Genomic DNA, 41,329 nt, shown 5'->3' on the forward strand with positions numbered 1-41,329 from the left:
CAGCGCCAGCGCCTTGGCCCCCTCCATGTCCGAGCGGAAGCCGCCGATCCAGATGACGGTCGGGCCGTCGCCCTTGATCGCCTTATAGGCCAGCGTTTCACCGTCGGGGCGTTGCAGCGTCTGGACGTCGGACATGAAAACTCCTCGGACTGTCATTCCTTGCGGAATGGCTTTAGCAGAGACGACGATTGTTCACAGAGGCCGCGAGGCGCCCGCTTGTCTGCTCCCAAAGCCCTGTTCGTCAGCTCCAACCGGATCGGCGACTGCGTCATCTCCTCGGGCGTGATCCGCGAGATCGCGCGCCAGTTGCCGGGCGTTCAGATCACCGTCGCCTGCGGTCGCCCGCCCGCTCCCTTCTTCCGTTCGGCGCCGAATGTCGAGCGCGTCATCATCCTCGACAAGAAGAAGGCCGCCGGACACTGGCTCGATCTTTGGAAGCAGGTGCGCGGGACCAAGTGGGACATGGTCGTGGACATCCGCGGCTCGGCCCTGGCCTATCTGATCCCGGCCAAGCGTCGCATCGTCTACAACCGCCGCTGGGAGACGGGGTTGCGCAAGGTCGAGATGGTGTCGCGCCTGATGGGCTCGGCTATGCCGTTGGACCCGGAAATCTTCCTCGATGCTCAGGCCCGCGCCGAGGCCGCCGCCGTCATTGATCCCCAACTGGCCGCCGGGCCGGGCGAAGGGCCGATCATCGCTTTGGCGCCTATCGCCCACCAGCCGGGCAAGTCCTGGCCCGCCGAGCGCTGGGGGCAATTGGTCGAAAAGCTGAAGGCTGAGCCGCGCTTCGACGGCTGGCGCTTCATGCCCGTCGGCGGTCCCGGCGATCGGCCGCCCGCGACTCCGGCGCTGGAGGCGGCGGGACCGCGCGCCATCGACTGCGTGGGCAAGGGCGACATCCTGTGCTCGGCTGCGGCCATCGACCGGGCGACCCTGTTCGTCGGAAACGACAGCGGCCTGATGCACGTCTCGGCGGCGTTGGGGCGGCCCACCCTGGGCCTGTTCGGTCCGACCGAGTGGTGGCTGTACGGGCCGTGGGGGCCGAAGACGCGCACGGCGGCGTCCAATGAGACGCGCGGCCAGTTCGCCCCGATCGAGGATCTGAGCGTCGATCATGTCTTCGATGCGGTGCTGGAGCTGCACGACGCCTATGTCGCTGAAGGGGCCGTAAAGGCCTGAAGGCCCGAAATCCCTTGAAATAGCGGCCTTGCGTCGCCATATTCCGGCCGCTTGGAACGCAGCCGCAGCCTTGCGCGCTGAATCCTCGCAACCAGTTTCGCCTGTCTTCTGATCACATAAGGAAACGACGCCCATTCGCCGTCCCATGCAAGCGCCGCCCGTAAAGGACGGGCCGCCCATCAACCAGGATATCCGCGCCGCCCGCGTTCTGCTCATCGACCAGAATGGGGAAAAACAGGGCGTCATGCCGCTGTCGGCCGCGCTGGAGGCCGCCGAGGAGGCGGGCCTGGACCTGGTTCAGATCGTCGCCAACGCCGAAACGCCGGTGTGCAAGATTCTGGACTACGGCAAGCATCGTTTCCAGGAACAGAAGAAGAAGGCCGAGGCGCGCAAGCGTCAGAAGGTCGTCGAGCTGAAGGAAATCAAGCTTCGACCGAACATCGACACGCACGACTACGACGTGAAGGCCAAGGCCATGCACCGCTTCTTCGACGACGGTGACAAGGTCAAGGTGACCATCCGCTTCCGCGGCCGCGAAATGGCCCACCCCGAATTGGGCATGAAGCTGATGAACAAGGTCCAGGCCGATTTCGAGGAAGAGGCCAAGGTCGAGTTCGCGCCCAAGATGGAAGGCCGCCAGATGATCATGATCCTGGCGCCCCGCTGATCGCGGACTTGAACTGAAGACTTTGAAGACGCCCCGGCCGCATGGCTGGGGCGTCTTACTATCCGGCGAGACGAGAACGAATGACGGCGCAGACGACAAAGGCTTCCGGCGCGGGGACGCCGACCCTGGCGGTGCTGTTCGCCGTGGTCTTCATCAATCTGGTCGGGTTCGGCCTGGTGGTGCCGCTGCTGCCCTTCTTCGCCCAGAGCCTTCAGGCCGAGCCGTGGCAGATCACCCTGATGTTCTCGGCCTATTCCTTGGGTCAGTTCTTCGCCGAGCCCTTCTGGGGGCGGCTGTCGGACCGGATCGGGCGCAAGCCGGTTCTGCTGATCACCCTGGCGGCCAACGCCGTAGGCTATCTGTTGCTGGCGTTCGCGCCCAACATCTGGGCGGCGATCCTGGTGCGGATGTTCACGGGGCTGGGCGCGGGCAATATCTCGACGGTCCAGGGCTATATCGCCGACGTCACACCGCCCGAGCGTCGGGCCGGGCGCATGGGGTTGATCGGCGCCGCCTTCGGCTTGGGCTTCATTGTCGGGCCGGGCATGGGCGGCCTGTTGGCCCAGCCGCAGATGGGCCATGTCGGCTATCAGCTGCCTATCTTCGCGGCCTCGGGCGCGGCGGTGCTGGCGGCGCTGGGGGTGATGTTCTTCCTGCGCGAAAGCCGGGCCAAGGCCGATCCGGCGGCGCCGCGCCCCGCCTTCCTGTCGGGGATTCAGTTCGCCCGCACGGACGAGGTGGTGTCGCGCGTCCTGGTGGTCAGCCTGATCTATCTGGCGGGCTTTTCGGCCATGGAGGCCGCCTTCGGCCTGTGGGCCGAGAACCGCTACGCCTGGACCGCGCGCGAGGTGGGGCTCAGCTTCATGATCGTGGGCCTGGTCTCGGCCGTGAACCAGGGGCTGCTGGCCGGTCGGCTGGCGCGGCGCTTCGGCGAGGCGCGGGTGCTGGCGGCGGGCATGCTGCTGTTCGGGACGTCGCTTATCTTGCAGGTGGTCGCGCCGCCGGCCTGGTTCCCGGCGACGCAGATCGACCTGGGGCTGTTCGTCATTCCGGTGTCGGCCGGGTGGATCATTCCCATCGTCATGGGGATCGGCGCCTGCGGCATGTCGCTGGCCATGCCCAACATTTCGGCTCTGATCAGCCGTTCGTCCCCGCCGGATCGGCAGGGGGCCATGCTGGGGCTGAACATGGCGGCCGGGTCGATGGCGCGCATCGTCGGCCCCATGGTGGCGGGGGTTCTCTATTCCGCCGTGGGGCCGGACTGGCCCTTCCTGGTCGGGGCGGTGCTGACGGTTCCGGCGGCGGTCATGGCGATCAACGCCGGGCGCGCCGCGCGCCGTCGGGCGGCTCAGGTCTGAAGCGGGCGGCGCGGACTCTTCTTGCCTCCGGTCCCCGTTTGGCGTAGAAGCCGCGCCTTCGCGTACCGGACCGCCGGGCGAACAGGCATGCCTGGGCGGTCTTAAATCGGTCATCTGACCTTGGGGCTCAAGTAGCCCGAAGGGCGGTAGACCCCTCAATAAAGAGAGTGAAAATGCCGAAGCTGAAGACGAAGTCGGGCGCCAAGAAGCGCTTCAAATTCACCGCGACGGGCAAGGTCAAGGCTGGCGTGGCCGGCAAGCGCCACCGCCTGATCAGCCACAACTCGAAGTACATCCGCCAGAATCGCGGCACTTCGGTCATGGCCGACGCCGACGCCAAGAAGATCAAGTCCTACATGCCGTACGCCTGATCGGCGCACGCAGACACGATCTCTCAACCGCATAGAATTTGAACTAAGTCCCTCAAGCAGCGAGGCCCCGCGGGCCGAGCGGTAGGGACTTCCCGAAGGGAAATTTACAATGGCTCGCGTCACCCGGGGCGTTACGTCCCACGCCAAGCACAAGAAAGTCCTGAAGCAGGCCAAGGGCTTCTACGGCCGCCGCAAGAACACCATCCGCGCCGCCAAGGCCGCCGTGGATCGCGCCGGTCAGTACGCCTACCGCGACCGTCGCAACAAGAAGCGCTCGTTCCGCGCCCTGTGGATCCAGCGCATCAACGCCGCGGCCCGCACCGAAGGCTTCACCTATTCGCAGTTCATGCACGGCCTGAACAAGGCGGGCATCGAGCTGGACCGCAAGGTTCTGGCCGCCATCGCCGCCGATGAAGCCGGCTTCAAGGGCATCGCCGACAAGGTTCGCGCGGCCCTGGCCTAAGGCGACATGTCGCGAGGCCATGCAGGCCGCGCGATAGCGTTCAGCTTAAAGAACAAACGCCCGTCCCGGTCGCCGGGGCGGGCGTTTTTCATGGGGCGCCTGACCTTTCGGGCGTGTCGGGCGTTGGGGTGAGGCAGCCGGTCGCCGATCGGCGTTTCAGGAGGCTTCGCCATGTCTGTCGCCCGCGTCACCGAAATCACCGCGTCCTCGACCGTCAGCTTCGAGGACGCCATCGCTCAGGGCGTCGCCCGCGCCGACAAGACCCTGCGTCACGTCGAAGGCGCCTGGATTCAGGAGCAGAAGGTGATCGTGCGTGACGGCGCGATCGCCGAATATCGAGTCAACATGAAGGTCACCTTCATCCTTGCGGATTGAGGCGGATCGACGCTGAAAGGCTTTGCGAGACGGCTGCGGCGGGCTAGACGCTGCGGACCATGACCGATCTCGCCCAGCTAGAACTCGACCTGATCAACGCCATCGGGGCGGCCTCGACCGTCGCCGCGATCGAGGAGGTGCGCGTCGCCGCCCTCGGCAAGACGGGGACCGTCTCGGCCCTGCTTAAAGGCATGGGGGCGCTGAGCCCCGATGAGCGCCGCGAGCGCGGCCCCGTCATCAACGGCCTGCGCGACCGGGTGTCGTCGGCCCTGGCCGCCCGCAAGGCCGAGCTGGAGGCCGCCGAGCTGGACGCCCGCCTGTTGGCCGAGCGCGTCGATCTGACCCTGCCCAGCCGCCCACGCCGCAAGGGCGGGGTGCATCCGACCATGCAGGTCATGGACGAGATGGTCGCCGTCTTCGCCGACATGGGCTTCTCGGTCGCCGAGGGGCCGGACATCGAGGACGACTTCCACAACTTCACGGCGCTGAACTTCCCGCCCAAGCATCCGGCGCGGGAGATGCACGACACCTTCTTCCTGAAGCCCGACCCGCAAACGGGCGAGCGCAAGGTGCTGCGGACCCACACCAGCCCGGTGCAGGTCCGCACCATGATGTCGCAGAAGCCGCCGATCCGCATCATCGCGCCGGGCCGCACCTTCCGTAAGGATTCAGACGCCACCCACACGCCGATGTTCCATCAGATCGAAGGCCTGGTGATCGATCGCGACATCCACATGGGCCATCTGAAGACGACGCTGGAGACCTTCATCGCCCGCTTCTTCGAGCTGGACGATGTTCACGCCCGTTTCCGCCCGCACCACTTCCCCTTCACCGAGCCCTCGGCCGAGATGGACATCCGCTGCGACCGTTCCGGCGGCAAGCTGACCTTGAACGAGGGCGAGGACTGGCTGGAGATTCTGGGCTGCGGGATGGTGCATCCGAACGTGCTGCGCAACTGCGGCATCGATCCGGACGAGTATCAGGGCTTCGCCTTCGGCATGGGCGTCGACCGCCTGGCCATGTTGAAATACGGCGTGCCCGACCTGCGCCCTATGTTCGAGGCCGATACGCGCTGGCTGGCGCACTACGGCTTCTCCGCCTTCGCCGCGCCGAACCCGGCGTCGGGCCTCAGCTGATATTGAAAGAGCGATCCCATGACTGACGCGACCAACACCGCCGCCGCTGAACCGATCGTCCTGGAGCTGCTGGGCCCTGGCCCGAACTATGCGAACAAGACGGTCTGGCTGCCCCAGCTGTTCATGGAGACGGCGCGCGCCGGGTCCATGGTCATTGAAGGCCGCCGGTTCGAGAATTGCCTGATCGAGGGGCCGGCCGTCCTGCTGCCGCTGGAAGGCTGCAACTTCGACGGCTGCAACATGGGCGACGCCCATGGCGATCCGCGCAACCTGATGCTGAGCCCGCAGGGTCCGCAGCGCGTGACCGGCCCGATCCCGTTCAAGAACTGCCAGTTCATCAACTGCAACTTCCTGGGCGTCGGCTTCACCGGCTCGTCCGCCTTCCTCGACAACATGGCCAAGGCCCTGGCGCAGCCGCAGGACGGTGCGACCCAATGAAGTTCACGCTTTCCTGGCTGAAGGCCCATCTGGACACCGAGGCCGAGGTCGATCAGGTCGCTGAGGCCATGACGATGGCCGGGCTGGAGGTAGAGGAGGTCCACGACCCCATCGCCGCCCTGGCGCCCTTCACGGTGGCCAAGATCGTTTCGGCCGAGCGTCACCCGAACGCCGACCGGCTGCAGGTCTGCCAGGTCGAGACCGTGGACGGCCTGAAGGAGATCGTCTGCGGCGCGCCGAACGCACGAGCGGGCCTGACCACCATCTACGCCCCCATCGGCGCCTATGTGCCCGGTCTGGGCGTGACCCTGGTCGAGAAGCCGGTGCGCGGCGTGGTGTCCAACGGCATGCTGTGCTCGGGCGCGGAGCTTGAACTGCCCGACGAAAGCGACGGCATTCTGGAGCTGTCCGACGACCTGCAGGTCGGCCAGCCCGCCGCCGGAGTGTTCGGCGCCGAGCCGGTCATCGACTTCGAGGTGACGCCGAACCGTCCCGACTGGCTGGGCGTGGCGGGCATCGCCCGCGATCTGGCCGCCGCCGGCCTGGGCAAGCTGACGACGCCGGAGATCGCGCCGGTCGCCGGCGCGTTCGACAGCCCCGTCTCGGTGACGCTGGAGGCGCCCGAGCTGTGCCCGGTCTTCGCCGGCCGCGTGATCCGGGGCGTGCAGAACGGCCCGTCGCCGGAGTGGCTGCAACAGCGGCTGACGGCGATCGGCCTGCGTCCGATCAACCGTCTCGTCGACATCACCAACCTGATTTCCTACGACCGCGCGCGGCCGTTGCACGTCTATGACCTGGCGAGCCTGTCGGGCGACGGGATCGTGGTGCGCGCCGGTCGCGGCGCCGCCGACCAGATGGAAGCCCTGGACGGCAAGACCTATGCGCCGGGCGCCGCCGACTGCGTCATCGCCGACGACGGGGGCCAGCGCGCCATCGGCCTGGGCGGCGTCATGGGCGGCGTCTCCACCGGCTGTTCGGACGAGACGGTCGACGTCTTCGTCGAAAGCGCCTGGTTCGACCCTATCGTCACGGCCCAGACGGGCCGCTCGCTGGGCGCCAGCTCCGACGCCCAGTACCGCTTCGCGCGCGGCGTCGACACCGCCTCGGTCGTCCCCGGTCTGGAGCTGGCGACGCAGCTGATCCTGGACCTGTGCGGCGGCGAGCCGTCCACGGTCACGGTGGCGGGCCAGGCCCCGGCCGCCCCCGCCGCCTTCGCCTTCGACCCGGCCTATGTGAAGCGCCTGTCGGGCATGGATCTGGGCGAGGACCGGATCTTCGAGATTCTGTTCGCCCTGGGCTTCACCGTCATGCGCGGCTCGCCCTGGTCGGTGACGCCGCCGTCCTGGCGTCGCGACGTCGAAGGTCCGGCTGATCTGGTCGAGGAGGTCGCCCGCATCGAGGGCTACGCCGCCCTGCCTGACGCGCCCCTGTCGCCGGTCGCCTCGGCGCCGGGCGGGGTGCTCAGCCCGCGTCAGGCGCGCGTGCGCACGGCCCGTCGCGCCTTGGCGGCCCTGGGCTACGCCGAGGCCGTCACCTGGTCCTTCACCAGGCAGTCGATCGCCGCCCTGTTCGGCGGCGGGGACGAGCGCCTTGTGCTGGAGAATCCCATCGCGGCCGATCTGGACTGCATGCGGCCTTCGGCCCTGCCGAACCTGATCCAGGCGGCCGCGCGCAACGCTGCGCGCGGCCACGCCGACGTCGCCCTGTTCGAGATCGGCCCCATCTATCTGGACGATCAGCCGAACGGCCAGCGCACCGTCATCGCGGGCCTGGCGGCGCCGCACGCCGACCGCCACTGGGGCGGGGCGGGGGAAGACCCCCTGTTTGCACTGAAGGGCGACCTGATGGCCGTGCTGGAAGAGATCGGCGCCCCGGTCGCCTCCCTGCAATTGGCGCAAGGGTCGAACCGCGACTGGTGGCATCCCGGCCGTTCGGCCCGGCTGCAGCTGGGGCCCAAGAACGTCATCGTTGAGTTCGGCGCCCTGCACCCGCGCGTGCTGAAGGCGCTGGACGCCGACGGTCCCATGCTGGCCTTCGAGATCGTGCTCGACTCCGTGCCGGAACCGCGCGGCCAAAAAGGGAAGAGTGGGGCGGGCAAGGCGCGCGGCGCGGCGGACCTGCCGAACCTGATGCCCCTGACCCGCGACTTCGCCTTCCTGATGGATGAAGCCAAGGCCGTGGGCGACCTGACCCGCGCCGTGGCGGGCGCCGACAAGGCCCTGATCGCCGAGGTGCGCGTCTTCGACGTCTATCGCGGCCAAGGCGTGCCGGAAGGTCAGAAGTCGGTGGCGATCGAGGTCGAGGTCCAGCCCCGCGCCGCCACCCTGACCGAAGCGGAGATCGAGGCCCTGACGGCCAAGATCACGTCTGCTGCGACCAAGGCCGGCGGAACTCTGAGAAGCTGAACATGACGGACAAGAAGCCCTGGGCCGAGACCCAGTTCGAACGGAACCTGTTCCGCGCGCGCTGGTTGATGGCCCCCTTCTACCTCGGCCTGGTGCTGGCCCTGGTGATGCTGCTCGTCGTCTTCGTGCGGGAGCTGTTCTACTACCTGCCGCAGGCCTTCATCGTCGGCGACGGCCACATGACGTCCGACACCGCCATCCTGGCCATCCTCAGCTTGGTGGACCTGTCGCTGGCGGGCAATCTGCTGCTGATCGTCCTCTATTCCGGCTATGAGAATTTCGTCTCCAAGCTGGATCTGGACGAGAACCACGTGGACCGCCCGCCTTGGATGGGGTCGGTGGACTTCTCGGGCCTGAAGATGAAGCTGATCGCCTCCATCGTGGCGATCTCGGCCATCTATCTGCTCAAGAGCTTCATGAACATCGGCAAGCCGGGTCATCCGCTGGATGAGGCGGCGCTGATGTGGGCGGTGATCATCCATCTGACCTTCATCGCCTCGGGGGTGCTTCTGGCGCTGATGGACTGGATCGCGGCCAAGACCGACAAGCACTGACGGCCCGGCGGATTCCGGTCTGCATGACGCAGGCTTGATCCGCCGGAACGCTTTAACGGGGCGCGGGCAATCTTCGGTTAACCTTAAAGCCCCAAGGCTGCCGTAAAAGGCAGGGACGGTAGGCCAAGCCCGCGACGACGGGCGGACCGTCCTTAGCCGGGAGCCTTGATTATGCACCGCCGCCAACTGATCCGCACCAGCCTCGGCATCGCCGCCGCCGGCGCCCTGCCCGCCGGTCTCGGCGCTTGCGCCAGCCGCCCGCCCGCCGATCCCAACTATCCGATCGCGTCCGATCAGCGGGCCCAGGCCTACACCTTTGACGAACTGGTCACCGCCGGCTCGCGGGAACTGGGCATCGCCGCCGAGACCGTAGGCGGCGCCATTGAACGCATCTTCGCCGAACAAGGCGACCGCCCCACCGCCTATATCGCGGGCGAGGAAGGCGCGGGCGCCGTGGTGGCCGGTCTGCGTTACGGCCGCGGAGCCCTGCACATGAAGGATCTGTCGGCCTCGCAGGAGGTGTTCTGGCAGGGCGCCTCCATCGGCTGGGATTGGGGCGGCAACGCCAGCCGGGTGTTCACCCTGGTTTACGGCCTCTATCACCCGGACATGCTCTATCGTCGCTATCCGGGCGTCGAGGGCTCGGCCTATCTGGTCGCCGGTCTGGGCGTGAACTATCAGCGCGCGGACGGCATCGTCCTGGCGCCGATCCGCACCGGCGTCGGCGTGCGCCTGGGCGCCAACGTCGGCACCATGAGCTACAGCCGCCAGCGCAACATCCTGCCATTTTAAGTGTCGCTATGCTCGGGTCGCGGACCCTCGCGGCTTGAGCGAAGCTCGGCGCTGAAGCTTGCGCGTGGCGTGCGTGATCGCGCCGCAGCCGGTTGCGGGGGCGGCCAGCGTCGCCATATCCCCCTTGAGCCTCAAGGGAGATCGCTTGATGACCGCTGCGCCCGATACGCGCGCCTTCTGGGACGCGCGCTATGCCGATGACGTTTATCGTTTCGGCGAGGCGCCCAATGCCTTTCTGGCGCGGCAGGCGGAGCGTCTGCAGCCGGGGTTGAAGGCCCTGTCTGTTGCGGACGGCGAGGGGCGCAACGGCGTCTGGTTGGCGCAGCAGGGGCTGGACGTCCTGACCTTCGACATCTCGCCGCGTGCGGTGGAGAAGGCGCAGGCTCTGGCGGCCCGGCGTGGAGTCGCGCTGGACGCCCAGATCGGCGGGCTGGACGACTGGATCTGGCCTGAAGGGACGATGGACGTGGTCGTCGGCGTCTTCATCCAATTCGTCGGCCCGGCCGCGCGTGACCGGATGTTCGCCCGCATGAAGACGGCGCTGAAGCCCGGCGGCCTTCTGTTGCTGGAAGGCTATCGGCCCGAACAGCTGGCCTATGGCACGGGCGGACCGGGGATGGAGGAGAACCTCTATGCCGAGGCCCTGCTGCGTGAGGCCTTCGCCGATTTGGAGATCGAACGGATCGACGCCTATGACGCCGAGCTGGACGAAGGCCCGGGCCATTCGGGCGTTTCGGCCCTGATCGACCTGATCGCGCGCAAGCCGCTCTGACGCCTCAGTCCTCTGACGCCAGAATCGCTTCCAGTCCCTCGCGGTAGGAGGGGTAGCGGGGACGCCAGCCCAGTTCGGCCTTGGCGCGGGCGTTGGAGACGCGCTTGGAGTCCAGGTAGAAGCGGCGCATGGCTTCGCTGACCTCGGGGTCGGTCCAGTCGACCTCAGGCGGGCGCGGCAGCTTCAGGTGTTCAGCCGCCCAGGCGGTGACGACGTCGGCGGAGGTCGGCTCGTCGTCGGTCAGGTTGTAGACGCCGCCGGGGCGCGGCCGGTCCATGGAGGCGAACAGGCCCGAGACGACATCGTCCACATGGATGCGGTTGAACACCTGGCCGGGCTTTCTCACCAGGCGGGCGGTTCCGGCGCGCAGGCGGTCGATGACGCTGCGGCCGGGGCCGTAGAAGCCGGGCAGGCGGAAGATCTGCAGCGTCAGCCCCATGCCCTGCGCTCCGTCCAGCCAGTCGCGTTCGACGCGGGCGCGACGGGCGCCTTCCAGCGTGGCGGCGTTCAGCGGATCGCCCTCGAAGGCCCAGCCGCCCGCCCGGTCGCCGTAGACGGCGGTGGAGGAGACATAGCCGATCCAGTCGGGCCAGGCGTCAGCGGACAGGGGAGTCAGGGCGCGCAAGGCGGGGCAGCCGTGGGCGTCGGGCGGCGTGGTGATCAGCACGGCCTGAGCGGCCGCCAGGGCCGCGCCCAGGGCCTTGGCGTCGGCCGGATCGATCGGCGTGATCCCCTGCCCCGCCAGCGCCTGACGGGTTTCGGGATCGCGCGAGGTGGCGAAGGCCCGGCCGCCGCGCCGCACGGCCTCGCGCGCCGCCGCCTGTCCCAGATAGCCGCCGCCGAACACCAGCAAGGACGGGGCGGCGGCGGGTTCGTTCATCGGGCTTGGGTCTTTCAGGCGGACAGGACGCGGACGGGGGAAGGGGCGGTCGTTTCGGCCTCGTCGCGCAGGGCTTCGGCGCGGCCGGCGTTCCAGGCGGTTACGCAAGGAATCTTGGTCCGGTCGGCGCGGTCGGCGTAGCGGCGGGCGATGTCGGTCACATCGGCCATCAGCCCCTCGGCCAGGGTGATCGGCTTCAGCCCCAGTTCGCGGAACTGGTCATTGGCGACGACCAGTTCGTTCTCGTCGGCCTCCTGACGCGGATTGGCGACGTTGTGGATCTGGGCGCCGGTCATCTCAGCCACCATGCGGGCCAGGTCGCGGACGCGGCGGCTCTCGGTCATCTGGTTGAGGATCTTGACCCGGTCGCCGCGCTTGGGAGGGTTTTTCAGCGCCAGCTCGACGCAGCGCACCGTGTCCTGGATGTGGATGAAGGCCCGCGTCTGGCCGCCCGAGCCGTGCACCGTCAGCGGATAGCCAAGCGCGCCCTGCATCAGGAAGCGGTTCAGCACCGTGCCGTAGTCGCCGTCGTAGTCGAAGCGGTTGATCAGGCGCTCGTCCTGCCGGGTCTCCTCGGTCTGGGCGCCCCAGACGATGCCCTGGTGCAGGTCGGTGATCCGCAGGCCGTCGTTCTTGGCGTAGAACTGGAACAGCAGGGCGTCCTGCGTCTTGGTCATGTGATAGATGCTGCCGGGGTTCGGCGGGAACAGGATTTCCTGCTCGGTCGGGCCGTGGTCGGTGTCGACCGTGACCTTCAGATAGCCCTCGGGAATGCGCAGGCCCGCCGTGGTGTAGCCATAGACCCCCATGGTCCCCAGGTGGGCCAGGTGGACATCGCGGCCGCTCTCGACGATGGCGGCCAACAGGTGGTTGGTGGCGTTCAGATTGTTGTCGACGGTGTAGAGCTTGTGTCGCGCCGACTTCATCGAATAGGGGGCGGCGCGCTGCTCGGCGAAGTGGACGACGCTGTCGGGCGCCCAGTCGCGGATCAGCGCGACCAGGCGGTCGAACTCCTTGCCGACGGTCAGATTGACGAAGTCGATGGTGCGGCCCGAGACCTCCTTCCACGCGGCGATGCGCTCGCCCATGGTGCGGATCGGGGTCAGGGAGCGGATCTCCAGCTCATTGTCGATGTTGCGGCGGCTGAGGTTGTCGACGACCAGCACGTCCCAGCCGCGCGCCGAGAGGTGCAGGGCCGTGGGCCAGCCGCAGAAGCCGTCGCCGCCCAGAATCATCACGCGCATCAGTCGAACCTCGTTTTCAGCACTCTAACCTGCCTAGCCGAACGCGCGAGGGGGCGAAAGCGTGGCGCTTGGCTGCGACGAAAGCGACGCAGGGCGGAAAAACAGAGTCCAATTCGTCTGAATCGTCTGAACTCGGACGAGCTGCGGAGCCTGACCGGCGATCATGAGGCGGCGGGCGAGCAAGGTGGGCTGAAGCCGGTCTGCAGCAAGCGGGGCTTTGAAATCAAAGCGATTTTTGACGCTCATTATGCTGGCGCCGTTCGTCCTTCTCCCCTTGTGGGAGAAGGTGGGCGCCGTAGGCGCTCGGATGAGGGGTGTGAGCGGGCTTCTTTAGCAAGGAGGCGGGACAGCGGAGGCGAGTTTGCAAACGCGATGTCGCCACCCCTCATCCGTCAGGCTTCGCCTGCCACCTTCTCCCGCAAGGGGAGAAGGGTAGGTTAGAGCAGTCTTTCGATGGCCTTGCGGGCGGCGTCGCCGAGGTCGGGGCGCTTCAGGGCCAGGGCGACGTTGGCGCGCAGCAGGCCGATCTTGTCGCCGCAGTCGTGGGTCACGCCCTCATACTCATAGGCGGTGAAGACTTGCGTCTTCATCAGCCGGTCCATGGCGTCGGTCAGCTGGATCTCGCCGCCGGCGCCGCGCTCCTGCGTCTCCAGCAGGTCGAAGATTTCCGGCTGCAGAATGTAGCGGCCCGAGATCGACATGTTCGAGGGCGCCGTGCCCTGGGCGGGCTTTTCGATCATGCCCTTCATGCCGTAGCGGCGGCCGTCGTGGGAGGCGGGGTCGATGATGCCGTATTTATGGGTGTCGGCCGCGGGCACGGCCTCGACGCCGATGACGTTGCCGCCGACCTCGGCGTAGACCTCGGCCAGCTGCTTCAGGGCGCCGGGCTGAGAATCCACGATGACGTCGGGCAGGATGACGGCGAAGGGCTCGTGGCCGATGATGTCGCGGGCGCACCAGACGGCGTGGCCCAGGCCCTTGGGCTGCATCTGGCGGGTGAAGCTCATCTCGCCGGCCTGGGCCAGCTCGGCGTTCATGATCTCCAGGATCTCGGTCTTGCCCTTGGCCAGGAGCTGGGCCTCAAGCTCGATCTGGTGGTCGAAATAGTCCTCGATCGCCTGTTTGGCGCGGCCGGTGACGAAGACGATGTGCTCAATCCCCGCCTCGCGCGCCTCTTCCACGATGTAGGAGAGGATCGGTCGGTCGACGACGTTCAGCAGCTCCTTGGGCGTGGTCTTGGTGCCGGGCAGAACCCGCGTGCCGAGACCGGCCACGGGCAGGACCGCCTTACGCAGGCGGGCGGGGGAGGTCGTCATGGATCGTCCTGATCAGCCTTGGGGCGCCTGTCATAGGCGTAATTTGTGAAGCTTCCAAACGCCCCCGGGCGGATCGGGTTCGCCTATTCCACCGTCACCGACTTGGCCAGGTTGCGCGGCTGGTCGACGTCGGTGCCCTTCTGGACCGCGGTGTAATAGGCCAGAAGCTGCATCGGCACGGCGTAGACCAGCGGGGCGATCAGGGCTGGACAATCCGGCGCATGAACGCGGCTGATGCCGGCTCCGTGCGGGTCGGGCGCCTTTTCCGGGGCGATCATGATGACCGGGCCGCCGCGCGCGGCGACTTCCTGAAGGTTGGAGGCGGTCTTTTCGAACAGGTCGTCCAGCGGGGCCAGCGCCACCGTCGGGGTCGCCTCGTCGATCAGGGCGATGGGGCCGTGCTTCAGCTCGCCCGCCGCATAGCCCTCAGCGTGGATGTAGCTGATCTCCTTCAGCTTCAGCGCGCCTTCCATGGCCAGCGGGAACATCGGTCCGCGGCCCAGGAAGAGGACGTCCCGCGCCTTGGCCAGGTCGACGGTCAGGGCGTGGATGCCCGCGTCCATCTGCAGGGCCTCGGCGATCAGGCGCGGGGCTTCGAACAAGGCCTTGACCAGCTCGGTCTCCTGGGCGGCGTCGATGCGGCCGCGCGCCACGCCCGCCGCCACGGCCAGCGACAGCAGGGCGGCGACCTGGGCCGTGAAGGCCTTGGTCGAGGCGACGCCGATCTCCGGCCCGGCGTGGGTCGGCCACAGGACTTCGGCTTCACGCGCCATCGACGAGGAGTGGACGTTGACCACGGCGGCGGTCTTCAGGCCCTGGGCCTTGCACCAGGTCAGGCTGGCCAGGGTGTCGGCGGTCTCGCCCGACTGGCTGACGGCGACGGCCAGCGTCCCCTGGGTCACGGCCGGATGGCGATAGCGGAACTCGGACGCGATCTCGATGTCGCAGGGCAGGCCCGCATAGCGTTCGAAGGCGTATTTGCCGATCTGGCCGGCGTAGAAGGCGGTGCCGCAAGCGACGATCTGGATACGCTCGACGGCGGCGAAGTCCACGGACGGAACCTTGACCTTGCCGGAGACCAGATCGAGGTACTCCGACAGGGTGTGTTGGACGCTGTCGGGCTGCTCGTGGATCTCTTTCTCCATGAAGTGGCGATACTCGCCCTTCTCGACCAGGGCCGAGGAGGCGGAGACCTGGACCACGGCGCGGTCGGCCGGACGGCCCGAGGCGTCGAACATGCGCGCGCCGGTGCGAGTCACGGCGACGTAGTCGCCTTCCTCCAGATAGGAGATCTTCTGGGTGAAGGGCCCGACGGCCAGGGCGTCAGAGCCCAGGTACATCTCGCCCTCGCCCCACCCGACGACCAGGGGGCTGCCGCGGCGGGCGCCCAGGATCAGCTCATCGTCGCCCTCGATCAGCACGGCCAGGGCGTAGGCGCCGGTCAGGCGATCCAGCGTGGCCTTGAAGGCGTCCAGCGGCGTCATCCCGGCCGCCAGCTTGTGGTCCAGCAGGTGGGCGACGACCTCGGTGTCGGTCTGGCTTTCAAAGACGCGGCCCTCGGCCTCCATCTCGGCCTTCAGTTCGGCGAAATTCTCGATGATGCCGTTGTGGACCAGGCAGACGCGCCCGGCCTTGTGCGGGTGGGCGTTGGTCGTCGTCGGCGCACCGTGGGTGGCCCAGCGGGTGTGGCCGATGCCGACGGTCCCCGCGACGGGATCGGCGGCCAGAACGGCCTCCAGTTCGCGGATCTTGCCCTTGGCGCGGCGGCGCTGAACGCCTTCGCCGTTCTGGACGGCGATGCCCGCCGAGTCGTAGCCGCGGTACTCCAGCCGCTTCAGGCTGTCGATCAGGCGGGGGACGACGGGGCCGGTTCCGGTGACGCCGATGATGCCGCACATGAGCTCTCTCCGATCGAGACGTTGCGCCCGCTTTTGCGCCGGGCGACGGAATTGAGGTAAGCGGGAGGCATCAACCTCCGCCCTTGATGATCGCATCTAGGCAATCGTGAGAGCGGCGACATCAAAAAATGGGTTTCGGAAGGTTTCTTTGCAATTCCGGGGCCGCCAGCGAAGGACCGCGCCCTTGGGCGAGAGAAAATACTTCGGCACCGACGGCATCCGCGGCCGGGCCAACTCCCATCCGATGACGGCCGAGGTCGCCCTGCGCGTCGGCTTGGCCGCCGGGCGTCTGTTCCGCACCGACGACGACCGCCGTCATCTGGTGGTGATCGGCAAAGACACGCGCCTGTCCGGCTATATGATCGAGCCGGCCCTGGTGGCGGGGCTGGCCTCGGTCGGCATGGACGTGCGCACCTTCGGGCCGCTGCCGACGCCGGGCGTGGCGATGATGACCCGCTCGATGCGCGCCGATCTGGGCATCATGATCTCGGCCTCGCACAACGACTATGCGGACAACGGCATCAAGCTGTTCGGACCGGACGGCTACAAGCTGTCGGACGAGATCGAGCTGAAGATCGAGGCCATGATGGACGGGGCCCTGGATCAGGATCTGGCGCCGTCGAACAAGCTGGGCCGGGTCAAACGCATCGACGACGCCCCGCCGCGCTATATCGAGATCGCCAAACAGGCCTTCCCCAAGCGGCTCAGCCTGAAGGGCCTGCGCATCGCCATCGACTGCGCCAACGGCGCGGGCTATCGCGTGGCCCCGACGACCCTCTATGAGCTGGGAGCCGAGGTCTTTCCTGTCGGCGTCGAGCCCAACGGTCTGAACATCAACGCCGAATGCGGTTCGACCCACCCGGAGGCCGTGTCCGAGGCGGTGAAACGCTATCGCTGCGACATCGGCATCGCCCTGGACGGCGACGCCGACCGGGTCATCATCTGCGACGAGAAGGGCCATGTGGTCGACGGCGACCAGATCATGGCCCTGATCGGCCTGGACTGGGCCAAGCGCGGGCGGCTGAACGGCAACGGCGTGGTCGCCACCGTCATGTCCAACCTGGGCCTGGAGCGCCGTCTGAAGGCCGAGGGCCTGACGCTGGAGCGCACCAAGGTCGGCGATCGCTACGTCATGGAGCGGATGCGCGAGGGCGGCTTCAACATCGGCGGCGAACAGTCGGGCCACATCATCCTGAAGGACCACGCCACGACCGGCGACGGCCTGATGGCGGCGCTGCAGGTGCTGGCCGTCCTGGTCGAGGCGGGCGTGCCCATGAGCGAGCTGGCGCGTCAGTTCGAGCCGGTGCCGCAACTGCTGCAGAACGTCCGCTACACCGCCGGAAAGCCGCTGGAGGACGCCAAGGTCAAGGCGGCCATGGCTGAGGCCGAGGCGGCGCTGAACGGCTCGGGCCGCCTGCTGGTCCGGCCGTCGGGCACGGAGAAACTGATCCGCGTCATGGCCGAGGGCGACGACGAGGCCCTGGTCAAGCGCGTGGTCAATGAGGTCGCCGAGGCGGTGAAGGCGGCGGGCTGATCGCCCGCCGCCCGCGCCGTCAGATCGCTGACAGGGCCTGATCCAGGTCGGCCCACAGGTCGTCGACGTTCTCGATGCCGACCGACAGACGCACCAGATTGTCGCCGATGCCGCTGCGGGCCTTGGCTTCGGGCGTGTAGTCCGAATGGGTCATGCTGGAGGGGTGCGAGGCCAGGCTCTCGGCGCCGCCCAGGCTGACGGCCAGCTTGAACAGGCGCAGCGCGTTCAGCATGCGGAAGGCCTCGGCCTCGCCGCCGGGCAGTTCGAGCGAGAAGGTCGAGCCGGAGCCCTTGCACTGGGCTTCGAAGATCGTCTGCTGTTCGGGCGAGGCGTCGGGGCCGCCGGCGGTCAGGACGGCGCTGACGCGCGGATCGGCGCGCAGGCGCTCGGCCAGGATCAGGGCGTTGTCCTGCGCCCGCTCCATACGGATGTGCAGGGTCTCCAGACTGCGCAGCAGCAGCCAGGCGGTGTGGGGGTCGGCGGTGGTGCCGCAGATGGTCCGCATCTCGCCGACGCGGGCCATGATGTCCGCCCCGCCCATGCAGCCGCCCGCGATCAGGTCCGAGTGGCCGCCGACGTATTTGGTCAGGGAGTAGAGGACAAGGTCGGCGCCCAGCTCCAGCGGGCTCTGCCACAGAGGGCCGAGGAAGGTGTTGTCGACGGCGACGGCGGGCGGCTCGGCCTGACTCAGCGCCCGAGCGCCGGATACGGCGCGGGCGATGTCGACCAGTTGGTTCGTAGGGTTGGCCGGGGTCTCCAGATAGACGGCGGCCAGGCGCCCGCCCGTCGTCTTCGCCTCGGCGGCGGCGGCGATCATGGCGGCGTCCAGGGCGTCGGCGCCCTCGGCGGCGGGGACGCTGATCGCCTTGACGCCGTAGCGGGGCAGGATGCGGTCGAACAGATATTCGGTGCCGCCATAGGCCGGGGCCGTATAGAGGATGACGTCGCCGGGCCGCACCAGGGCCAGCATGGCGGTCGAGATGGCGGCCATGCCGCTGGAGAAGACCAGGGCCTTGTCGGCCTTGTCCCAGACGGCGAGGCGGTCCTCGAGGATTTCCAGGTTGGGGTTGTTGATGCGCGAATAGATCAGGCCCAGGGCCTCGTCCGGGTCGCGCTGGCGCAGGCCGTAGGCGACCTCGAAGAAGCGTTTGCCGTCCTCGGCCGATTTGAAGACGAAGGTCGAGGCCTGGAACAGCGGCGCCTTGATCGCGCCCTCCGACAGGGCCGGATCATAGCCGTAGCCCATCATCAGGGTTTCAGGCGCGAGGGTGCGATCCCCAAGCACGCGGGTGCGGTGACGGTTCATTTTTGTGTTTCCTCTCCTGAGGCGGTGATAGCCGACCCGTCAAAGGCTCGCCAGACGCTAAGTCTCGCAGAGGAAGGCGCGGAGCCTTGGAAATTCCGACCGCGCCTGAACGGCTGGCGTCAATCGGCGAGAGCGCGGGCCAGGGCCTCGATGCGCTGGCGGATGTCCGGCACGGCGATCGTCTCCCAGAAGGCGGCGCGAGCCGGGGGGCCGAGCACGAACAGGCCGGGGTCGGCGACGCCGTCGGCGTGCAGCACGCGGCCCTCGGCGTCGAGGTCGAGGCCCAGATCGACCGCGTCGAGGCGGGCGCGGCCTTCGGCGATCAGGGCGGCGGTCAGGGGCGTGCAGGCGGCGTCGTGGCCGGGACCGGTGCAGTCGATCAACCAGGCGGCGGAGAAGGCTTGAACTTCGCCGTTCCGTGGACGGACGGTCAGGTTCGCGGCCTGGCGGTCGGCCGCCATCGCCTGGGCGCGGCCCGCGACGACGGTCAGTCGGTTCTCCGCTTTCAACCTCTCCAGCACGGCGGCGATCTCGGGCGCGATGCGGTGGCGATGAACGTCCCACCAGGGACGCAGATGGCGCAGGAAGCGGCCGCGCTCGGCGATCGTCGCGGCGCCCCACAGCGCGGCGGTGATGGGACGATAGCCCTCCATGACGCGGCGCCAGCCGTGATCGCGCGCCAGTCGCCGCACTGAGGCCAGACGGCGGGACAGGGCGCCGGTCAGCGCCTCGGGCGGCAGGTCGATGGGGGCGTCGTGATGGGCGCCGTGGGCCTGGGGCAGCAGGCCGCGCCGCGACACGACCGTCGCCCGGCCGCGCCAGCCCTGAGCCTGAAGCGCCAGAACGACATCGACCATGGTCAGGCCGGAGCCGAGGATCAGCACGTCATCGTCAGGGGCGATCGCGGCCAGGGCGTCGGACCGCCACGGGTCGGCGATGCGGCGGGGGCCTTCGCCCGCCACGGCGGGGCGCGGCGGCGGGTTGCCGGTGGCCAGCGCCACAGCGCGGCCGGGGATGCGGGCGCCGTCGGCGAGGAGGACGGTCTCGCCTTCGATGCGGACGCCCTCGCCCTTCACACGACGGATCAGGCCGGGACGGGCGGCCTCGGCCTCGGCCAGGCGAGCCTGCACATAGAGGCCGTAGAGACGGCGGGGCGCAAAGCCTTCGGGATCGGCGAAGGCGGGGGCGTGGAGCGCCAACCAGTCGGTGAAGTCGGCGGGCCGGTCGGGGCGGGCGCTCATCCGCTCGGCGCGGACGTTCAGCCGGTGGTCGTCCAGCGGCGTGGAATAGGCGACGCCGAGGCCGACCTGTTCGCCGCGCTCGATCAGGACCGAGGCTTGGCCCAGTTCTGCCAGGCGCACGGCCAGCATGACGCCGGAGAACCCGCCGCCGACGATGACCACGGGGAGGGAGGCGGCGGCGTCGTTCATGGAATCAAGCATCGTCCACGACGCCGCCGCCGGTCAAACCGGAATCAGATTTCCTGGTTGAAGGCGCCGATTTCCGGGTGGGCGGCCAGGCGCGGCTTCACTTCCTTGCGGAACAGGTCGCGCATGTCGTCGGCGGAGCGCATGCTTTCGACCACCACGACCAGTTCGGGCTTGTTGGAGGAGGCGCGGACGAGCACCCAGGAGCCGTCCTCCAGATGGACGCGCACGCCGTTGACGGTGATGGCCTCGACGATCTTGCGGCCCAGGATCGAACCGCCGGACGCCGCCAGCTCCTCGTATTCCTTCACGATCTTCGCCAGGACGTCGTACTTCAGCTCGTCGTCGCAGTGCGGCGACATGGTCAGGCTGGTCCAGGCGTCGGGCAGGGCGGACTTCAGTTCCGACAGCGACTTGCCGGGGTTACGGTCCAGCATGGCCAGGACGGCGCCCGCCGCCACCAGACCGTCGTCATAGCCGTGGCCCAGATCGCCCGACAGGAAGAAGTGGCCCGACTTCTCGAAGCCGGCCAGGGCGTCTAGTTCGGCGGTCTTGCGCTTGATGTAGGAGTGCCCGGTCTTCCAGTAGACGGTGGTCGCGCCGTTGGCCTTGAGCACTTCGTCGGTCTTGTAGAGGCCGGTCGACTTCACATCGACGACGAAGGTCGCGTTCGGATGGAGGGCCGAAAGGTCGCGGGCCAGCATCAGGCCGATCTTGTCGGCGAAGATCTCCTCGCCCGTGTCGTCGACCACGCCGCAGCGGTCGCCGTCGCCGTCGAAGCCCAGGGCCAGGTCGGCGCCCGTCTCCTTCACCTTGGCCGCCATCTGCACCAGCATGGCGTGATCTTCCGGGTTCGGATTGTATTTGGGGAAGGTGTAGTCGAGGTCGGTGTCCATCTCGATCACTTCGGCGCCCATCAGGCGCAGAACCTCGGGCGCGAAGGCCCCGGCCGTGCCGTTGCCGCAGGCGGCCACGACCTTCAGCGGACGGGACAGCTTCACCTTGGAGGCCACGTCCTTGATGTAGGTCTCGCGGAAGCCCTCGACGCGTTCCAGACGGCCGCCGGGGCGGGCCACGCCCTGACCGTTCAGAACGATCTCCTTCAGGCGGCCCATTTCGTCGGGACCGAAGGTCAGGGGGGCCTGGGCGCCCATCTTCACGCCGGTCCAGCCGTTCTCATTGTGGCTGGCCGTGACCATGGCGACGCAGGGGCAGTCCAGCGCGAACTGGGCGTAATAGGCCATCGGCGACAGGGCCAGGCCGATATCCAGCACCTCCATGCCGCCTTCCAGCAGGCCCAGGATCAGCGCCTGCTTCACCGACAGGGAATAGCCGCGGAAGTCGTGGCCCACGGCGATCTTCGGCGTCTGGCCGATCTCGTGGACATAGGTGGCCAGGCCCAGACCCAGGGCCTGGATGCCCAGCAGGTTGATCTCTTTTTCCAGAATCCAGCGGGCGTCATACTCGCGAAAGCCGGTCGGCTTGACCAGGGGCAGGGTTTCATATTCCGCGGTGTTGGGGCGGATGTCCTGACGGGGCTTTTGCATAAGTCTTCCTAGATGGGCCGCTGGGGAGAGCGGGGATCGCAGTGCGACCTCGGCCTATAGCCTCCCCCTGCTCGAGAGGCCACAACGCGCGACCCTTGTTATGGCTGCGGTCGAGGCGGCTGTATTCTCTGACGTGCGGCGAAACCTTGACCGCCCCCGCGTCGGGGGCCTAGCGAGAAACCCAGATACGGATGCTCCCGGAGACCCTGATGACCCGCCTGATCCTGCTGCGCCACGGCCAGAGCCAATGGAACCTGGAAAACCGCTTCACCGGCTGGGTCGACGTCGACCTGACGGCCGAGGGCGAGGCCCAGGCCCGGCGCGGCGGCGCGCTGATCGCCGAGGCGGGTTTCAAGCCTGCGGTCATGTTCACCTCGGTGCTGAAGCGGGCCAAGCGCACCGGCGCCCTGGCGCTGGATTCGGCTGGATTGAAGGATGTGCCGGTGATCGAGGACTGGCGCCTGAACGAGCGCCACTACGGCGGCCTGACCGGGCTGGACAAGGCTGAGACGGCGGCCAAGCACGGCGAGGACCAGGTCAAGGTCTGGCGCCGCAGCTATGACGTGCCGCCGCCGCCGCTGGCGCCGGGCGGCGAGTTCGATTTCGACGCGGATCCTCGCTACGCCGGCAAAGAAATCCCGGACACCGAGAGTCTGAAGACCACGCTGGACCGGGTGCAGCCCTATTGGGACGCCGAGATCGCCCCGCGCCTGAAGGCGGGCGAGGACGTGCTGATCGCCGCCCACGGCAACTCCCTGCGCGCCATCGTCAAACTGTTGTTCGCCGTGCCGGACGACAAGATCGTCGACGTCGAGATCCCCACCGGCAACCCGCTGGAGATCGACCTGGACGCCGACCTGAAGCCGGTCGCCGCCCGCTATCTGGACGAGGGGCGGGCGCAGGCCCTGCCGCAAATCGCGTGAGCGGGCCGGCGCAAGACGCCGTCTTCATGCGGCGGGCCATCGATCTGGCCCTCAGCCGCATGGGCGAGACCTGGCCCAATCCGGCGGTGGGCTGCGTCCTGGTCAAGGACGGGGTCGTGCTGGCCGAGGCGGCGACGGCGCCGGGCGGGCGTCCTCATGCCGAGGAGCAGGCCGTGCCCGAGGCGGGCGAGGCCGTGAAGGGCGCGACCGCCTATGTGACGCTGGAGCCGTGCGGCGCCCGCTCGTCGGGCCGCAAGTCCTGCGCCCACTTCCTGGCCGAGGCCGGGGTCGAGCGGGTGGTGATCGCCGCGCTTGATCCCTCGCCCTTCGCTTCGGGTCGGGGCACGGAGCGGCTGCGCCAGTCGGGCCTGACGGTCGAGACGGGCCTGTTGTGCGAAGAGGCCTCGGTGCTGAGCGAAGGCTTCCTGCACCGGCTGGAGACGGGCCGCCCGATGGTGCGCGTCAGCCTCGACGGGGCGGGTTTCGACGGCCGCTTCGCCGCTTCGCCGCGCGCCGATCTGACGACCGAGCTGAACCGGCTGGGCGAAGCGGGCTACACCCGCCTGTGGACCCAGGAAGGCGAGCTGGCCGAGGCCCTGCGCGAGCAAGGCCTGCTGACGGAGTAGGGCGAGGCTCTGTTGAGCGGAAACGCCGCGAAAACGGTTGTTTCCGCAAAGCTTCCTTAATCCGCCGTAAGCCATGATCGGCGTCATGAGCGAGGCCGCAGAACCTGTCCGCAGAACGCTGACCCAGGAAGAGGTCGACGCCGTCTGCCTGAAGCACGACCGCTTGTGGCAGGCGCGGCCGGGCGGGGCGCGGGCGGTCTTCGCCTGGATGGACCTGTCGGGCGTGTCCTTGCGCGGCCGCAATCTGGCCGACGCCGACTTCACCGCCGCCTGCCTGATCGGCTGCGACCTGACGGGCGCCAAGCTGGACAACGCCAACTTCTTCGGCGCGGACATGCAGGACGTGACCCTGGTCGACGCCAGCATGCGCCGGGCCGATCTGCGCGGGGCCTGCCTGCGCGGCGCGGACCTGTCGGGGGCCGACCTGTTCGAGGCCGACCTGCGCGAGGGCACCATCGCCGCCAAGGACGCCAAGCTGGGCTTCCGCGTGGTCGAGGCGCGCAAGCGCGCCGACACCCAGGCGCAGGGCGCCGTGCTGGCGGGCGCCAATCTGCAACGCTCGCGCATGACCGGCGTCGTCGCCGTGGCCGCCGACTTCACCGACGCCATCATGAAGGACTGCAAGCTGGTCCGGGCCAATCTGAAGCAGGCCAGCTTCCGCGGCGCCGATCTGGCCGGGGCGGACCTGTCGGGGGCCGACCTGTCGGGGGCGGACCTCAGCGACGCCATCCTGGTGGGGGTCAAGGCCGCCATGTGGCGGACCGACGGGGCCAATATGGACGGCGCCCTGGTGGACAATCGACCGGCGGGCGAGCCGGTCAGCCAGATGCCCGCCGCCGAAATGCTGCGCGACCACGCCCAGTGGTGCGAGACGGGCGGGGCCGAGGGTCAGCCCTCGGTGTTCGACGGGGTGGATCTGCGGCCGCTGGTCACCATTCGGGGGCTGAACCTGACGGCCCTGTCGGCCAAGGGGGCGGTCTTCTACGGCCTGGACATGGAGGGGGTGCAGCTTCAGGGCGCGCAACTGGAGGGCGCGGACCTGCGCTCGGCCAATCTGCGCCGGGCCGACCTGCGCGGCGCGCGGCTGACGCGGGCGCGGTTGAACGGGTCGGACCTGCGCGAGGCCCAGCTGGGGCCGCTGATGCTGGCGGCGGATCGCCTGCTGCCCGCCGATCTGACCGGGGCGGTCCTGCGCGGCGCGGACCTGACGGGGGCGGACCTGCGCCGGGCCGTGATGGTCGACGCCGATCTGAGCCGGGCGACCCTGCACGGCGCCCAGACCAAGCAGGCCGACTTCACCGGCGCCCAGACCAGCGGCGCGCGCGGGCTGGACCCGGCGGACCTGCACGCGGCCTAGGGAGCGCGCGTGAAAAAGGGGCGACGCGAGCGCCGCCCCTTCGACTTTTCAGTCAGGCGTGAGGCCTTTTAGGCCGCCTTCTTGGCCTTGGTCTCGACCTTGCCTTCGATCAGGGGCGAGCCGGTGGCGATCTCGATGCTGCGGGGCTTGAGGGCCTCGGGCAGTTCGCGCTTCAGTTCGACGGTCAGCAGGCCGTTGGCCAGGGCCGCGCCCTTGACCACCACATAGTCGGCCAGCTGGAAGCGGCGCTCGAAGTCGCGCTCGGCCAGGCCGCGATGCAGGAAGGTGCGGGCGGATGCGCCGTCGTCGTTGGCGGCCTTCTTGCCGGTGACGGTCAGAAGGTTCTCCTTCGCCTCGATGTTCAGCTCGTCGGCCGAGAAACCGGCGACGGCGATCTCGATGCGATAGGCGTCCTCGCCGGTCGTCTCGATGTTGTAGGGGGGCCAGCCGTTTTCCTGGCTGGAGCGCGCGGCGCTTTCCAACTGGCGGGCCAGGCGGTCGAAACCGACGGCGGAACGGTACAGCGGCGAGAAATCATAGGTACGCATGGGTCATCCTTCTGGCATTCAGCAAGGTTGAGCCGCCCGGCGATTTGGCCCCGGACGACGGAGGGTTTCAGTCCCGGCGGTCCGTAATCGGCCCCGTCAGGTCTGGAGAGCCCGGGATCGGCGCTCTCGCATGAAGAGGTAGGAGGCCGTTTTCCGAGCGCAAGGGGCGCGCGAAATCGTCGCTCGCCGCATCGGCGCCTTGCCGTCGCCGCGAAGCGCCGTATGGGTTTTACCTTCGTCGTCCAGGATCGACCGGAGCCCGTCATGCGAACCTTCGTCCTCAGCGCCGTCGCGGCGTGTCTGCTCGCCTCGCCCGCCCTCGCCCAATCGGGCCCGCCGGACGCTGCGCCGCTGCCGCACCGCCAGGGCCTGTCGATGGAGATGCCGAGCTTTTCCGAGGATGCGGCGCTTCAGGCGGCCGTGGCCGCGACGACCCGGCCCGAGGCCGACCGCGCCCGCGACGGCGAGCGTCATCCGTTCGAGACCTTGACCTTCTGGGGCCTGCAGCCCGGCCTGACGGTGGTGGAGATCGAGCCGGGCCGCGCCGGCTGGTGGCGCAACATCCTTGAGCCCTATGCGGCGGCGACCGGCGGGCGCTACGTCCCGGTCAATCGCCCGACCGAGGGCATGGGCGTCGCCGACGGGACGGCGGACATGGTCGTGGTGGCCCGCGCCTTCCACAACTGGTCGCGCGACGGCCGGGTCGAACCCTATCTGGCGGCCTTCTTCACGGCGCTGAAGCCCGGCGGCGTGCTGGCGGTCGAGCAGCACCGCGCGGCCGAGGGGCTGAACGTGACGGAGACGGCGCCGACGGGCTACGTCCCCGAGAGCTGGCTCATCCACGCGGCCCGCCGCGCCGGCTTTGAACTGGAGGCCCGCAGCGAGCTGAACGCCAATCCCAAGGACGACCGCGACCACCCGTTCGGGGTGTGGACGCTGAAGCCCACGCGCACCTCGGAGCGCGACGGCCGGGCCCTGACGGCGGAGGAGCGGGCGGCGCTGGACGCCATCGGCGAGAGCGACCGCATGATCCTGCGTTTCCGCAAGCCCTACGCGGCGGACTGACGGCCCGATGACAATGCAGTGCGTGGTTTTGACGCTGGCGCAGAAGCGCCTTAAGCCCCAAGCGAAGACACCCGGCGGCGAGAGGAAGCGCGCATGACAGAACGATCGACGCGGCGATCCGTCCTGACCGGCGCCAGCGCCCTGGCCCTGGTCGCGCCCCTGTTCGGCCTGGCCGCCTGCGGCCGCAAGGAAGAGGCGCCGGCGCCCGCCGCGCCCGAAGCGCCCAAGGGTCCGCCGGAAGGCTCGCTGGAATGGGCGGTCGCCGGGGCCTGGCGTCCGGCGGACGACAAGGCGCGCGACGCCTGGCGCCACCCGGTCGAGACCCTGCGGTTCTTCGGCCTGCAGCCGAAGATGACGGTGGTCGACTTCTGGCCCGGCAGCGGCTGGTACGCCGAAATCCTGGCCCCCTATCTGAACAAGGGCGGCGGGGCCCTCTATCTGGCGGGCTTCGTCGAGGGGCCGAACGCCGATCCGGCCCAGGTGGCCATCAACAACGCCCTGAAGGCCCGCATCCTGGCCGACAAGAAGCTGTACGGTCCGGTGCAGTTCACCGCCTTCGGTCCCGGCTCGCCGCCGGTGGCGCCGGCGGGGACGGCCGACATGGTGCTGTTCATGCGCTACATCCAGGCCTGGATGGCGGCGGGGATCGCCGAAAAGGCCTTCGCTGACGCCTTCACGGCCCTGCGTCCCGGCGGCATCCTGGGCATCGAGCAGCATCGCCTTCAGCCGGACGAGGATCAGGATCCGGCCGCCGCCAACGGCTATGTGCAGGAGGCCTTCGTCAAGCAGCTGGCCCAGGAGGCCGGCTTCATCTTCGTCGAGGCGTCCGAGATCAACGCCAATCCAGCCGACACCAAGGACCATCCGTTCGGCGTCGAGACCCTGCCGCCGCGCCGCCTGACGGCGCCCCTGGGTCAGCCCGCCGATCCCGAGTTCGATCGGGCCAAGTATGACGCCATCGGCGAAAGCGACCGCATGACGCTGAAGTTCAGGAAGCCCGAGTGAGCCGCACCGCCGCCTTCGCCGCCCATGCGCCCCTGATGGGGGTGCCCGGCGCCGCCAGTCCGCCGGGGGGCGAGGGCGACTGGTTCCGCGGAGCCGGCGGCCTGCGCCTGCGCGCCGGGTTCTGGACGCCCTCGACCTTGCAGGCCAAAACGCCGCGCGGGACGGTGGTGCTGAGCCCCGGCCGCACCGAGCCGATCGAGAAGTATTTCGAGCTGATCGGCAACTTCCTGGCGCGCGGTTTCTGCGTCCTGGCGCATGACTGGCGCGGGCAAGGGCTGTCGGCGCGGCTGCTGCCGGACCGCCTGCGCGGCCACGCCCGCGCGGTCGAGGAGTTCCTCGACGACTACGCCCGCCTGCTGGACGCCTATGAGGCGCGCGCGCCCAAGCCTTGGATCATGGTCGGCCACTCGATGGGCGGCGCCCTGAACCTGCTGACTCTGGAAGGCGAAGAGACCCGCTTCGCCGGGGCCGTCCTGTCCAGTCCCATGCTGCGCATCAAGACCGGCAAGCGGTCGATGTGGACGGTCAAGCTGGCGGTGCGCTGGGCCCTGCGTCACGGCAAGGCCGGGGACTATGTGCTGGACGACCCGGACGATCCCTTCGACCACACCTTCGAGAAGGACGGCCTGACCTCGGACCAGGCGCGCTACGACCTGTGGCGGCAGCAGCTCTACGCCTGCCCGCACCTGGCTATCGGCGGCCCGACCTGGGGCTGGCTGGCCTTCGCCCTGGACGCGGGCGAGCGGGCGCTCAAGCCCCGCGCGCTCAAGAGCGTGAAGATCCCGGTCTGCGTGGTTCAGGCGGCCGAGGACGACAAGGTGTGGAAGCAGACCAACCGCTGGGCGGCCCGCCGCATGGGCCGCGGCCGCTATGTCGAGGTGCCGACGGCCAAGCATGAGGTCATCATGGAGGTCGACGACCTGCGCGGCGTCTTCCTGCACGAGTTCGACGCCCTGGCCGACTATGTGGCGCCGGGCGCCGCCGCGCCTTCGGCCTCTCCGGCCGCGCGGACCGCCGAACCGGCCTGATCGCTCAGGCGACGGCCAGCAGGGGCAGGGCCTGATCGGTCAGGCGCGCGTCGCCGGCCGCCAGGACGCGGCCGTCGGCGTCGTGCGGCGCCGCGCCGCGCCAATCGGTGAAGCGGCCGCCCGCCGCCTCGACCAGGGGCTTGTGCGCCGACCAGTCCCAGACCTTCAGCTCGCTCTCGGCCACCAGATCGATGCGCCCGGCCGCGACCATGGCGTAGGCGTAGCCGTCGCAGCCCAGTCGGGCCAGGCGGGCCGAGGCGCGCAGCCGGTCCCAGGCGGCGCGGTCGGCGCCGACGAAGATCTCGGGATCGGTGGTGGCGATCAGGGCCTGCCCTAGATCGGGGCAGGCGCGGGTCTTCAGCGGGGTCTCGCGTCCGCCTTTCAGCAGGCGCGCGCCCGACGGGCCGCCCAGGAAGACCTCGTCCAGATAGGGCTGGCCCACGGCGCCGATCACGGGCGCGCCTTCCTGACGCAGGGCGATCAGGGTGGTCCACAGGGGCAGGCCGGCGATGAAGGCGCGGGTGCCGTCGATCGGGTCCAGCACCCAGACATGGTCGGCGTCGGGGCGATCCTCGCCGTATTCCTCGCCGATGACGCCGTGGTCGGGATAGCGGGCGGCGATCAGGCGGCGGATGGCCGCCTCGGCGGCGCGGTCGGCCTCGGTCACGGGGTCGAAGGCGCCGGGACCGCCCTTGTCCTCCTGGGCGAAGTCGCCGCGGAAGAAGGGCAGGGCGACGCGGGCCGCTTCATGCGACAGGGCGACGGCGAAGGATTCCAGCTCGGTCATGCCCCGGCCATACACCGCCCGGAGCGTGATGGCCCAAAATTCATTGAATCAAGGGGTCATTGATCCGGGGCGGCGATCAAGCGGCGGCGGCCAGGGGCGCGTCGGGGCGGGGCTGGCTGTTGTCGGGGCTTTCGCCCGCGCCGTCGTAGAAGTAGCTGACCGGCGTCTGCAGCGCCTCGGCCAGCTCCCACAGACGGGCGGCCGAGATGCGGTTGGCGCCACACTCGTATTTCTGGATCTGCTGGAACCGTATGCCGACACGGTCGCCCAGTTGCTGCTGGGTCAGGCCCAGCAGGCGGCGACGGCGGCGCAGGCGACGACCCAGGTGAAGGTCGATCTCGGCGGGCATGACGACTCTCCTGTCTCCCTCGGCCTGTGCCGAATCGGCACGGACGAGGCGTTTCGCCGCAAGCGTCGTGCCGTTGTCGCTCTTGACCCGCGGCGCAACCCGACACCCGCCCGCGCATTAACGGCCAAGGCAGTGAGCCTTGCAGGAAGGAAGAAGCATGGGTGGATTTGGATTTATCGCCTGGATCATCATCGGCATCATCGCCGGCTGGCTGGCGGAAAAGATCATGAAACGGGATCACGGCCTGCTCACCAATCTGATCGTCGGCGTCGTCGGCGCCCTGATCGGCGGGTTCCTGGCCGGTAATCTGCTGGGCGTGGACGCGGACGGCAATTGGATCGTCGGCATCATCGTGGCCACCATCGGCGCGGTGGTTCTGCTGTTCCTGCTCGGTCTGGTGAAGCGGCGGACCTGATCGCCGATTTATCATACAAGAAAAAAGGGGCGGCCCGTCCGGGCCGCCCCTTTTGCCGTCGAACCAGACGATTTAGTGAGGTTCGTCGCCGTTCGGTTCGTCGGCGGTCGGCGCATCGGCCGGCGGCGTGTCGGCCGGAGGGGCGTCAGCCGCCGCGTCCGGGGTTGGTTCAGCCGTGTCCGAGGCGATCGGAGCGGCCGACTGAATGTCCGAGGCGCTGGCGTCGACGACGATATCGGCGCCGTCCTGACGGATGCCGGCCAGCGGCACCGGGCGGACCTGGCCGTCGGCGGTGCGGACGGTCAGCTCCTGGCCGTTGGCGCCGTTCTGGACGCCGACCAGCTTGCCGATCTCGGCGCCGTCGCTACCCTTGACGGTCGAGCCCGGCGTCAAGGTCAGGCTCTGAGGTTGAGCCGCGGCCGCCTCAGCGGGAGCCGGTTCGGGCGTCTGCGGCGTCGTGGCGTCCTGGGCGAAAGCCGGGGCGGCGATGAGGAAGGCGCCGGCGATGCCGGTCAGCAGGGCGGTCTTGCGGATCATGAGAAACTCCTGAAAGGGCGAGCCCGGCGCTCGCGAAAAAATGAACCCCCGTGATCTCTGATGGTTTCCTCTGCCCTGAAATGACCTTTTACTCGCCCCAAACGACCGATTCTTGCTCTTCGGAGGTTGATTGACCAAACCGAGCGCAAAACACGACCCTTGGCGGATCACGCGTCGCCTGGCGGGGCTGGCCTATGAGCTGACGCCGCAGATGTTCGCGGTCGCCACCTTCCTGCTGGGCGGGGTGATGTTGCTGTCGGCGGTGACGCCCGCCTTCAGCGACCGGCTCAGCGCGCTCGGACGCTTCTATCCGCCGTTGCTGATCGACCTGTCCCACTTTGCGGCCAGCGTGACGGGCTTTGTCCTGCTGCTGATCTCGGCGGGGCTGTGGCGACGTCGGCGGGGCGCCTATTACGCGGCGCTGGCGGTCCTGTTGGTGGGGGCGGTCTTCTCGCTGATGAAGGGGCTGGACTGGGAGGAGGCGATCGAGCTGACCCTGGCGGCGGCCCTGTTGACGCCATGCCGGTCGGCCTTCAATCGCCGCTCACGCCTGGGCGAGCCGCTGCGGCCGGGCTGGCTGCTGATGCTGGCGGCGGCGGTGGCGGCCATGCTGTGGCTGGGCTTCTTCGCCTATCGCGACACCGCCTATACCGACGAACTGTGGTGGACCTTCCTGGTCGACAAGCAGGCCTCGGGCTTCCTGCGCGCCGGGGCGGTGCTGGCCCTGCTGACCCTGGCGGTCGGGGTGCGCTCCCTGCTGACGGCGCCGGGCGCCCGCAGCCACGGCCCCGCCTCACCCGCTGATGTCGAACGCGCCCGTCAGGCGCTGGAGACGGCCGAGATCGCCACGCCCGAGGCCAGCCTGGCCCTGCTGGGCGACAAGGCCCTGTTGTTCAGCCCGTCGGGGCGCAGCTTCATCGCCTATCGCGTGCGCGGCCGTCGCTGGATCGCCATGAGCGAACCGGCCGGGCTGAAGGAAGAGCGGCTGGAGTTGTTGTGGGCCTTCGCCGAGATGGCCGACAGCTACGGCGGGGCGGCGGTCTTCTATTCGGTGAGCGAGGGGCTGCTGGCCGACCTGGCCACCCTGGGACTGGCCATGCGCAAGGTGGGCGAGGCCGCCGTGATCGACGCCGCCCATTTCACGACCGAAGGCAAGGGCAAGCAGAACCTGCGCACCGCCGTGAACCGGGCCGAGCGCGAGGGCGCCAGCTTCGAGGTGGCGCCGCCAGGCGCGGCGCGGGCGCTGGAGGCCGAGTTGCGCGCCGTGTCCGACGCCTGGCTGAACCATCACAACGGCTCGGAGAAGGCCTTCTCCCTGGGCCGGTTCGACATCGACTATCTGGACCGTTCGCCGATCGCAGTGGCGCGTGAGAACGGCCGCATCGTCGCCTTCGCCAATCTTCTGGTCGGGGCGGGCGGGCGCGAAGCGATGATCGACCTGATGCGGCATGACCCCGACGGACCGCACGGGATCATGGACTATCTGTTCACCCGCACGGCCCAGTGGGCGCGCGAGCAGGGGGTGGAGCGGCTGGATCTGGGCATGGCGCCCCTGTCGGGTCTGGAGGACCGCCGCATGGCCCCGGTCTTCGCCCGCGTCGGCGCCCTGGTGTTCGAGGAGGGGGGCGCCGTCTACGGCTTCCAGGGACTGCGCGCCTACAAGGCCAAGTTCGGCCCCGCCTGGCGGCCGAAGTTCATCGCTGCGCCGACGACCACGCCCCTGGCGTTGGCCCTGCTGGACGTGGCCCTGCTGACCAGCGACGGCTGGCTGGGTCTGCTGGGGCTGAAGAAGTAACCGCCAGGCGCAAAAAAGGCGGCCCGCAGGGGCCGCCTTCTTCGTTTCGGCGGGTCGCCGGGATCAGTCGGCGCGGACGCGCTTCTTGCGGAAGGAGGGGTTCAGGACTTCCTTGCGCAGGCGGATCGACTTGGGCGTGACCTCGACCAGTTCGTCTTCCTCGATATAGGCGATGGCCTGTTCCAGGCTCATCTTGCGCGGCGGGGTCAGGCGCACGGCCTCGTCCTTGCCCGAGGCGCGGACGTTGGTCAGCTGCTTGCCCTTGATCGGGTTGACGTCCAGGTCGTCGGAGCGGCTGTTCTCGCCGATGATCATGCCCTGATAGGTCTTCTCGCCGGCGCCGACGAACATGACGCCGCGCTCTTCCAGGTTCCACAGGGCGTAGGCCGCCGTGTCGCCGTCCGAGTTCGACACCAGCACGCCCTTCAGGCGGCCCTCGATGGCGCCCTTGTGGCCTTCATAGTGGCTGAAGACGCGGTTCAGCACGCCCGAGCCGCGCGTATCGGTCAGGAATTCGCCCTGATAGCCGATCAGCGAGCGCGACGGGCACTTCAGCTGGATGCGGGTCTTGCCGGCGCCCGAGGGGCCCATGTCGGTCAGCTCGGCCTTACGGGCCGACAGCTTCTCAATGACTACGCCCGAGAATTCGTCGTCGACGTCGATGACCACGTCTTCGATCGGCTCCATGCGTTCGCCGTTCTCGCCGGTCTGATAGACCACGCGCGGACGACTGATCGACAGTTCAAAGCCCTCGCGGCGCATGTTTTCGATCAGCACGCCCAGTTGCAGTTCGCCGCGACCGGCGACTTCATAGGCGTCCGAACCCGGCGTTTCGGTGATGCGGATGGCGACGTTGGCCTCGGCTTCCTTCAGCAGGCGGTCGCGGATGACGCGCGACTGCACCTTGTCGCCTTCGCGACCGGCCAGGGGGCTGTCGTTCACGCCCACGGTCATCGAGATGGTCGGCGGGTCGATCGGCAGGGCGTCCAGGGCGTCGGTCACTTCCAGGGCGCACAGGGTGTCCGCCACAGTGGCCTTGGACATGCCGGCGATGGCGACGATGTCGCCCGCCTCGGCGCCCTCGTCGACCGGCTGGCGCTTCAGGCCGCGGAAGGCCAGCACCTTGGTGATGCGGCCCTGCTCGATGGTCTTGCCGTCGCGCGACATGGCCTTGATGGCCATGCCCGGAACCGCCTTGCCCGAGTGGATGCGGCCGGTCAGCAGGCGGCCCAGGAAGGGATCGCTTTCGATCAGCACGTTCAGGATCTGGAACGGCTCGTTGACGCGATCCTGGGCGGCCGGGGCCGGGACGTGGTCGACGATCAGATCGTACAGCGGGTGCAGGTTGTCGTTCGGCTGGGCCAGGTCCAGCGTCGCCCAGCCCGAACGGCCCGAGGCGTAGATGACCGGGAAGTCCAGTTGCTCGTCCGTGGCGCCCAGGGCGGCGAACAGGTCGAAGGTCTCGTTCAGCACGCGGTCCGGGTCGGCGTGGGCGCGGTCGACCTTGTTGATGCACAAGATGGGACGCAGGCCCATCTTCAGCGCCTTGGTCAGCACGAACTTGGTCTGGGGCATGACGCCCTCTTCGGCGTCGACCAGCAGGACGCAGCCGTCCACCATGCCCAGGATGCGCTCGACCTCGCCGCCGAAGTCGGCGTGGCCCGGCGTGTCGATGATGTTGATGCGGGTCTCGCCGGCCTTGCCGTTCCACAGGATCGAGGTGCACTTGGCCAGGATGGTGATGCCGCGTTCGCGCTCCTGATCGTTGGAGTCCATGGCGCGTTCCGTGGTCGCCTCATTGGCGCGGAACAGGCCCGACTGGGCGAGCAGGGCGTCAACCATGGTCGTCTTGCCGTGGTCAACGTGGGCGATGATGGCGATGTTGCGCAGGTTCATTTCGGGCTCGGGCGGACTGTGTTCGGTCACGGAAGGGCCGCGCCGCTGCAAGAAGATTGCAGAGAAGGGAAGGGTTCGGCGCGCCTCTTACAGGGATGCGGGCCAAAACGCCAGTCCAGTGCGTGATCGAGGCTGAGCGCCCGTCGTCTCGCGATCAACCTAGGGGCAGCAGGGCGATGACGCCCAGCGCCAGAAGCCCGATCAGCAGGGCCGACAGGGCGGCGACGGCGGCGACGCGCGGCCCGGCGCGAACCACGGCGCGCGGATCGACCATCAGCCCCAGCGCCGCCATGGCGATCAGCGTCAGAGCCGAGACCGATACCTGCAGCGGCGGCAGGATCGCCTCCGGCAGCCAGCCCAGCGAACGGACGGCCATCAGGGCTAGGAAGACCAGGATGAACCAGGGGGCCATCTGGCGCAGCCTGGGTCCGCGCCCGGCTTCGCTCTGTTTCGAGCGCATCAGGCCCAGCACCAGACAGACCGGCCCCAGCATCAACACGCGCACCAGCTTGACCACGGCGCCCGTCTGGACGGCGGCCAGGCCGGCGGGGGCGGCGGCGGCCAGCACCTGAGGCACGGCGTAGACGGTCAGCCCCGCCAGCACTCCGACGCGCGTGGCGTCATAGCCCATCATGGCCCCGACCACGGGAACCAGCAGCACCACGGCGACGCCCAGAACGGCGGTGAAGCCGATGGCGGCGGCCACGTCTTCTCCCTCCGCTTCGATGACGGGGGCCACGGCGGCGATGGCCGAGTTGCCGCAGATGGCGTTGCCGCAGGCGACCAGCAGGGCCATGGCGTGCGGCAGGCCGAACGCCCGCCCCAGCGCATAGCCGCCGACAATTGCTGCGGCGACCACGCCGACGATGGCTAGAAGCAGCCACGGCCCCAGCGCCGCCACCGCCGCGCCCGAAACGGTCGCGCCCAGCAGGGCCACGGCGACCTCCAGCAGGGTCTTGGCGCTGAAGCTGATCCCTGGCGTCCACAACGACGAGGGCGCCCACGCCAGACGCAGGCCCGCGCCGATCAGGATGGCCAGGACCAGGCCCTCGATCCACGGATGCTCGAACAGCCGGGTTTCGACGATCTGCAATCCATAGGCGACGGCGCCGATGGCCGCCGACAGCGCCACGCCGGGCAGCAGGCGCGCCAGGCCCGTCAGGCGACGAGAGGGAGCGGCAGGATCGAGGGTGACGGTCATGCGGCCCTTATCCGTTCCGCTATCCGATCGATCCAACGCGTAGTTATGGACTTAACGATCAATATAATCGATCAATCATCGTATGACGCTGGAACAGCTCCGCATCTTCGTCGCCGTGGCCGAACGCCTGCACATGACGCGGGCGGCCGAGGCCCTGCATCTGACCCAGTCGGCGGTCAGCGCGGCGGTCAATGCGTTGGAGACGCGGCACGGGGCGCGGCTGTTCGACCGGGTCGGGCGCGGCCTGGCCCTGAACGCGGCGGGAACGGCCTTTCTGCCGGAGGCCCGGGCGGTGCTGGCGCGGGCCGAGGCGGCCGAACGCCTGCTGGACGAACTGGCCGGGCTGAAACGCGGCTCGGTGCGGCTGTTCGCCAGTCAGACCATCGCCGCCTACTGGCTGCCGCCGCGCATGGCGGCCTTCGCCCAGAGCCATCCGGGCATCGAGCTGCGCCTATCGATCGGCAACACCCATCAGGTGGTCGAGGCGGTCCTGGCGGGGGAGGCGGAGCTGGGTCTGATCGAGGGCGCCGAGGACGCGCCCCGACTAGAGCGGACGCGCATCGCCGCCGACCGGCTGATCGTGGTGGCGCCGCCGGGACATCCGCTGGCGGATCGGGAGCGGCTGTTGGGAGCGACGGAGCTGAAGGCGCTGGACTGGGCCCTGCGCGAGGCGGGATCGGGCACACGCAGCGAGTTCGAGGCGGCCCTGCCGCGCGGCATGGCCGCTTCTGACCTGAAGACGGCGCTGGTGCTGCCGTCCAATGAGGCCATCCTTACGGCGGTGGCGGCCAGCGCAGGCGGCGGCCTGGTCACGGCGATCTCGGAACTGGCCGCCCGGCCCCTGATCGAGGCGGGGCGGCTGGTTGGTCTGCCGCTCGAACTGCCCGAGCGGCCCTTCTATCGGCTGCGACACCGCGAGCGCAGCGCCAGCCGGGCGGCGGAGGCCTTCGCCGCCGCCCTCTAGCCGGACTTAGACCTGAGCCGAACGGCGGCGCACCCAGGCGTAGAGGGCGTAGGTCAGGACGGCGAAGGCGATCAGCCCGGCCCACATGGCGGGCCAGCCGCTGTTGGCGGGCAGCAGGGCGAAGGGCGCCTCCTTCTTGGTGCCGACGATAACGGCGGCGGTGAAGACGCCGAACAGGCTCTCGCCCACGATCAGGCCGGACGCCAGCAGCACGCCCATGCGGCGGGCCACATCGGCGTAGCGGGTCGACTTGACCGCCCGGTCGTACAGCCAGCCGCAGACCGCGCCGATGACCAGCATGGTGGTGACGGCGGCGGGCAGATAGACGCCGATGCCCGCAGCCAGCGGCGGCAGCTTGATCTTATCGTTCGTCGTGCGGCGCAGGATGACGTCCAGGATGATGACCAGAACGCCGACCACGGCGCCGATGCCGATCAGATCCCAACGCAGGTCGCCGCTGATGACGCCCTTGGCCAGGGCCGAGATCAGGGTCGCCTGGGGCGCGGCCAGGGTCTGAGAGCCCTGGACGATGGCGGGCGGGCCGCCCTCGAAGCCGAAGGCCTGGTTCATCATGTCCAGCACGAAGGGGATGACCAGGGCGCCGGCGACGACGCCGACCAGCAGGGCCGTCTGCTGACGCCAGGGGGTGGCCTCGACCAACTGGCCGGTCTTCAGATCCTGCAGGTTGTCGTTCGAGATGACGGCCACGGCGAAGACGATGGCGGTGACGATCAGGGCGAAGGCGATCACCGACGGATCGGCCGGCACGCCCGCTATGGCCAATACGCCCAGCATCAGCAGGGAGGCGATGATGATGGCCAGGATGCCGACGCCTGACACCGGGCTGTTCGACGAGCCGATCAGACCCGCCATATAGCCGCAGATGGCCGCCACCGCGAAGCCGATGACCACCACATAGACCAGGCCGCCGATCACCAGCAGCGGGGCCGAACTGGCCAGGGCGGTGCCCTGGGCGACGACAGCCAGCAGCACGGCGATGCCGACCAGGGCGGCGACCGACAGCAGGCCGACGATCTTGATGGGGATGTCCTGTTCGGTCAGCTCCAGCGCCTCGCCGTGGGCGCGGCGCGACTGGGCCGAGACGGCCGAGGCCAGGCCGGCGATCAGCGGTTTGGCCAGCTTGGCCAGGGTCCACAGGGCGGCCACGCCGATGACGCCGGCGCCGATGAAGCGGACTTCGCGCGCCCACACGGTCATGGCCAGGCTCTCGGCCCCGCCGTCGGCCGGCACGGTCGCGGCGATGGACGGCACGCCGTTTGCGGTCGCCCAGGCGACGAATTCCGGTGAGGTCAGGATGGGCACGAAGATCAGCCAGGCCAGGACCAGGCCGAACAGCTGGGTCAGACCGACCGCCAGACCGATCAGGTGGCCGGCGCCCAGCAGGGCGAACTGCATGGAGAAGCCGACGCCGGTCGCTCCGCCGCCCATGGCGGCCGGAAGGCGCAGGAAGGCGGTGGTCTCATGGGCGAAGACGCGGGCCGAGGCCAGGAAGCCGAAGAAGGCCGAGGCGATGGCCCCGCCGATGACCACGAACAGGCCGGACTTGTTCTCGCGCACGGCCTCTTCGGTCTGCTCCGCGCCGGGCGAGCCGACCTTCAGCACCTCGGCGGCGGCGACGCCCTCGGGGTAGGGCAGGCCGCCCTGGACGACCAGGGTGCGGCGTAGGGGAATGGAGAAGGTCACCCCCAGCACCCCGCCCAGGATGCAGATCATCACCGACTCCCAGAAGGGGAAGTTCATCCACCAGCCGATCATGACCAGACCGGGCAGGACGAAGATGATCGAACTCATGGCGCCGCCGACCGAGGCGACGGTCTGGACGGTCATATTCTCCCAGATGGTCGAGCCGCGGAACGCCCGCAGCAGGGCCATGGAGATGACCGCCGCCGGAATGGCCGAGGCGAAGGTCAGGCCGACCTTCAGCCCCAGATAGGTGTTGGCCGCCGTGAAGACCGCCGCCAGCACGCAGCCCAGGATTAGGGCGCGGATCGTCAGTTCGATGCGTTTGCCGGTTCCGGCGGGTTTGTCCGTCATGCGGGAGCCTCGTGAATTTGCCGGGAGGCTAAGCCTGAAAGCCAGGCCGTGACAACGGGGCGCGCCTCTTCTCTGACATCCTTTCAGCCGCTACCTCTGCATCCATGCCCGAATTGCCTGAAGTCGAAACCGTCCGTCGCGGCCTGGAGCCTGTGCTGGAGGGCGCGCGCCTGACGGCGCCGCGCCAGAACCGGCCGGACCTGCGCTTTCCTTTCCCTGAGCGCTTCATCGAGCGGCTGGAGGGGGCGACGGTGCTGCGGCTGGAGCGGCGCGCGAAGTATCTGCTGTTCCCCCTGTCGACCGGCGAGACCTGGGTGACGCATCTGGGCATGACGGGGCGGTTCACGCTGGAGGGCGTCGCCCCCGGCGTGTTCGAGACGGATGCTCCCGTTGTCGGCAAGCATGAACATATGAGCCTGACGGCCGACCGGGGCGGGGTGTTGACGCGGCTGGGCTACGCCGATGCGCGGCGCTTCGGCTTCATGGGCCTGATCCCGACCGAGGCGGTCGAGAGGCACGCCTGGTTCGCCAAGCTGGGGCCGGAGCCTCTGGGCAACGCCTTCTCGGGCGCGCATCTGGCCGAGGCTTTCGCGGGCAAGGCGCAGAACATCAAGGTCAGCCTGCTGGACCAGAGCATCGTGGCCGGTCTGGGCAACATCTATGTATGCGAGGCCCTGTACCGGGCGCGCATTTCGCCCCTGACTGCGGCGGGCGAGATCAGCCGCCCCCGGCTGGAGCGTCTGGCGGCGGAGGTCCGCAATGTGCTGGGCGACGCCATCGCGGCGGGCGGCTCGACCCTGAAGGACTTCGCCAACGTCGAGGGCGGCCAGGGCTATTTCCAGCACCGCTTCGACGTCTACGGCCGCGAGCATGAGCCGTGCCGCACCGAGGGCTGTCGCGGCGTGGTGAAGCGCATCGTGCAGGGCGGCCGCTCGACCTTCTTCTGCCCGCTCTGTCAGAAGGGATGAGGGGTGTTCCTGTGAGCCGCCCGAGGCGCTAGACCTGCCCCGAACGAGTTGAGAGGAGCGCCTGATGGCCGACGCCTATTCCACCCTGCTGATCGAACGCCACGCCGACGGCTATGCGGTCGTCACCCTGAACCGGCCCGAAGCGCTGAACGCGCTGAACACCACCCTGACCGGCGAACTGGGCGACTTCCTGGAGAGCGTGGCCGACGACGACAGCGTGCGTTGCGTGGTCCTGACCGGCTCGGCCAAGGCCTTCGCGGCGGGCGCCGACATCAAGGAGATGGCGGATCAGGCCTATGCCGACATGTATCGCGGCAACTTCTTCGCCCGCGCCCACGACCGGGTGGCGAGCTTCCGCAAGCCGATCATCGCGGCGGTGTCGGGTTATGCCCTGGGCGGCGGCTGCGAGCTGGCCATGCTGTGCGACTTCATCATCGCCTCGGACACGGCCAAGTTCGGCCAGCCCGAGATCAACCTGGGCGTGGCCCCCGGCATCGGCGGCTCGCAGCGTCTGACCCGCGCCGTGGGCAAGGCCAAGGCGATGGACATGTGCCTGACCGGCCGGATGATGGATGCGGCCGAGGCCGAGCGTTCGGGTCTGGTATCTCGCGTCGTGGCGTCCGACGCCCTGCTGGACGAGGCGCGCGCCGCCGCCGCCAAGATCGCCGGTCAGTCCATTCTGGCCGTCATGGCCAATAAGGAGCTGGTCAACGCCGCCTTCGAGACGACCCTGGCGCAAGGGGTGGTGTTCGAGCGCCGCCTGTTCCACTCCCTGTTCGCCTTCGACGATCAGAAGGAAGGCATGGCCGCCTTCGTCGAGAAGCGCAAACCGGCTTTCACGGGTCGCTGAATCCGCATCGGGGCCGGACGCTGCGGGGCGCAAACCCCGGCCCCGACTCAATTCCCGCCGGATCGCGTTGACCGTTCGGGGGCTTTCCGCTATAGCCGCCCGCTCTTGAGATTTTCTCGCCGTGGACGTGTGGTTTACGGCGTTTTCGTTCGAAGGTTTTTACCCGATGGCCAACAATGCAGGCGCCCGCAAGGCGATCCGCAAGATCGAAGCGCGGACCGAAGTGAACAAGGCCCGCCGCACCCGCGTGCGCACCTACCTGCGCAAGTTCCAGGAAGCCCTGACGGGCGGCGACGTCGAAGCCGCCAAGGCCGCCTTCATCACCGCCCAGTCGGAACTGATGCGCGCCGTGTCGAAGGGCGTGGTTCACAAGAACACCGGCTCGCGCAAGGTCAGCCGTCTGGCCGCCCAGCTGAAGAAGCTGTCGGCCGCCTGATTTCACAGGGCGCTCGGACGGGTCTTCACGGCTTCGTCAAACGGCGCAATGTGACGGCTACGGAGGGCCTGTAACAGGCATTTCGTAAAAGAATGTAAGAATTTCAACGGCGAGGAAGCGCAAGCTCCCTCGCCGTCTTGCTGTCTGCTCCTAAGTCGCGCTTACGGATTCGGGTTCTCGATTGAGGCGAAATCGCCATTTTCCCAAGCCCTGCCGAGGTTTGCCGGAGTCAATCAATTTAAGTGCGAATCTCGACTCGAATCAGCGTTGATCTCCGCCGCGCCGGGGGTAAGTTGAAGGGGTAACGCGCTTCCGTCCTGTTGGGATGAAGACGAGGGAAATCAATGGTTTCCCTTGGCGCGAGATGTCTGTCTGTGAGTACGACCCCGCTTGCGAAGCCCCGCTTCGCGAGGCGAGAGAAGTCGTCCCCGGACGTGGCGTCTCGAAGGGCGTTCGTCGGTGATAACTCTTGTGGCGGGTGTTCTGAATGATCGGGGGCGCGGTGATGGCGGGAATGACGGATCCCAACCGTATCTGGACCGAGGCGGCGGACCGCCTGAAGGCTGAGATCGGGGACGGACCCTTCAGCAGCTATATCGCGCCCTCCGCGGTGCGCGTGGACTCCCAGGGCAATCTGATCCTGGTGACGCCGACCGCCTATGCGCGGGACTGGGTGCGCAAGAACGCCCTGCGTCGCATGAACGAGCTGTGGCTGGGCCTGGACGGCCTGTCGCGTCGTCTGGAGGTGCGCTGCCGCGCCGAGATGGGGTCGGCGCCGCCGTCGGGCCTGCGCGACGCCCCGCGCCTGGCCTCGATCAGCCCCGCCCCGGCCGCTCCCGCCGCCCCCGCGCCCGCCTTCGCC

40 protein-coding genes and 1 pseudogene (1 of these 41 cut by a window edge) are annotated in these 41,329 nt (G+C 68.7%); 26 read left to right on the forward strand and 15 right to left on the reverse strand.

All coding sequences use genetic code 11. From position 1 onward, the window contains the following. Nucleotides 1-135, reverse strand: partial view of an alpha/beta fold hydrolase gene (locus ACU5AP_RS03550; protein ID WP_446680788.1) — the start only. 606 nt of this gene lie to the left of the window's left edge; the window shows 135 of its 741 coding nt (coding positions 1-135); the start codon lies at nucleotides 133-135; its stop codon lies off the left edge, out of view. Nucleotides 136-216: 81 nt separating this feature from the next. Between ACU5AP_RS03550 and ACU5AP_RS03555 the strand changes: the two genes are divergently transcribed. From ACU5AP_RS03555 to ACU5AP_RS03610, 12 genes are all read left to right on the forward strand, one after another. Then, the gene (locus ACU5AP_RS03555) at nucleotides 217-1,179 is read left to right on the forward strand and encodes a glycosyltransferase family 9 protein (RefSeq protein ID WP_446680789.1); all 963 of its coding nucleotides are present in this window, start codon (nucleotides 217-219) and stop codon (nucleotides 1,177-1,179) included. 145 nt (nucleotides 1,180-1,324) lie between these two features. Beyond that, complete coding sequence (gene infC / locus ACU5AP_RS03560; protein WP_003166438.1) at nucleotides 1,325-1,846, forward strand: translation initiation factor IF-3; 522 nt, start codon at nucleotides 1,325-1,327, stop codon at nucleotides 1,844-1,846. 80 nt (nucleotides 1,847-1,926) lie between these two features. Next, nucleotides 1,927-3,204: an MFS transporter gene (locus tag ACU5AP_RS03565; RefSeq protein WP_128719115.1), complete on the forward strand. Its 1,278-nt coding sequence runs from the start codon at nucleotides 1,927-1,929 to the stop codon at nucleotides 3,202-3,204. 173 nt (nucleotides 3,205-3,377) lie between these two features. Continuing rightward, complete coding sequence (gene rpmI / locus ACU5AP_RS03570; RefSeq protein WP_003166435.1) at nucleotides 3,378-3,575, forward strand: 50S ribosomal protein L35; 198 nt, start codon at nucleotides 3,378-3,380, stop codon at nucleotides 3,573-3,575. Nucleotides 3,576-3,684: 109 nt separating this feature from the next. Continuing rightward, nucleotides 3,685-4,038, forward strand: coding sequence for a 50S ribosomal protein L20 (gene rplT / locus ACU5AP_RS03575; protein WP_003166434.1), 354 nt, complete (start codon nucleotides 3,685-3,687; stop codon nucleotides 4,036-4,038). A 171-nt stretch (nucleotides 4,039-4,209) separates the two neighbouring features. Continuing rightward, nucleotides 4,210-4,413, forward strand: a complete 204-nt coding sequence (locus ACU5AP_RS03580) for a dodecin family protein (protein ID WP_046652585.1) — start codon at nucleotides 4,210-4,212, stop codon at nucleotides 4,411-4,413. Nucleotides 4,414-4,472: 59 nt separating this feature from the next. Next, on the forward strand, nucleotides 4,473-5,549 hold the full coding sequence (gene pheS / locus ACU5AP_RS03585; protein ID WP_088410673.1) for a phenylalanine--tRNA ligase subunit alpha: 1,077 nt from the start codon (nucleotides 4,473-4,475) through the stop codon (nucleotides 5,547-5,549). Between the two features lie 18 nt (nucleotides 5,550-5,567). Beyond that, nucleotides 5,568-5,987, forward strand: coding sequence for a hypothetical protein (locus tag ACU5AP_RS03590; RefSeq protein ID WP_003166431.1), 420 nt, complete (start codon nucleotides 5,568-5,570; stop codon nucleotides 5,985-5,987). Next, a complete protein-coding gene (pheT, locus tag ACU5AP_RS03595) occupies nucleotides 5,984-8,392 on the forward strand; it encodes a phenylalanine--tRNA ligase subunit beta (protein ID WP_446680790.1) in 2,409 nt (802 codons plus the stop codon). Before ACU5AP_RS03590 ends, pheT begins: the two co-directional genes overlap by 4 nt. A gap of 2 nt (nucleotides 8,393-8,394) precedes the next feature. Continuing rightward, entirely contained in the window at nucleotides 8,395-8,946 is a 552-nt protein-coding gene (locus ACU5AP_RS03600; protein WP_003166428.1) for a TIGR00645 family protein, read from the forward strand. 171 nt (nucleotides 8,947-9,117) lie between these two features. Further along, nucleotides 9,118-9,738 (forward strand): DUF1134 domain-containing protein, encoded by a 621-nt coding sequence (locus tag ACU5AP_RS03605; protein WP_128719113.1) that lies wholly within the window; start codon nucleotides 9,118-9,120, stop codon nucleotides 9,736-9,738. Between the two features lie 148 nt (nucleotides 9,739-9,886). Further along, a complete protein-coding gene (locus ACU5AP_RS03610; protein ID WP_128719112.1) occupies nucleotides 9,887-10,510 on the forward strand; it encodes an SAM-dependent methyltransferase in 624 nt (207 codons plus the stop codon). A gap of 4 nt (nucleotides 10,511-10,514) precedes the next feature. On the opposite strand, the gene ACU5AP_RS03615 is transcribed toward ACU5AP_RS03610, so the two are convergent. The 4 genes from ACU5AP_RS03615 to glmS all read right to left on the reverse strand — a co-directional run bounded on the left by ACU5AP_RS03615 (nucleotide 10,515) and on the right by glmS (nucleotide 15,848). Next, nucleotides 10,515-11,390: an SDR family NAD(P)-dependent oxidoreductase gene (locus tag ACU5AP_RS03615; RefSeq protein WP_128719111.1), complete on the reverse strand. Its 876-nt coding sequence runs from the start codon at nucleotides 11,388-11,390 to the stop codon at nucleotides 10,515-10,517. A 14-nt stretch (nucleotides 11,391-11,404) separates the two neighbouring features. Further along, a complete protein-coding gene (locus ACU5AP_RS03620) occupies nucleotides 11,405-12,634 on the reverse strand; it encodes an NAD-dependent epimerase/dehydratase family protein (protein WP_128719110.1) in 1,230 nt (409 codons plus the stop codon). Nucleotides 12,635-13,071: 437 nt separating this feature from the next. Beyond that, the gene (gene galU, locus ACU5AP_RS03625) at nucleotides 13,072-13,950 is read right to left on the reverse strand and encodes a UTP--glucose-1-phosphate uridylyltransferase GalU (protein WP_128719109.1); all 879 of its coding nucleotides are present in this window, start codon (nucleotides 13,948-13,950) and stop codon (nucleotides 13,072-13,074) included. An 83-nt stretch (nucleotides 13,951-14,033) separates the two neighbouring features. Further along, complete coding sequence (gene glmS / locus ACU5AP_RS03630) at nucleotides 14,034-15,848, reverse strand: glutamine--fructose-6-phosphate transaminase (isomerizing) (protein ID WP_128719108.1); 1,815 nt, start codon at nucleotides 15,846-15,848, stop codon at nucleotides 14,034-14,036. Nucleotides 15,849-16,032: 184 nt separating this feature from the next. Here glmS and glmM point away from each other — a divergent pair, with 184 nt between their 5' ends. Continuing rightward, the gene (glmM, locus tag ACU5AP_RS03635) at nucleotides 16,033-17,382 is read left to right on the forward strand and encodes a phosphoglucosamine mutase (protein WP_128719107.1); all 1,350 of its coding nucleotides are present in this window, start codon (nucleotides 16,033-16,035) and stop codon (nucleotides 17,380-17,382) included. A 19-nt stretch (nucleotides 17,383-17,401) separates the two neighbouring features. Here the strand turns inward: glmM and ACU5AP_RS03640 are convergent, their stop codons facing one another. The 3 genes from ACU5AP_RS03640 to ACU5AP_RS03650 all read right to left on the reverse strand — a co-directional run bounded on the left by ACU5AP_RS03640 (nucleotide 17,402) and on the right by ACU5AP_RS03650 (nucleotide 21,662). Continuing rightward, nucleotides 17,402-18,688: a cystathionine gamma-synthase family protein gene (locus ACU5AP_RS03640; protein WP_128719106.1), complete on the reverse strand. Its 1,287-nt coding sequence runs from the start codon at nucleotides 18,686-18,688 to the stop codon at nucleotides 17,402-17,404. 119 nt (nucleotides 18,689-18,807) lie between these two features. Then, complete coding sequence (locus tag ACU5AP_RS03645; RefSeq protein WP_128719105.1) at nucleotides 18,808-20,118, reverse strand: FAD/NAD(P)-binding protein; 1,311 nt, start codon at nucleotides 20,116-20,118, stop codon at nucleotides 18,808-18,810. A gap of 44 nt (nucleotides 20,119-20,162) precedes the next feature. Then, complete coding sequence (locus ACU5AP_RS03650; protein ID WP_088410664.1) at nucleotides 20,163-21,662, reverse strand: phosphomannomutase/phosphoglucomutase; 1,500 nt, start codon at nucleotides 21,660-21,662, stop codon at nucleotides 20,163-20,165. Nucleotides 21,663-21,871: 209 nt separating this feature from the next. Between ACU5AP_RS03650 and gpmA the strand changes: the two genes are divergently transcribed. The 3 genes from gpmA to ACU5AP_RS03665 all read left to right on the forward strand — a co-directional run bounded on the left by gpmA (nucleotide 21,872) and on the right by ACU5AP_RS03665 (nucleotide 24,568). After that, complete coding sequence (gpmA, locus tag ACU5AP_RS03655) at nucleotides 21,872-22,585, forward strand: 2,3-diphosphoglycerate-dependent phosphoglycerate mutase (RefSeq protein ID WP_128719103.1); 714 nt, start codon at nucleotides 21,872-21,874, stop codon at nucleotides 22,583-22,585. Next, the gene (locus ACU5AP_RS03660; protein WP_052747991.1) at nucleotides 22,582-23,211 is read left to right on the forward strand and encodes a bifunctional diaminohydroxyphosphoribosylaminopyrimidine deaminase/5-amino-6-(5-phosphoribosylamino)uracil reductase RibD; all 630 of its coding nucleotides are present in this window, start codon (nucleotides 22,582-22,584) and stop codon (nucleotides 23,209-23,211) included. The genes gpmA and ACU5AP_RS03660 overlap by 4 nt, the downstream gene beginning before the upstream one ends. Before the next feature lie 85 nt (nucleotides 23,212-23,296). After that, complete coding sequence (locus ACU5AP_RS03665) at nucleotides 23,297-24,568, forward strand: pentapeptide repeat-containing protein (protein WP_128719102.1); 1,272 nt, start codon at nucleotides 23,297-23,299, stop codon at nucleotides 24,566-24,568. Nucleotides 24,569-24,636: 68 nt separating this feature from the next. Here the strand turns inward: ACU5AP_RS03665 and ACU5AP_RS03670 are convergent, their stop codons facing one another. Further along, a complete protein-coding gene (locus ACU5AP_RS03670; protein ID WP_200168641.1) occupies nucleotides 24,637-25,116 on the reverse strand; it encodes an Hsp20 family protein in 480 nt (159 codons plus the stop codon). Nucleotides 25,117-25,380: 264 nt separating this feature from the next. Here ACU5AP_RS03670 and ACU5AP_RS03675 point away from each other — a divergent pair, with 264 nt between their 5' ends. The 3 genes from ACU5AP_RS03675 to ACU5AP_RS03685 all read left to right on the forward strand — a co-directional run bounded on the left by ACU5AP_RS03675 (nucleotide 25,381) and on the right by ACU5AP_RS03685 (nucleotide 28,214). Next, nucleotides 25,381-26,181 carry a class I SAM-dependent methyltransferase gene (locus ACU5AP_RS03675; protein ID WP_446680791.1) on the forward strand — a complete coding sequence of 267 codons (801 nt, stop codon included), beginning with the start codon at nucleotides 25,381-25,383 and terminating at the stop codon, nucleotides 26,179-26,181. Between the two features lie 93 nt (nucleotides 26,182-26,274). Next, nucleotides 26,275-27,186 (forward strand): class I SAM-dependent methyltransferase, encoded by a 912-nt coding sequence (locus tag ACU5AP_RS03680; protein WP_446680792.1) that lies wholly within the window; start codon nucleotides 26,275-26,277, stop codon nucleotides 27,184-27,186. Then, the gene (locus tag ACU5AP_RS03685) at nucleotides 27,183-28,214 is read left to right on the forward strand and encodes an alpha/beta fold hydrolase (RefSeq protein ID WP_269296536.1); all 1,032 of its coding nucleotides are present in this window, start codon (nucleotides 27,183-27,185) and stop codon (nucleotides 28,212-28,214) included. The genes ACU5AP_RS03680 and ACU5AP_RS03685 overlap by 4 nt, the downstream gene beginning before the upstream one ends. Before the next feature lie 4 nt (nucleotides 28,215-28,218). Here the strand turns inward: ACU5AP_RS03685 and hisN are convergent, their stop codons facing one another. Further along, on the reverse strand, nucleotides 28,219-29,001 hold the full coding sequence (gene hisN, locus ACU5AP_RS03690; RefSeq protein WP_446680793.1) for a histidinol-phosphatase: 783 nt from the start codon (nucleotides 28,999-29,001) through the stop codon (nucleotides 28,219-28,221). A 127-nt stretch (nucleotides 29,002-29,128) separates the two neighbouring features. Next, nucleotides 29,129-29,350: pseudogene (locus tag ACU5AP_RS03695) on the reverse strand (helix-turn-helix domain-containing protein); the annotation flags it as partial. 157 nt (nucleotides 29,351-29,507) lie between these two features. Between ACU5AP_RS03695 and ACU5AP_RS03700 the strand changes: the two are divergent. Further along, the gene (locus ACU5AP_RS03700; RefSeq protein ID WP_128719098.1) at nucleotides 29,508-29,765 is read left to right on the forward strand and encodes a GlsB/YeaQ/YmgE family stress response membrane protein; all 258 of its coding nucleotides are present in this window, start codon (nucleotides 29,508-29,510) and stop codon (nucleotides 29,763-29,765) included. Between the two features lie 72 nt (nucleotides 29,766-29,837). Here ACU5AP_RS03700 and ACU5AP_RS03705 read toward each other — a convergent pair whose 3' ends face one another. Beyond that, complete coding sequence (locus ACU5AP_RS03705; protein ID WP_128719097.1) at nucleotides 29,838-30,302, reverse strand: superoxide dismutase; 465 nt, start codon at nucleotides 30,300-30,302, stop codon at nucleotides 29,838-29,840. A gap of 130 nt (nucleotides 30,303-30,432) precedes the next feature. Here ACU5AP_RS03705 and ACU5AP_RS03710 point away from each other — a divergent pair, with 130 nt between their 5' ends. Beyond that, on the forward strand, nucleotides 30,433-32,097 hold the full coding sequence (locus tag ACU5AP_RS03710; RefSeq protein ID WP_128719096.1) for a GNAT family N-acetyltransferase: 1,665 nt from the start codon (nucleotides 30,433-30,435) through the stop codon (nucleotides 32,095-32,097). A gap of 63 nt (nucleotides 32,098-32,160) precedes the next feature. On the opposite strand, the gene typA is transcribed toward ACU5AP_RS03710, so the two are convergent. Continuing rightward, on the reverse strand, nucleotides 32,161-33,993 hold the full coding sequence (gene typA / locus ACU5AP_RS03715) for a translational GTPase TypA (RefSeq protein ID WP_003166411.1): 1,833 nt from the start codon (nucleotides 33,991-33,993) through the stop codon (nucleotides 32,161-32,163). 154 nt (nucleotides 33,994-34,147) lie between these two features. Further along, nucleotides 34,148-35,194 carry a YeiH family protein gene (locus tag ACU5AP_RS03720; protein WP_003166410.1) on the reverse strand — a complete coding sequence of 349 codons (1,047 nt, stop codon included), beginning with the start codon at nucleotides 35,192-35,194 and terminating at the stop codon, nucleotides 34,148-34,150. An 82-nt stretch (nucleotides 35,195-35,276) separates the two neighbouring features. On the opposite strand from ACU5AP_RS03720, the gene ACU5AP_RS03725 reads away from it, so the two are divergent. Then, on the forward strand, nucleotides 35,277-36,158 hold the full coding sequence (locus tag ACU5AP_RS03725) for a LysR substrate-binding domain-containing protein (RefSeq protein ID WP_128719095.1): 882 nt from the start codon (nucleotides 35,277-35,279) through the stop codon (nucleotides 36,156-36,158). 6 nt (nucleotides 36,159-36,164) lie between these two features. On the opposite strand, the gene ACU5AP_RS03730 is transcribed toward ACU5AP_RS03725, so the two are convergent. After that, complete coding sequence (locus ACU5AP_RS03730; protein WP_128719094.1) at nucleotides 36,165-38,213, reverse strand: OPT family oligopeptide transporter; 2,049 nt, start codon at nucleotides 38,211-38,213, stop codon at nucleotides 36,165-36,167. A gap of 104 nt (nucleotides 38,214-38,317) precedes the next feature. Here ACU5AP_RS03730 and mutM point away from each other — a divergent pair, with 104 nt between their 5' ends. The 4 genes from mutM to ACU5AP_RS03750 form a co-directional block, all read left to right on the forward strand. Then, a complete protein-coding gene (gene mutM / locus ACU5AP_RS03735; RefSeq protein ID WP_446680794.1) occupies nucleotides 38,318-39,181 on the forward strand; it encodes a bifunctional DNA-formamidopyrimidine glycosylase/DNA-(apurinic or apyrimidinic site) lyase in 864 nt (287 codons plus the stop codon). A 64-nt stretch (nucleotides 39,182-39,245) separates the two neighbouring features. Further along, nucleotides 39,246-40,031, forward strand: a complete 786-nt coding sequence (locus ACU5AP_RS03740; protein WP_138142320.1) for an enoyl-CoA hydratase — start codon at nucleotides 39,246-39,248, stop codon at nucleotides 40,029-40,031. 166 nt (nucleotides 40,032-40,197) lie between these two features. After that, nucleotides 40,198-40,467: a 30S ribosomal protein S20 gene (gene rpsT / locus ACU5AP_RS03745; protein WP_040346357.1), complete on the forward strand. Its 270-nt coding sequence runs from the start codon at nucleotides 40,198-40,200 to the stop codon at nucleotides 40,465-40,467. 514 nt (nucleotides 40,468-40,981) lie between these two features. Beyond that, nucleotides 40,982-41,329: DnaA N-terminal domain-containing protein (locus tag ACU5AP_RS03750; protein ID WP_446680795.1), on the forward strand; the 348-nt coding region annotated here is incomplete at its 3' end.

The organism is Brevundimonas sp. RM1 (genome assembly GCF_052907225.1).

Excerpts from the sequence above, each read along its gene's own strand:
- infC (WP_003166438.1), top strand. The coding sequence starts at position 1,325 with ATGCAAGCGCCGCCCGTAAAGGACGGGCCGCCCATCAACCAGGATATC.
- ACU5AP_RS03615 (WP_128719111.1), bottom strand. The coding sequence starts at position 11,390 with ATGAACGAACCCGCCGCCGCCCCGTCCTTGCTGGTGTTCGGCGGCGGC.
- gpmA (WP_128719103.1), top strand. The coding sequence starts at position 21,872 with ATGACCCGCCTGATCCTGCTGCGCCACGGCCAGAGCCAATGGAACCTG.
- ACU5AP_RS03670 (WP_200168641.1), bottom strand. The coding sequence starts at position 25,116 with ATGCGTACCTATGATTTCTCGCCGCTGTACCGTTCCGCCGTCGGTTTC.
- ACU5AP_RS03705 (WP_128719097.1), bottom strand. The coding sequence starts at position 30,302 with ATGATCCGCAAGACCGCCCTGCTGACCGGCATCGCCGGCGCCTTCCTC.
- ACU5AP_RS03620 (WP_128719110.1), bottom strand. The coding sequence starts at position 12,634 with ATGCGCGTGATGATTCTGGGCGGCGACGGCTTCTGCGGCTGGCCCACG.
- ACU5AP_RS03725 (WP_128719095.1), top strand. The coding sequence starts at position 35,277 with ATGACGCTGGAACAGCTCCGCATCTTCGTCGCCGTGGCCGAACGCCTG.
- ACU5AP_RS03665 (WP_128719102.1), top strand. The coding sequence starts at position 23,297 with ATGAGCGAGGCCGCAGAACCTGTCCGCAGAACGCTGACCCAGGAAGAG.
- rplT (WP_003166434.1), top strand. The coding sequence starts at position 3,685 with ATGGCTCGCGTCACCCGGGGCGTTACGTCCCACGCCAAGCACAAGAAA.
- ACU5AP_RS03600 (WP_003166428.1), top strand. The coding sequence starts at position 8,395 with ATGACGGACAAGAAGCCCTGGGCCGAGACCCAGTTCGAACGGAACCTG.
- rpsT (WP_040346357.1), top strand. The coding sequence starts at position 40,198 with ATGGCCAACAATGCAGGCGCCCGCAAGGCGATCCGCAAGATCGAAGCG.
- ACU5AP_RS03590 (WP_003166431.1), top strand. The coding sequence starts at position 5,568 with ATGACTGACGCGACCAACACCGCCGCCGCTGAACCGATCGTCCTGGAG.
- ACU5AP_RS03650 (WP_088410664.1), bottom strand. The coding sequence starts at position 21,662 with ATGCAAAAGCCCCGTCAGGACATCCGCCCCAACACCGCGGAATATGAA.
- galU (WP_128719109.1), bottom strand. The coding sequence starts at position 13,950 with ATGACGACCTCCCCCGCCCGCCTGCGTAAGGCGGTCCTGCCCGTGGCC.
- ACU5AP_RS03700 (WP_128719098.1), top strand. The coding sequence starts at position 29,508 with ATGGGTGGATTTGGATTTATCGCCTGGATCATCATCGGCATCATCGCC.
- ACU5AP_RS03565 (WP_128719115.1), top strand. The coding sequence starts at position 1,927 with ATGACGGCGCAGACGACAAAGGCTTCCGGCGCGGGGACGCCGACCCTG.
- ACU5AP_RS03645 (WP_128719105.1), bottom strand. The coding sequence starts at position 20,118 with ATGAACGACGCCGCCGCCTCCCTCCCCGTGGTCATCGTCGGCGGCGGG.
- ACU5AP_RS03580 (WP_046652585.1), top strand. The coding sequence starts at position 4,210 with ATGTCTGTCGCCCGCGTCACCGAAATCACCGCGTCCTCGACCGTCAGC.
- rpmI (WP_003166435.1), top strand. The coding sequence starts at position 3,378 with ATGCCGAAGCTGAAGACGAAGTCGGGCGCCAAGAAGCGCTTCAAATTC.
- typA (WP_003166411.1), bottom strand. The coding sequence starts at position 33,993 with ATGAACCTGCGCAACATCGCCATCATCGCCCACGTTGACCACGGCAAG.
- hisN (WP_446680793.1), bottom strand. The coding sequence starts at position 29,001 with ATGACCGAGCTGGAATCCTTCGCCGTCGCCCTGTCGCATGAAGCGGCC.
- ACU5AP_RS03720 (WP_003166410.1), bottom strand. The coding sequence starts at position 35,194 with ATGACCGTCACCCTCGATCCTGCCGCTCCCTCTCGTCGCCTGACGGGC.
- ACU5AP_RS03680 (WP_446680792.1), top strand. The coding sequence starts at position 26,275 with ATGACAGAACGATCGACGCGGCGATCCGTCCTGACCGGCGCCAGCGCC.
- mutM (WP_446680794.1), top strand. The coding sequence starts at position 38,318 with ATGCCCGAATTGCCTGAAGTCGAAACCGTCCGTCGCGGCCTGGAGCCT.
- glmS (WP_128719108.1), bottom strand. The coding sequence starts at position 15,848 with ATGTGCGGCATCATCGGCGTCACCGGAACCGGCCCCGTCGTCCCCCGC.
- pheS (WP_088410673.1), top strand. The coding sequence starts at position 4,473 with ATGACCGATCTCGCCCAGCTAGAACTCGACCTGATCAACGCCATCGGG.
- ACU5AP_RS03610 (WP_128719112.1), top strand. The coding sequence starts at position 9,887 with ATGACCGCTGCGCCCGATACGCGCGCCTTCTGGGACGCGCGCTATGCC.
- ACU5AP_RS03605 (WP_128719113.1), top strand. The coding sequence starts at position 9,118 with ATGCACCGCCGCCAACTGATCCGCACCAGCCTCGGCATCGCCGCCGCC.
- ACU5AP_RS03740 (WP_138142320.1), top strand. The coding sequence starts at position 39,246 with ATGGCCGACGCCTATTCCACCCTGCTGATCGAACGCCACGCCGACGGC.
- ACU5AP_RS03675 (WP_446680791.1), top strand. The coding sequence starts at position 25,381 with ATGCGAACCTTCGTCCTCAGCGCCGTCGCGGCGTGTCTGCTCGCCTCG.
- pheT (WP_446680790.1), top strand. The coding sequence starts at position 5,984 with ATGAAGTTCACGCTTTCCTGGCTGAAGGCCCATCTGGACACCGAGGCC.
- ACU5AP_RS03640 (WP_128719106.1), bottom strand. The coding sequence starts at position 18,688 with ATGAACCGTCACCGCACCCGCGTGCTTGGGGATCGCACCCTCGCGCCT.
- ACU5AP_RS03730 (WP_128719094.1), bottom strand. The coding sequence starts at position 38,213 with ATGACGGACAAACCCGCCGGAACCGGCAAACGCATCGAACTGACGATC.